At 37.8% G+C, this 57671-nt stretch carries 45 protein-coding genes and 1 tRNA gene (2 of these 46 running past the window's edge); 33 read left to right on the plus strand and 13 right to left on the minus strand.

The features are described 5' to 3' along the window. Window positions 1–1917 carry the 5' portion of a Lon protease family protein gene (locus KTJ10_RS05090; protein ID WP_005067989.1) on the minus strand. 702 nt of this gene lie to the left of the window's left edge, so only the first 1917 of its 2619 coding nucleotides appear in the window; its start codon is at window positions 1915–1917; its stop codon lies off the left edge, out of view. Between the two features lie 165 nt (window positions 1918–2082). Between KTJ10_RS05090 and KTJ10_RS05095 the strand changes: the two genes are divergently transcribed. The 4 genes from KTJ10_RS05095 (at window position 2083) to rpmE (ending at window position 6207) form a co-directional block, all read left to right on the plus strand. Further along, window positions 2083–4257 (plus strand): AmpG family muropeptide MFS transporter, encoded by a 2175-nt coding sequence (locus KTJ10_RS05095; RefSeq protein WP_262441484.1) that lies wholly within the window; start codon window positions 2083–2085, stop codon window positions 4255–4257. A gap of 22 nt (window positions 4258–4279) precedes the next feature. Further along, window positions 4280–4681: a lactoylglutathione lyase gene (gene gloA, locus KTJ10_RS05100; protein WP_262441485.1), complete on the plus strand. Its 402-nt coding sequence runs from the start codon at window positions 4280–4282 to the stop codon at window positions 4679–4681. Window positions 4682–4814: 133 nt separating this feature from the next. Then, window positions 4815–5786, plus strand: a complete 972-nt coding sequence (locus KTJ10_RS05105; RefSeq protein WP_005803805.1) for a bile acid:sodium symporter family protein — start codon at window positions 4815–4817, stop codon at window positions 5784–5786. Window positions 5787–5982: 196 nt separating this feature from the next. Further along, entirely contained in the window at window positions 5983–6207 is a 225-nt protein-coding gene (gene rpmE, locus KTJ10_RS05110; protein ID WP_001200845.1) for a 50S ribosomal protein L31, read from the plus strand. 63 nt (window positions 6208–6270) lie between these two features. On the opposite strand, the gene KTJ10_RS05115 is transcribed toward rpmE, so the two are convergent. From KTJ10_RS05115 to epmB, 3 genes are read right to left on the minus strand one after another with little or no spacing between them, the layout of a single operon-like run. After that, window positions 6271–8382 (minus strand): EAL domain-containing protein, encoded by a 2112-nt coding sequence (locus KTJ10_RS05115; RefSeq protein WP_262441488.1) that lies wholly within the window; start codon window positions 8380–8382, stop codon window positions 6271–6273. After that, window positions 8379–10124, minus strand: coding sequence for a GTPase (locus KTJ10_RS05120; protein ID WP_262441489.1), 1746 nt, complete (start codon window positions 10122–10124; stop codon window positions 8379–8381). Before KTJ10_RS05120 ends, KTJ10_RS05115 begins: the two co-directional genes overlap by 4 nt. A gap of 15 nt (window positions 10125–10139) precedes the next feature. Then, window positions 10140–11156: an EF-P beta-lysylation protein EpmB gene (gene epmB / locus KTJ10_RS05125; protein ID WP_086265393.1), complete on the minus strand. Its 1017-nt coding sequence runs from the start codon at window positions 11154–11156 to the stop codon at window positions 10140–10142. Window positions 11157–11229: 73 nt separating this feature from the next. Between epmB and efp the strand changes: the two genes are divergently transcribed. From efp to KTJ10_RS05160, 6 genes are all read left to right on the plus strand, one after another. Next, window positions 11230–11799, plus strand: a complete 570-nt coding sequence (efp, locus tag KTJ10_RS05130) for an elongation factor P (protein ID WP_002118666.1) — start codon at window positions 11230–11232, stop codon at window positions 11797–11799. Window positions 11800–11965: 166 nt separating this feature from the next. Continuing rightward, the gene (locus KTJ10_RS05135; protein WP_262441490.1) at window positions 11966–14062 is read left to right on the plus strand and encodes a carbon starvation CstA family protein; all 2097 of its coding nucleotides are present in this window, start codon (window positions 11966–11968) and stop codon (window positions 14060–14062) included. Further along, window positions 14062–14367, plus strand: a complete 306-nt coding sequence (locus KTJ10_RS05140) for a YbdD/YjiX family protein (protein ID WP_002118393.1) — start codon at window positions 14062–14064, stop codon at window positions 14365–14367. Before KTJ10_RS05135 ends, KTJ10_RS05140 begins: the two co-directional genes overlap by 1 nt. A gap of 167 nt (window positions 14368–14534) precedes the next feature. After that, window positions 14535–14611 (plus strand) — tRNA-Val (locus tag KTJ10_RS05145). A 260-nt stretch (window positions 14612–14871) separates the two neighbouring features. Next, entirely contained in the window at window positions 14872–16278 is a 1407-nt protein-coding gene (locus tag KTJ10_RS05150; protein WP_262441491.1) for a molybdenum cofactor biosysnthesis protein MoeA, read from the plus strand. A 700-nt stretch (window positions 16279–16978) separates the two neighbouring features. Further along, window positions 16979–17533 carry a TetR/AcrR family transcriptional regulator gene (locus tag KTJ10_RS05160; RefSeq protein WP_262441492.1) on the plus strand — a complete coding sequence of 185 codons (555 nt, stop codon included), beginning with the start codon at window positions 16979–16981 and terminating at the stop codon, window positions 17531–17533. Window positions 17534–17596: 63 nt separating this feature from the next. Here the strand turns inward: KTJ10_RS05160 and chrA are convergent, their stop codons facing one another. Both chrA and KTJ10_RS05170 read right to left on the minus strand, forming a co-directional pair. After that, window positions 17597–18949, minus strand: coding sequence for a chromate efflux transporter (gene chrA / locus KTJ10_RS05165; RefSeq protein WP_262441493.1), 1353 nt, complete (start codon window positions 18947–18949; stop codon window positions 17597–17599). 290 nt (window positions 18950–19239) lie between these two features. Continuing rightward, complete coding sequence (locus KTJ10_RS05170) at window positions 19240–20091, minus strand: LysR family transcriptional regulator (RefSeq protein WP_262441494.1); 852 nt, start codon at window positions 20089–20091, stop codon at window positions 19240–19242. Between the two features lie 332 nt (window positions 20092–20423). Between KTJ10_RS05170 and KTJ10_RS05175 the strand changes: the two genes are divergently transcribed. The 4 genes from KTJ10_RS05175 (at window position 20424) to KTJ10_RS05190 (ending at window position 24000) form a co-directional block, all read left to right on the plus strand. Further along, window positions 20424–20849 carry a DoxX family protein gene (locus KTJ10_RS05175; RefSeq protein WP_199975877.1) on the plus strand — a complete coding sequence of 142 codons (426 nt, stop codon included), beginning with the start codon at window positions 20424–20426 and terminating at the stop codon, window positions 20847–20849. A gap of 38 nt (window positions 20850–20887) precedes the next feature. Then, window positions 20888–21802 (plus strand): VOC family protein, encoded by a 915-nt coding sequence (locus KTJ10_RS05180; RefSeq protein ID WP_262441495.1) that lies wholly within the window; start codon window positions 20888–20890, stop codon window positions 21800–21802. A 105-nt stretch (window positions 21803–21907) separates the two neighbouring features. Continuing rightward, window positions 21908–23368, plus strand: a complete 1461-nt coding sequence (locus KTJ10_RS05185) for an alginate export family protein (protein ID WP_262441496.1) — start codon at window positions 21908–21910, stop codon at window positions 23366–23368. 17 nt (window positions 23369–23385) lie between these two features. Next, a complete protein-coding gene (locus KTJ10_RS05190; protein WP_262441497.1) occupies window positions 23386–24000 on the plus strand; it encodes a M17 family peptidase N-terminal domain-containing protein in 615 nt (204 codons plus the stop codon). Window positions 24001–24097: 97 nt separating this feature from the next. On the opposite strand, the gene KTJ10_RS05195 is transcribed toward KTJ10_RS05190, so the two are convergent. Next, the gene (locus KTJ10_RS05195; protein WP_262441498.1) at window positions 24098–25066 is read right to left on the minus strand and encodes a threo-3-hydroxy-L-aspartate ammonia-lyase; all 969 of its coding nucleotides are present in this window, start codon (window positions 25064–25066) and stop codon (window positions 24098–24100) included. Between the two features lie 255 nt (window positions 25067–25321). On the opposite strand from KTJ10_RS05195, the gene KTJ10_RS05200 reads away from it, so the two are divergent. Both KTJ10_RS05200 and KTJ10_RS17975 read left to right on the plus strand, forming a co-directional pair. After that, window positions 25322–25945, plus strand: a complete 624-nt coding sequence (locus KTJ10_RS05200) for a transcriptional regulator (RefSeq protein ID WP_262441499.1) — start codon at window positions 25322–25324, stop codon at window positions 25943–25945. A 111-nt stretch (window positions 25946–26056) separates the two neighbouring features. Beyond that, entirely contained in the window at window positions 26057–26299 is a 243-nt protein-coding gene (locus KTJ10_RS17975; protein ID WP_086265793.1) for a hypothetical protein, read from the plus strand. Between the two features lie 33 nt (window positions 26300–26332). On the opposite strand, the gene KTJ10_RS05205 is transcribed toward KTJ10_RS17975, so the two are convergent. Then, on the minus strand, window positions 26333–27019 hold the full coding sequence (locus KTJ10_RS05205; protein WP_262441500.1) for a pirin family protein: 687 nt from the start codon (window positions 27017–27019) through the stop codon (window positions 26333–26335). Window positions 27020–27212: 193 nt separating this feature from the next. Next, window positions 27213–28073: a siderophore-interacting protein gene (locus KTJ10_RS05210; protein ID WP_262441502.1), complete on the minus strand. Its 861-nt coding sequence runs from the start codon at window positions 28071–28073 to the stop codon at window positions 27213–27215. 393 nt (window positions 28074–28466) lie between these two features. On the opposite strand from KTJ10_RS05210, the gene KTJ10_RS05215 reads away from it, so the two are divergent. Further along, entirely contained in the window at window positions 28467–30314 is a 1848-nt protein-coding gene (locus tag KTJ10_RS05215; RefSeq protein WP_262441503.1) for an AMP-binding protein, read from the plus strand. Window positions 30315–30384: 70 nt separating this feature from the next. Here the strand turns inward: KTJ10_RS05215 and basB are convergent, their stop codons facing one another. Further along, window positions 30385–32415, minus strand: coding sequence for an acinetobactin non-ribosomal peptide synthetase subunit BasB (gene basB, locus KTJ10_RS05220; RefSeq protein ID WP_262441570.1), 2031 nt, complete (start codon window positions 32413–32415; stop codon window positions 30385–30387). Window positions 32416–33046: 631 nt separating this feature from the next. Here basB and bauD point away from each other — a divergent pair. The 5 genes from bauD to bauA all read left to right on the plus strand — a co-directional run bounded on the left by bauD (window position 33047) and on the right by bauA (window position 39066). Beyond that, window positions 33047–33988, plus strand: a complete 942-nt coding sequence (gene bauD, locus KTJ10_RS05225) for a ferric acinetobactin ABC transporter permease subunit BauD (protein WP_262441504.1) — start codon at window positions 33047–33049, stop codon at window positions 33986–33988. Beyond that, entirely contained in the window at window positions 33988–34935 is a 948-nt protein-coding gene (gene bauC / locus KTJ10_RS05230) for a ferric acinetobactin ABC transporter permease subunit BauC (RefSeq protein ID WP_262441505.1), read from the plus strand. Before bauD ends, bauC begins: the two co-directional genes overlap by 1 nt. After that, the gene (gene bauE / locus KTJ10_RS05235) at window positions 34932–35702 is read left to right on the plus strand and encodes a ferric acinetobactin ABC transporter ATP-binding protein BauE (RefSeq protein WP_000582117.1); all 771 of its coding nucleotides are present in this window, start codon (window positions 34932–34934) and stop codon (window positions 35700–35702) included. Before bauC ends, bauE begins: the two co-directional genes overlap by 4 nt. 6 nt (window positions 35703–35708) lie before the next feature. Beyond that, window positions 35709–36677: a siderophore-binding periplasmic lipoprotein BauB gene (bauB, locus tag KTJ10_RS05240; RefSeq protein ID WP_262441506.1), complete on the plus strand. Its 969-nt coding sequence runs from the start codon at window positions 35709–35711 to the stop codon at window positions 36675–36677. Between the two features lie 85 nt (window positions 36678–36762). Beyond that, a complete protein-coding gene (gene bauA, locus KTJ10_RS05245) occupies window positions 36763–39066 on the plus strand; it encodes a TonB-dependent ferric acinetobactin receptor BauA (RefSeq protein WP_262441507.1) in 2304 nt (767 codons plus the stop codon). Window positions 39067–39129: 63 nt separating this feature from the next. Here the strand turns inward: bauA and basC are convergent, their stop codons facing one another. Both basC and basD read right to left on the minus strand, forming a co-directional pair. Next, window positions 39130–40440 (minus strand): putative histamine N-monooxygenase, encoded by a 1311-nt coding sequence (gene basC, locus KTJ10_RS05250; RefSeq protein ID WP_262441508.1) that lies wholly within the window; start codon window positions 40438–40440, stop codon window positions 39130–39132. Window positions 40441–40487: 47 nt separating this feature from the next. Next, on the minus strand, window positions 40488–43430 hold the full coding sequence (gene basD / locus KTJ10_RS05255) for an acinetobactin non-ribosomal peptide synthetase subunit BasD (RefSeq protein WP_262441509.1): 2943 nt from the start codon (window positions 43428–43430) through the stop codon (window positions 40488–40490). Between the two features lie 161 nt (window positions 43431–43591). On the opposite strand from basD, the gene basE reads away from it, so the two are divergent. From basE to basJ, 8 genes are all read left to right on the plus strand, one after another. Further along, the gene (basE, locus tag KTJ10_RS05260; protein ID WP_262441510.1) at window positions 43592–45220 is read left to right on the plus strand and encodes a (2,3-dihydroxybenzoyl)adenylate synthase BasE; all 1629 of its coding nucleotides are present in this window, start codon (window positions 43592–43594) and stop codon (window positions 45218–45220) included. A gap of 17 nt (window positions 45221–45237) precedes the next feature. Beyond that, a complete protein-coding gene (gene basF, locus KTJ10_RS05265) occupies window positions 45238–46107 on the plus strand; it encodes an acinetobactin biosynthesis bifunctional isochorismatase/aryl carrier protein BasF (RefSeq protein ID WP_262441511.1) in 870 nt (289 codons plus the stop codon). A 116-nt stretch (window positions 46108–46223) separates the two neighbouring features. Next, entirely contained in the window at window positions 46224–47375 is a 1152-nt protein-coding gene (basG, locus tag KTJ10_RS05270) for an acinetobactin biosynthesis histidine decarboxylase BasG (RefSeq protein WP_262441512.1), read from the plus strand. A gap of 245 nt (window positions 47376–47620) precedes the next feature. Further along, complete coding sequence (barA, locus tag KTJ10_RS05275) at window positions 47621–49231, plus strand: acinetobactin export ABC transporter permease/ATP-binding subunit BarA (protein WP_262441513.1); 1611 nt, start codon at window positions 47621–47623, stop codon at window positions 49229–49231. Then, window positions 49228–50823 carry an acinetobactin export ABC transporter permease/ATP-binding subunit BarB gene (gene barB / locus KTJ10_RS05280; RefSeq protein WP_262441514.1) on the plus strand — a complete coding sequence of 532 codons (1596 nt, stop codon included), beginning with the start codon at window positions 49228–49230 and terminating at the stop codon, window positions 50821–50823. Before barA ends, barB begins: the two co-directional genes overlap by 4 nt. Window positions 50824–50894: 71 nt before the next feature. Continuing rightward, window positions 50895–51629: an acinetobactin biosynthesis thioesterase BasH gene (gene basH, locus KTJ10_RS05285; RefSeq protein WP_213689464.1), complete on the plus strand. Its 735-nt coding sequence runs from the start codon at window positions 50895–50897 to the stop codon at window positions 51627–51629. A 10-nt stretch (window positions 51630–51639) separates the two neighbouring features. Then, window positions 51640–52395, plus strand: coding sequence for a 4'-phosphopantetheinyl transferase (locus KTJ10_RS05290; protein WP_262441515.1), 756 nt, complete (start codon window positions 51640–51642; stop codon window positions 52393–52395). A 124-nt stretch (window positions 52396–52519) separates the two neighbouring features. After that, window positions 52520–53689, plus strand: a complete 1170-nt coding sequence (gene basJ, locus KTJ10_RS05295) for an acinetobactin biosynthesis isochorismate synthase BasJ (RefSeq protein ID WP_262441516.1) — start codon at window positions 52520–52522, stop codon at window positions 53687–53689. Window positions 53690–53807: 118 nt separating this feature from the next. On the opposite strand, the gene KTJ10_RS05300 is transcribed toward basJ, so the two are convergent. Next, a complete protein-coding gene (locus tag KTJ10_RS05300; RefSeq protein ID WP_017398631.1) occupies window positions 53808–55049 on the minus strand; it encodes a L,D-transpeptidase in 1242 nt (413 codons plus the stop codon). A 301-nt stretch (window positions 55050–55350) separates the two neighbouring features. Between KTJ10_RS05300 and hemE the strand changes: the two genes are divergently transcribed. The 3 genes from hemE to KTJ10_RS05315 all read left to right on the plus strand — a co-directional run. Beyond that, window positions 55351–56424: a uroporphyrinogen decarboxylase gene (hemE, locus tag KTJ10_RS05305; RefSeq protein WP_033847704.1), complete on the plus strand. Its 1074-nt coding sequence runs from the start codon at window positions 55351–55353 to the stop codon at window positions 56422–56424. Window positions 56425–56430: 6 nt separating this feature from the next. Next, a complete protein-coding gene (locus KTJ10_RS05310) occupies window positions 56431–57225 on the plus strand; it encodes a DUF817 family protein (protein ID WP_033847703.1) in 795 nt (264 codons plus the stop codon). 145 nt (window positions 57226–57370) lie between these two features. Next, window positions 57371–57671 carry the 5' portion of a DUF3015 family protein gene (locus tag KTJ10_RS05315; protein ID WP_002118800.1) on the plus strand. The gene runs 170 nt beyond the window's last position, so only the first 301 of its 471 coding nucleotides appear in the window; its start codon is at window positions 57371–57373; its stop codon lies beyond the right edge, outside the window.

Here is a 57671-nt window from a genome sequence, read left to right on the forward strand (position 1 = left end):
AAGAATATCGCCGCCACCTTGATAGACTGATGCAGTCAAACGTGAAGGTAAACCAAACTCAACATCTGCATAGTGAATAACAGAGAGGGCATTAATTTGACCTAAACGATGACCGGAAGTTTCGATTAACTGAGTTCCACGCGATAAATCTTGCCAGTAAAGCTCTCTTAAATAGCCTAAGCGATACTGTCTGTGTTGTAGTGCCAAGTTAATGTGCTGGTCGGTTACAAGCTTTTCATTGGCTTTAAATGCATGGTGATGTGCTTCGCGAATGAGGTCGCCCAAAGTTGAAGCATGTAACGACAGTGAGCTTTGGTCTTCTGCCTGACGACTTGAGTCGGTAAGTAAAGCTGCTAAAGCACTGCGATCAAACGGAAGTAATTTATCCGCTTGTACATAATCAGCAATTAGCTGCATGTAGGCTTGTTCATTTTCGTCATTACGTTGTAATGTATCGGTAAAATCTGCACGAATTTTAAAGACACTACCAAGCTCTGGTTCTACTTCTAAAATTTCATAATAAATTTCAGGTTCTGCCATAAGAACCACTTTAATATCAAGCGGAACAGCAGCAGGTTCAATCGAGATAGAGCCTGTTAACGTCAGCATATGTTCAAGAGAAGAAAGCTTGAGTTGGCCTGATTTTAAGGCGCGCTTTAAACCTTGCCATGCATAAGGCTGTTCGAGTAATTGCTCGGCCTCAAGCATTAAAAAGCCACCATTCGCTTGATGTAGGGCACCTGGACGAATGAGAGTGAAATCTGTGGTAATTGTGCCGTTGTGAGTAAGTTGTTCAACATGACCAAGCAAGTTGTAGTGCGTTGGGAAATCTTCAAAAATAACCGGTGCACCACTGTTTGGTTTGTTTGAGACAATTACATTAGCCTGATAACGTGCTGGCACACGATTGAACATTGCCGGAGCAAAGTCATCTTCTTCTTGCTCTAAAATGAGTTCAACATTATCAATTACATCTTGAGCATATTGTTTTAAATAATCTTCAAGGCCTTTGACTTGACCATATTTATTTAAAATCAAATCCATGCGTGGCTTAACCACTTGAGTCGCGATGTCTCGATTTAACACAGAGACTTTGTCACGTGCGTCATCTTCTAAATCACCTAAATGCAAACCAAGACGCTCGAGCTTTTTATCCATGTAGCGAACATTCGCTGCAATTTCAGCACGTTGCTTAGTATTTAAAGCATCAATTTCTGTTTGAGTCAGTTCTTGCACCTGATCATCTTTTACTTGCACAGGTACAAAGCCATGCTTTTCATTGCGGGAGATGAGTTTTAAGTCGAGCTCTTCGCCTTCTTTGGTTAATTCGACAAGCGCTTGTTGCTGCTCATCTCCAGTTTCCTCACGGATACGCTCAATTCGGTTATGATAGGTCTCGGCACTAAAACGGCGTTCAAGTTGTTTTAAAATAATTTGCCAAGTTTGATGAAGGGCATGTTGAAACTTAGTTCCTTGTCCAGCAGGGAAGCGTAAAGCAAGTGGTTGGCGTGCCTGCTTAAAATTATAGACATATACCCAGTCATCTGGAGTAGGCATTGTTTTCGCATGTTGTTGGAGTAAACGCTTAATCATGGTGCGTTTACCCAAGCCTGCTGTTCCTACTGCAAAAATGTTATAGCCAGAGTAGGGTAAAGAAATACCTGCTTCTACCGATGCTTTGGCACGGTCTTGCCCTAAAAAGTTATTAAGCGGTTTTATACGTTTTGTAGAAGCTGGAATTTTTTCAAAATCTGGAATATGTGTTAGTTGTTCGGGTTTTAAGGCTGTTTTATCCAAAGTCATTTTTATATCAGGTTGCTCAAAAGCTGAAGGAAATGCATTTATTGTGACGTTTGTGGTGTTTGTTTTAGCGAGTGATAAAGTTGAGATGGTCACTTGATCAAGTTTTTGTGTCACTGTTGATATCCAGCAAAAGAAAACGAAGGTTGAAGCTTAAAGGTATACAGGTTTAGCACAAAATATCAAGCAAACTTGCCGTTTTTATCGCCAAAACAAAATTGATTGCATAAAGAATCTTGAAAGCAATTGTAAGAAGGGTTTGAATAGGCACATTTATAATTTATGGAAAATAAAAAACGAATGAGTGCTGAATCAAAAGGGTGGAAAAGTTCCTTTATGGCCTTCTTGGATCGCCGAGCAATTATTATGTTGTTTTTAGGCTTTTCATCAGGAATTCCCATATTTCTAATTTTTTCAACTTTATCATTTTGGTTGACTGAGGCTGGAATTAACAGAAGTACTATCACGATGTTCTCTTGGGCAGCTTTGGCTTATTCGTTCAAGTTTATTTGGGCACCATTGATAGATAAATTACCACTTCCTTATTTAACAAGAAAAATGGGGTTAAGACGTAGTTGGCTATTAGTTGCACAAATTTTGGTTATCTGTGCAATTTGCTTAATGGCATTTACAAATCCCTTACCGAATACTTCTGATTTTGGCTCATTTTCAAATCTGACCATTATGGCAGCAGCTGCTATTTTCCTTGGCTTCTCGTCAGCTACGCAAGATATTATTGTTGATGCTTATCGTATTGAATTAACTGAAGATCCTAATGTGCAAACTGTTTTAGCTTCAACGTATAATGCTGGATATCGTACTGCTACAATCATTACACAATTAGGTGCGTTATTATTTGCAGCTTCACTGGGTACGGCTGTTGGTAATTATATATATGAAGCTTGGCGAACTACATATTTATTAATGGCAGGCCTCATGGGTATAGGAATAATTACAACATTATTTATTCATGAGCCTGAAGTTAAACGTATTCAACATCACTATCAAGCTAAAGACTATTTTCAGTTATTCTCGGTTTTTGTTATTTCAACCATCGTTTTTGGGATTAGCTTTTACCAAATTGGTTTAATTTTTGATTCGTTTTCTATCGAAGATGCTTTTTTAAACTTTCTACTTTTAGTCATTAAATTTTTAATTAGTATATTAATTGCGGTTATTGTAATTTTTGGGTTAATTAAGTTTGGTCTAATTAATAAGAAAATTGTTGTAGAAACATGGTTGTCACCTTTACTAGATTTTTTTAAGCGATATGGATTAAAAGTTGCTTTAGCAATTTTATTGCTAATAGGTTTTTATCGTATTTCAGATGTCGTTGCTGGTGTAATGGCTAATTTATTCTATTTAGACTTAAATTTTGATAAAGAGGAAATTGCTTGGTTTAATAAGTTTTTTGCAATCTTCTTTGTCATATTGGGTGGTTTTCTCGGAGGAATGTTAGCGCAACGCTATAATGTAATGAAAATGATGTTGTTAGGAGCAATTTTAGCAAGCACTACCAACTTGATTTTTGTTGGATTAGTTAAATCTGGCGCTACTATGCAAAATGTTCAAGTTCATATAGGGGATCACACTTATACTACAAGCCCTGATGAAGTGGGAAATTGGTCACTAAAATTCCCGAGTAATACATTGACGTCAGCTCAGAATGAAGTCTCAATTAATTCTCAGCCTGTAGGCTATGCTGAACCTTTAAAGATAAACCTTCCATTAAAATTATTTAACTCAGAATCACAACCAGATATTTATGTTCAAGCAATTGGTGGAGATAATCTTTTATATAAAGATGAACTGAAAAAAGATGTAATTCTTCATGGTAGTTTATTGAATCTACCTAAAAATGGTGAGCTAAAATCAGTTAGTATTTTATTGAATTCAAAAAATAAAATAGAAGGTAAGATTAAAGGTAGTGACTGGAATGTTATTATTCCTGGAAATGATCTTGCTAAACTTAATTCAATACAAGTAGAAGCAAATTATGAAGCCAATAAGCAAATACATACTTTAACTTTAAACCATTCTTATCAAAAGCAACTAGAAGAGAATCAACCTCGTTATCGTATGAGTTTATCCGATATTCCAGCGATTCCGATTGATAAAAATGTTGATATCGAATTGAAAGGAAAAGTAGTTGTTCCTTATAGCAAAGTTTGGTTAGTAATGGGCATCATATTTGATAACTTAGCCTCTGGATTAGCTGGGGCAGTTTTTATTGCATTTCTTTCTAGTTTAACTAGTGTGTCATTTACTGCCATGCAATATGCTATTTTTAGCTCGCTAATGCTGTTGTTACCAAAAACGATTGGTGGTTACTCAGGTACAATAGTGAATCATATCGGTTATTCAGGCTTTTTTACGGCTACATTTTTGATGGGATTACCAATTTTATTACTCGTGATTTGGGTAGGTAAGTTGTTGGCTAATCAATCATCAAAATGAAAGTTTCCTAGGAGATAAATATATGCGAATGCTTCATACAATGTTGCGAGTAGGCAATTTAGAACAATCTTTAAAGTTCTATACCGAAGTATTAGGGATGAAGTTACTTCGTAAGCGTGATTATGAAGAAGGGCGCTTTACACTGGCATTTGTTGGTTATGGTGATGAAGAAACCAATACCGTGCTTGAGCTTACACATAACTGGGATACTTCAAGTTATGATTTGGGTAATGCTTATGGTCACATTGCCATTGGTGTTGATGATGCCTATAAAGCGTGTGAAGAAATTAAAGCACGTGGTGGCAAAGTTGTGCGTGAAGCGGGACCAATGATAGGTGGTGTAACCGTTATCGCATTTGTTGAAGATCCAGATGGTTATAAAATCGAATTGATTCAACAAGATGCTAATGCGAAAAATAACTAAAAATTGACTATGATGCTTTAAGAATTAGTTCTTAAAAGCCTAGCTTTATTTTTTTAGCCCAGTATGATGAACGCTTGACCAAATGGTCAATTTATCAACTGGGTTTTTTATTTATCTAGAATAATCATAGGATATGGCTATGCTGAAGTTATTGGCTCTTGATCGATTTACAGTTTTGTTAGTTGGAATGGTACTACTAGCAACATTTTTTCCAGTCAGTGGTCAAGCAGCTCAATATTTCAATACACTGACCACAGTCGCAATTGCAATTTTATTCTTTTTACATGGTGCGAAACTATCACGTGAGGCTGTGATTGAAGGTATTTTGCATTGGAAAATGCATTTATTGGTCTTCGCATTTACTTTCTTTATTTTCCCTGTAATTGGTCTGTTGGCTAAGCCGATTTTGTTGCCTCTATTAGGCCAACAGCTGTACTGGGGTTTTTTATTTATGTGCTTTTTACCCTCTACAGTTCAATCCTCTATTGCATTTACATCAGTGGCAAAAGGGAACGTGGCGGGAGCCGTGTGTAGTGCATCTTTTTCAAACTTGATTGGTATGTTTATTACACCAGTATTGGTGAGCTTCTTTATTTTAGGCCAAAGCCAACATGGATTTGACCCGACGACTTCAATTATACAAATTACATTATTACTGTTAGTGCCATTTATTTTAGGTCAGTTATTACGTCCTTATATTTTCCCTTATATGGCAAAAGTTCCGAGTATTGTTAAAGCATTCGATCAAGGCTCAATTTTGATGGTGGTGTATGGCGCATTTAGTGGAGCAGTGGTTGCAGGACTTTGGCACCAAGTGAGTTGGAAAACTTTACTCATTCTAACAATTGCGTGTTCAGTACTTTTAACGGTCATTATGCTATTAGCACTTTACCTACCGCGTGCTTTAGGTTTTAACCGAGCAGATCAAGTCACGGTTTTCTTTTGTAGCTCTAAAAAAACGTTGGCAAGTGGTGTTCCGATGGCACAAATCTTATTTATTGGTCAGCCTTTAGGCATGATCGTATTGCCTATTATGATCTTTCACCAAATCCAATTAATGGTGTGTGGGGTGATTGCAAATTACTGGGCTAAATCGAAAGATTAATTCGCAAAAGAAAATTATTTGACGTATAATGTTGCCCACTTGTTGTGCTTAGCTCTAACCCTAGAGGTTTCGGTGGGCCAAAAGAATGGTCTGTTGTGGTGTTGATCTGCTCATTTTGAGCCTGTCCTCAACTTAGTTGAGAGTGATCAATTGCGATGACAGCTTAAGCCTTTCTTCCAATTAGGAGTAATCGACGATGCGCGCCGATATTCACCCAAAATATGAAAAATTAGTTGCAACTTGTTCTTGCGGTAACGTAATCGAAACTCGTTCTGCTTTAGGTAAAGAAACTATCTACCTTGACGTATGTTCAGCTTGCCACCCATTCTACACTGGTAAGCAAAAGAATGTAGACACTGGTGGTCGTATCGACAAATTCAAACAACGTTTTGCTGGTATGTCTCGCTCTATCAAGCGTTAATACTGCAACACGAAACAAAAAACGGGCTTTATGCCCGTTTTTTTGTTTTTCAGTACAAGACAATTATTGGTCTTGTACGTCTGTTAATCGATCAAGTTTTTTCTGGAAATAGCGCCCTTGCAAGAAACGCGTTTCTACATTCCAAGCGTTTGCAAATAGGTTCATATCATCTAGATCACTCAGTAAAATTCCTACAGGTTTTACGGTCAAATAGTTCAAAACCTTTTCTTGTAATCGTGCTAGTCCCTCATCTGATTTTAATAGCTCTGTTTCCTTCGACTGTAGTTTTAAATATTGAACATCAAGTTGCTGCAATATTGATTCACTATAAGTAGAAGAGCTGAAATCCCGAATCGAAATTTCTGCGCCGTGTTGACGCAAACGAGCTATGTGTTGCTGGACAGTTGCAAGATGAGGCTGAACAGCTTGTTCTGAAAATTGTAAAACCAATGGGCTTTCAAGCTTACTACCAATAATGGTAAGTAGTTTTGAAATCAATTCAGGAAGTGATTTATCTTTGAGCAAGATATCAATATTCAGGTTAATAATCAGTTTAGCTTTAGGGTACTGAGTAATAAAGTTATGTAGTTGCTTACAAGCCTCAACCAAAATCCAGCGATCTAATTGAATAGAAAGTTCACTGTCTTCTCTTAATTCAGCTAAGTCATTTATGTCATACCATTGATCATCGCTAATAAAACCGCTAGTCACCTCATAGTTATGAGTTTCTTGATCGTGTTTATCGTAGATCTGCTGATATTTTAAATGAATTTCACTTCGAGCTAGCCGCTGCTTTAATTGCTGTAATAAAGAGGACGGCAAAGGAGCATCAACTTGTTCAAGGCTTAAATCAAGCGATATAGAAGATTTGACAGGCTCAGGAGCAATAATATCGATGGTTGATCCTAACTCAATTTCTGACTTCGCTTTAGGTAGCTCTTGCTGACTTGTTTGATTGAGTAGCTTTGCAAAGCTATCTTCATTTAAAGATTCAGTTATTGGTGCATAACTTAGCTTAAATTGGATCGAGTAGTTAAGCTCATTAATCTTCAATAAATGCTCTTTTTGCAAACTTTGCAGACTAGCCAGTTGGGCGTTAAGAACTGTGCTGTTTTCAGCTTGTAAAATTCCAACATATGCACCAAGTTCAAGATTGAAAATCGGCATTTGCGCATGTTCTTTTAAGAAACTTATTAGCTGATTGAAATATTGTGCAGGTGTTTGCCAATCTTGTTGGAATACTCGTTCTGGGCATTGATTTAATCGAAATAAAATTAATGCGTTGGCTTGAGTAGGGTAGGACGATAGTTGTCGATTAATTTGTTGCCACGGTGTATTTACACCATAACTTTTTTCGGAAAAAAGTGTATTTGCAGGCGTTTTCAAATCCAGTTGATAGTCAATCGTCAACTGCACGGCATCTTCTTTCTGACTAGGAATAAACTCCAGTTTTAAAGCATTGTTACCTGCAATTGCTGTATGCTGACTCAGAATTTCAAAACGTGCCTGATCAAATTGGCCTAATGAAATTTTCTTAAATCTTTGTTTAAAAACATTTAAATCATTGGGTTGTAAAACATCTAATATCGGTAGACCAATAATCTCTTCTTCTTGTTTAAAACCAAAAAGGTTGAGATATTCTGTGTTTGCCTTGACATGCATGCCTTCTTGAAAAAGGGCAACTGCTTTATGACTGTTGTTGACCAATGTTTGTGTATGAGAGTGGATGGTTTCCAGTTCATTGGTCAGGCGTTGTTCAGTCTGTAATAAGTGGCTATACGACAAGGTCCGAATAAGAGTGATATAAAAATAATCTAATGGTTCTAATGGAACTACATCATAAATACCTTTTTGAATATAAGCCTGATATTGCTGAGGTTGATAATCTTCAGGTTGTAATAATAAAACAGGTAAATTTGGCTGCTCAGATGCTTGAATGAGGGAGAGAGTTTGTTCAATTTTTAGGTCATAAGCACGACCAAAAATAATAGCATCCCACGGCGTATTTAACTGTTTTTCAAAACTTTTTAAATCATCAAGTAATAACGCCTGAACTTGATAATCATTCCCCAATAATAAATTTAAAATCTGGTTATAACGTAGCTGGTTGTCATCAATAATGAGTAAACGTGTTTCAGTACGTTTTAACTTTTTAGATAATAAAGAGTTTCTCACTTTAGTGCTTCCCATAAATCTTGAGTGCTAGAGTTATTACCCTTTTTCATCATGAACTGATCAAGCAGACCTTGTTGCTGCTCATTCAAAAGTTCGAAATGAAATTGAATAAAACTTTGCGTAATGAGTTGTGCTTTGAGTAGATACACTTTGATTTCTTCTGTCCCCAATCGTAAATGAATTGTTTGTTGCTCTCTAAAAATTTGAGAGCCCGGTAAAATAAGCGTATTTTGTATTTCTTCTAGATTTTGTGTTTGTAGTAATAGTGCGGGATGATAATTGCGAGTATGGCGCTCAGCTTGAATATGCACTGAACAAGGGAACATGGCTTGCGACAAAATTTCTAAACCTAACTCTAGGGACTTTTCTGTCGATTGTTTAATCCAGCGAATCACGCCGCCGCGCCATTGTCCATGCAAAGTTTCTTTAACTAAAATGTATTCGCCGGTTCTTAAGTTTTTCGGTGCTTCGCCAGACCATTTAATACGATACCCATTGACACTAATATCGAGAACGGTGGTTTGATAAATGGTTTTACTTTCACGACTCAAGTGTTGATAAGAGCTTGTTTGTTGTTCTTTTTTCTCTAAGTTGGATAAAACTTTAGCTTCGCTTTGTAAATTATAGTTATGGTTAAGCTGTAGCGTTTCTTCGAAGTTTTTTGCTTTCGATAGATAGAAATGGGCAGTGCTTAAACCAAAACAAATTTGGAGCTCTGCATTGTACTCATAACGTTCATGACGACGTTGAGCCGTGGTTCCTAAAATCGTTTGAACATGAAACTTTAAAGCTGGGCTTAAATAAAACTTCTCATTCTTAGAAATATATTGAGCATTTTTATGCATCGTTGCAGTGACATGCTCAAGTAAAGCTTGTGTGCCTATGAAGATGCTAGGGTTAAAGTTTGAGCTACGCTTTGTATTATAAACAGGTGGATGGTCTTTATTTGGGTCGACTACATATTTCGTTAACGCGGTATCTTTCGGCAAAATATGAATCATTCTTGCCCAGTCGAAACTACATTGAAATAATGCCTGAATTTCTGACTGACGAATCTGGTTCGTATTTAAAATATCAAGCAAAATCAACTGAGCATAAGCTTGTGTAATATTTGCTAAAGGGTGTTGTATGCCCTGAATATGGTTAATATTGATGAGATTATATTTATGTTGAACTGCGGTTTCATACAGCTGATGCGCAATTAACCATTGCCCTTTAAGAGGCTCACTATAGAGCATATGCTGCTGATATAAGAGACTGGTTAATTGTTGTAGGGCATGAAAAGTGGCTAAAGTACGCGCCGTTTGCAAATTCTTTTTTTGCTTATAGGCAAAGAGTGAAAACTTTTGATGCTGTAGTTGCTCATGACTATTTTGCGCAATATTTAAATAAATACTGGCAAAATAACAGCGGAGCAACATCGCTAATTCAATAATGTGCTCATTACGATCTGTGCTAATAACACCCTGATTAAAAAAGTTTTTCTCAAGGCTGGCGAGTACATTATTAATGGTTGGGTGAAGCGTTTGTATAAGATCGAAACGTAAAGTCTCACTACACTTTAATTCATTGAGTTCTAAAATAGCCGTGAATAATGCTTTTGACGTATCGCCGAGTTGCATAATAGAAAGGGTAGTGACCCATTCATTAAGATCTTTAATATTGGCTTCACAAAAGCTTAACCGTTCACGAGTGAGTTCGGTTTGATTGTGAAAAATGTCCGATAGTGCATTATTCATCATCACTTATTATATAACTCAAAATGTTGTAGCCCCAAAAAGCGGTGTTTTATTCTTTTCGCCCGCAATTTCCCTGACGAGTTTAGGAACCAAATACCCCGGTAGGTTCGCTAACACATCGCGATAGATCTCATCTATCTCAGATGATTCTAAATCAAAATGTTGTGCACCTTTTACTTTATCTAAAACATGTAAGTAATAAGGCATAACGCGAGCTTCAAATAAACGATAACTTAAATCAACTAAGGTCTGTGCAGAATCATTGACGCCTTTAAGCAATACTGCCTGATTAAGTACAGTAATGTGGTGGTCAGATAACTGCAACAATTTTGAACAAGTAAAGTCATCGAGTTCAGAAGCATGATTTGAGTGTACCACCAGAACTATACGCAGCCTACTGTTTTTTAATAAAGAAATCAGCTCTTGGTCGATACGGTTAGGAATAACAATTGGGACTCGTGAATGAATTCTCAGAATCTGAATTTGTTTGAGAGATGATAGGCGTTCTAACCAAAGTGCTAATTTACGGTTAGAAAGTGTAAGCGGGTCACCACCACTCAAAATAACCTCGTTAATGTTTGGGTTTGCTTCGATATAATTTTTAATATTTAGCCAATCTTCATTCTTTGGCAAATTTTCTTGATAGGGGAAATGACGACGGAAGCAATAACGGCAATGTACTGCACATGCACCCGTTAAAGTAAGTAAAAAGCGCGATTTATATTTATGTAATACACCCGGTAATTGATTTGCTGCTTCTTCACCTAATGGGTCAGTGACAAACTCAGGATGTTCTTCGAGTTCTAAATGATGAGGTAATACTTGTAGCAAAAGCGGGTCAAGCGGGTTTTTAGCGTTCATTTTTCCGACGAACGCACGAGGAACACGCAATTTAAACTTTTCAGAAGCCAGAATCGCACCCGATAATAGCTGTTCTGAGGATAACTCGAGTAGGCTTAGCAACTCTGAAGGATCAGTAATAAGGTCACTCAGTTGTGATTGCCAGTTTTGCTCTTGGTATAAATAGTTTATCATTTGACACGATTAAGATAATGCAACAACGCATTATATCGCATAGTTGACTTGTTAAGTTTGGAGTGTGCCTTTCATGGCCTATTATTCTACAAATGATTTCAAAGCAGGCCTTAAGGTTATGCTTGATGGTAACCCATGTTCAATCATGGAAAACGAATATGTAAAACCAGGTAAAGGTCAAGCGTTCAACCGTGTAAAATTACGTAACCTTAAAACCGGTAAAGTATTAGAAAAAACTTTCAAATCAGGTGACTCTTTAGAAGCAGCTGACATCGTTGAAGTTGAAATGGAATACCTATACAACGATGGTGAAATGTGGAACTTCATGGATCCTGTATCTTTTGAGCAAATCGCGGCAGACAAAATCGCAATGGGCGATGCTGCTAAATGGTTAAAAGACGATTCAAATGAAAAATGTACAATTATGTTGTTCAACGGCGTACCTTTAACAGTAAGCCCACCGAACTTCGTTGTATTGAAAATTGTTGAAACTGATCCGGGCGTACGTGGTGATACATCTGGCGGTGGCGGTAAACCAGCTAAGCTTGAAACAGGTGCGGTTGTTCGTGTTCCGTTATTTGTTCAGCAAGAAGAAAGCGTTCGTGTAGATACTCGTACTGGCGATTATTTAGAGCGTGCATAATAGTTAAAAAATAAACTATTATCGAAGGGATGATGTAAATCATCCCTTTTTTTATGCGAAAGTATAAGAGGAAAAAAATTAAAGGAGGAGTACAGTCACAAGGATTTGGTAGAGAACAGTACATAACAATATAAAAATGCTGTAGTTATTTATTGAGAGGTTAAGAATGGACACAATGCAAGCGAAATCTACGCTTCCCTCCAAGCTGGTCTGGAGCCTAGTGGCAATAATCGGTGCAATTTCTTTTGGGATGCTGGCACTCAGTCGCGGTGAACATGTCAATGCGGTTTGGCTTGTACTTGCTGCAGCATGTGTATATAGCATCGCATATCGATTTTATAGTCTATTTATTGCAACTAAAGTATTTGAATTAAACCCAAGACGTTTAACCCCGGCACATCGCTTGGCCGATGGTCTGGATTATGTTCCCACCAATAAATATGTGCTTTTCGGTCACCACTTTGCTGCAATTGCAGGAGCGGGGCCATTAGTCGGACCGATTTTGGCCGCGCAAATGGGCTTTTTACCAGGAACGATCTGGTTATTGGTCGGTGTGGTTTTGGCGGGTGCGGTACAAGACTTTTTAGTTTTATTTATTTCAACACGTCGAGACGGTCGCTCACTTGGTGAAATGGCAAAACAAGAACTCGGTTCTTTTGCCGGTATTGTGGTCATGCTTGGTGCGCTTGGGGTAATGATTATTATCCTTGCGGTACTGGCATTAGTTGTGGTGAAAGCACTTGCCCATAGTCCATGGGGTGTTTTCAGTATTGCAGCGACGATTCCAATTGCATTGTTTATGGGCGTTTACATGCGTTTTATTCGCCCGGGACGTATTGCCGAAGTTTCTATTATCGGCTTCGTTTTAATGATGCTTGCCATTGTTTACGGTGGACAGGTTGCAGCAGATCCATACTGGGGTGAGTTTTTCACTTTAACAGGAACACAGCTCACATGGTGCTTAATCATTTATGGATTTATCGCATCAGTTTTACCAGTCTGGTTATTATTAGCACCACGTGATTATCTATCAACATTCCTTAAAATTGGTGTCATTCTTGGCTTGGCCGTTGGTATTGTGATTGCATTACCTGAATTGAAAATGCCAGCAGTGACTCATTTTATTGATGGTACTGGTCCAGTATTCTCTGGTAGCTTATTTCCATTCCTATTTATTACTATTGCCTGTGGTGCCATTTCTGGTTTCCATGCGCTTGTATCAAGTGGTACAACACCAAAACTCGTTGATAACGAAGCTGACATTCGTGTGATTGGCTACGGCGGCATGCTCATGGAATCTTTCGTCGGTATTATGGCGATGATCTGTGCAACTGTCTTAGATCCGGGTGTGTACTTTGCAATTAATGCACCAGCGGCTGTACTGGGTACAACTGTAGAATCTGCTGCAGAAGCTGTACGTAATTTAGGCTTTGTAGTTACGCCTGAAATGCTAACCGTGTTGGCTCAGGAAGTAGGTGAAAGCTCGATTCTTTCACGTACAGGTGGTGCGCCTACCTTTGCGATTGGTATGGCACATATCATTTCGGAAATTTTTAACAGCCGCCAAATGATGGCGTTCTGGTACCATTTTGCGATTTTATTCGAAGCATTATTCATTTTAACTGCTGTCGATGCGGGTACTCGTGCTTGTCGTTTCATGGTGCAAGACACTGTGGGTATTGTTATTCCTGCGGTTAAATCTTCAAGCTCATTCTTTGGTAATTTGCTAGGTACTGCTGTTGCGGTAGGTGGATGGGGCTTCTTCGTCTATCAAGGTGTGATTGATCCGTTAGGTGGTGTCAATTCACTCTGGCCTTTATTTGGTGTGGGTAACCAGATGTTGGCTTCAATGGCACTCATTTTGGGTACAGTTATTCTGTTTAAAATGAAAAAAGAAAAATATGTATGGGTAACGATTTTCCCAACAATTTTCTTGTTCATTACCTGTATGACTGCGGGTTGGCAAAAGATTTTCCACGAAAATCCAAAGATTGGTTTCTTAGCACAAGCGAATAGATTTTCAGATGCGATTGCGCGCGGTGAAATTCTTAAACCAGCAAAAACACTTGAAGAAATGCAGACGATTGTGATGTCGAATCAAATCAACGCTGCACTTTGTGGCTTCTTCATGATTGTTGCGATTGTGATGGTAATTGCTGCGATTGGTATTGTGCGCCGTGCGTTAGCAAGCCCGATACCAACTGCTCATGAAGCACCAGCTGTATATGCTGATCCGAAAGTGGTCACCCCACGAGGAGAGTAATGATGAATTTTAAATTTGCAAAAAATGGAACTGTCATTATTGCGAAAATCATCAAAATGACAGTGCTTTCGCAAAAAGAGCTATTACTTTCTCCAAAGAACTGGTCGCGCATTGCAACTTTGTGGCAGCGTTTGCAGCAAAGCTTTCGACTCATGGTTGGGGTTCCAGACTATCAAACTTATCTGGAGCACATGAAAGCTCATCATCCTGATTTAACTCCAATGGATGCAAAGACTTTCTACCGTCATTGTGTTGATTCGAGATATCCATCGGCAGGTGGTAATTTAAAGAAATGCCCTTGTTAAGTTGAGATTAATAGTTAGCTAAAGAAACGGTATGTGGTTAAACCATGTACCGTTTTTCTTTTTTTGGAAATGAAAAAGAGTTTGCTTAAAGTCTGCTCATTTGTATTTTTTTCGATGGCAAATCACTTGTTTTGCTTTTGAAAAATGAATATTATGCTTTCCATTCTAGGTGTATAGCTCAGTTGGTTAGAGCGCTACGTTGACATCGTAGAGGTCTCCAGTTCGAGTCTGGATATACCTACCAAGATTTAAATTCATATAAACTCGAATAGCTTTATATGACTGAAAAAGCCCTAAATTATAATGGTTTAGGGCTTTTTTATTGGTTTTATAAATTAATTTCAGTTTCTATATTCGCCTAAAAGAGCAATTTCATTTCATAAAAGGCTGAAGCAGTTTGGAGCTTTATTTAATACCGAATATTTTAGATAACGATAAATTCTTTATTAATAATTAAAACTAGCGAAGAGCCTTCTATTTGAGGTACTTCTAGGATCTATATTTATGCAAAAAAAACTTCCAATACCAGATAACTTACCAAATCATTTAACGGACATTTTTTATCATATCAATATAAATTTGCCTAAAGGTGATTTAAAAGAAACTGTAGAGCTGGATAAAGCAATAAATCAAGTTAACGCAAGTGATGTATATGCTTCACAGGATTATCCTCTGCATAATTTATCTGAATATGCGGGTTGGGCTCTTAACTCAGAAACAACTCAATCTGCAAGTAAAGATAGCCCTTTATTAATTACTCATTGGTATTATTGGGGACAACAGCTTTATAGATCTATTAATCCGTATAAATTAGATCTAAAAGCTCCAAGTTTGTTAGAAATTCCTGCCTATACAAAATTACCAGAGTCTTTAGACTCAGTGATTGCTGAACAAGATGAAAGATTAGATCTTTCTGATACCGATGCTAAAAAGATTACTGGTTCTATTCCTGCCATGCATGGTGTTATCCCAAAGGGCAGTATATTTAAACAAGGCGATGTGATTCTAAAAAAAGATGAGAAACTGACTCCTGAAAAATTAATTGTTTTAAGACGAGCGGGAATCAAAGAATTATCTATATATAAAAATCCCAGAATTCTCATTGTAAGTATGCATTCTTTTGATCAAGAAGAAATGAGTGAGGAAAGTCTTTATGTTAAAGATGTCTTGAAAACATGGGGCTACGAACAGGTAGAAATCAAATCACTCAAACCTGAACGTTTTGATGCGGCATTTAATAATCTTAAAAAAGATAATGACCCAGCTTTAGATGACTCATTAACGACGAGCAGGGACGATTATATAAAGTTCTTTGAAGAACAAACCTCAAACTTTGATGTCATTCTTTGCTGCACATATAAAAATAATCGTTCTTCTTTATTCCAGCTTGAAAAACTTCCAATCTTTGATCAAAGCAGCATGTCATCGGCCATGAATACACGTTGTATGCCAGCTAATGAAATTAAAATTCTTAAAGGACATGATAGGACTCCACCTAGTCGTGAGACTGTGCAGATATATGATGAAAGCGGTAATCATAAAGGTATGCGTGTAGTTGTTACAGAAGACAAAGCGACTATTATTAATTTACCGGGTGACATCCAAGATATTGCGATTCTAATGCATGCTTTTGTGAAATATATTTTGAATAAACACATCTCAGACTTTTTTGATCATGCTTACTTTAAAGGTAAAACTGACATAGAAATTGTTCCTGATGTGACAAATAGAAAGTTGTTATGGGGGTGTTATAAGGCTCAAGAAAATGGGGAATATGTATTAGAAATTATTGAGCAACAACAGTCATATCAGATAGAGCCATTTGTTAAAGCGAATTGTATTGTGATAGTACCTTTTCAAGAGCAGACAATTGCAAAAGGCACTGATTTATATTTTATGAAAATAGGTTAAGTCTAATTTCTATTTATAACTTAATTGGGTGGTGTAACCTTTAAACTTTTTAAAAGGTTACAGCCTATAAAGTTATAGCCGCCAAAACCCCCACCTTTATAAACCTCTCTTAAAAAATAACTATCTCATTATTTATCCTTACTTTTTAATGATCTAATTTAAAACAAATGTCATTTTGTGTGCTTGACTGCTAAAGAGCAGGGCACTATTCTTTGCCTGCTGGCCACATTGCCAGCCGGCTTTGACAGGCTGCAAAATAACTCCCGCATCAGAATCATTCCTTCTGAGGAATAGTCTTGTGTGGTAGCTACTCGTTCCTTTCCCGTAGCGGTAGGACGGGAGAGGGACACCCTCGGGTGTGCTAGTTTGAGTTATTACTAGTCTGTCAACCTTCTTCCGTTCTGCCACCATAATTCTATAAATGTCTGGCAGAACTCCCAATAAAAAGGAGTTGGCTTTGCACATTCATAATTTCTTGGCAGCGACTGCCAAAAGCTATAACGACACAACTTAAAAATTTAAAGCAGCTTGATGCCCTTTAGGGTTTTCAGGCTTTAAGTCATTACGGCTCAAAAAACTTGCATTAACTATAAAACTTGAGATGTGCCAAGCACAGTCTTTATGGCTTTGCTATGCCTTTTTTTCTCCCAAAAAAGTATCTCGTTTATATACAAAAAATTTATTTTAAAACGGTAAAACTATGCCAAATTTAGAAACATCTTCAAAAAAATTAAAAGCGCTACATACAGCAATAGACCTATTTAATATCTATGGATTTCACAATACAGGCGTAGACCTAATTGCCAAAAAATCTAAAGTTCCAAAAGCTACTTTTTATAACTACTTTCACTCGAAAGAACGCCTCGTTGAAACATGCTTAACCTTTCAAAAAAGCCGATTGAAAGAAGAAGTACTGGCAATTGTCTATTCACATCATTATCCAAATGCTATCGATAAACTCAAAGAAGTGGTCCGTTTACATGTCGATGTAAATAGCCTTTACCATCTTTTATTTAAAGCCTTCTTTGAAATAAAACAGCTTTATCCAAGAGCCTATGGCATGGCAGTTGAATATCGCAAATGGCTGCTTCGAGAACTCTTTGATCTGGTATTGAGTTTGGAAACCAACACACTAAAACCCAGTGCCAATATGGTTTTAAACTTGATAGATGGATTGATGCTACAAACTTTAAGCTCAAAAAGTCTGGTTGAAAGAGATATGGTGTTAGAGTTGTTTTGGGAAAGAAACTGCTAAAGCAGCAACATAAAAAAGAGTAAGCGAAATGCGTACTCTTTTCTTATGCACATCATAAATTCTTTATATCGCAATGTATAAAAATAGACCGCAAATAGCCGCAGCTAAAATGACATACATCACTTTTACTTCAAAGTGAAATAAGGCAATGAATGCCGCAATTGCAATGAATGCTGCCTCATAGTTAAAAGGATGGTTAAAGCCCTGTGGCCATAAAACATGGTAACTAAAGAACAGGGCCAAATTTAAAATCACACCAACTATGGCAGCAGTAATTGCAGTTAATGGCGCAGTAAACTTAAGCTCGTTATGTGTTGATTCGATCACAGGCGCACCTGCCAAAATAAAAACAAATGAGAATAGAAAGGTAAACCAAGTAACAATAGTCGCGCCGATTGCCCCCGCTAAAAACAAGTGTTCTGAACCTAATAAGGCATGGTTAAAGCCACCAAGAAAACCGACAAAAGCAACCACCATAATTAACGGGCCTGGTGTACTTTCACCAAGTGCTAAACCATCAATCATTTGCGTTGGACTTAACCATCCATAATAGTTCACAGCACCTTGATAGACATAGGGCAGTACTGCATATGCACCCCCAAAAGTAAGTAAAGCTGCTTTCGTGAAGAACCATGCCATTTGGGTATATGCATGATCCCAACCGAAATAAAGGCCGAGCCCAAGCACGGGAATAAACCACAGCAGCGCTGCGATCATCAGAATTTTAGTCAGATGCGACCATCTGAACTTTGCATGTTCGGGCGTTGGAGTGTCGTCATCAATTAAAGCAGCACCATAATCTTTTTGGCTTTTGTTGTGCCCAGCATTGTTAGAAAATAACTCAGGATACTTCTTACTTGTAAAATAACCCGTGAGTCCTGCTGCCAAAACAATAAGTGGAAAGGGTAGATTTAAAACAAAGATGGCAAGGAAAGCGATAGCAGCAATTAACCACAAAAATTTATTCTTGAGTGATCGACTGCCAATTCTATAAGTTGCATGAAAAACAATAGCGACTACAGCAGGTTTAATTCCATAAAACAGGCCCGCAATAACTGGAATATCACCGAATTTCACGTAGATCCACGAGAGTCCGATTAAGATAAACAGCGAGGGAAGTACAAATAAAACACCCGCAACTATACCTCCAGCAGTACGGTGCATAAGCCAGCCAATATAAGTGGCTAACTGCTGTGCTTCCGGTCCGGGCAAGAGCATGCAATAGTTAAGTGCATGTAAAAAACGTTTTTCTGAAATCCAGCGCTTTTGTTCAACCAGTTCTTGATGCATAACAGCGATTTGTCCTGCTGGGCCCCCAAAGCTGATAAATCCTAATTTGAGCCAAAATAGGAATGCACGCCAAAAGCTTACAGCTTCAACTGGCGAGTCCAGTGAATTTTCTTTTTGTTGTATCATGAACATTCTCTTTTTAGGTCGGCATATAAGCCATCAAAGATATAATTGGTCAATTCGAATATGTGGCTTCTGCTTGAAAGAATAAGCTGAACCTTGCTTGGTGAATACATCCTGCACGATAGCTTCGAATTTTTCAGAATGGCTCATGGGTAATAGATAGACGCCATCACGAGCAGTTGAGTATATAACAATAACTGTTTAACTGATGTTAATCATTACTATAGCTTTTTTATATACTTATAAGAAAAAAGCTATCTAGGGTGAGATAGCTTTGTATGACTCAAAACGCTCTAAGTTTGAAAATGTTGCGTCAATGAGTCTAAGAAAAGCTGAACCTTTTTTGGAATTTTTGAGCCATAAGGAGTAGTTGCAGAAAAATAAAGTTCTAGTGAAAAGATGTCTTGTGAGCAATTAATAATAACGCCATCATCTTCATATTTTTTTGCTAAGAAATCTGGAATAAATAAAATACCTTTGTTTTTCTTACATAGCTCTAAAAGGATTTCTATATTATTGCAGATTAACTGAGGAGCTGAGTTAATAATTTTATTTTGTAGGTCTGATCTTGAATATAAGTATATATTATGTTTTCTTAACTCTTCTATACTTTTAGGTTTTCCATATTTTTTTAAAAATGCAGGAGTCGCATAGAAGTTTCTTTTATAGCGGTTTAGAGTAAAAGTATTTGCGTCTGTAATTTCTTCTTCAACTTTTAAAATAATATCAAATTTATGTTCATTGATATCTACTGAGTTTTCTGAAAATAGTAGATCAATTTCTATGTGCGGATATTGAATTAAAAAATTAGAAATAATATCTGAAAAGCATGTTTGAATAAAAACATGAGGGGCGCTAATTTTTAATATGCCCTCAGGATATTTTTGATCATATATGAAGTCATTCGCAGCTAAGTCTAATTCTTTAACAATGACTTTACAACGCTGATAAAACTTTTCCCCTGAACGAGTCAGGTCCATCTTTCTGGTATTACGTATAAATAACGATGTACTAAATAGACTTTCTAAATAAAAAATTCTTTTAGACACTTGATCTCGAGTAATACCTAAATTTCTAGAGGCATTACTGAAATTTCCACTTTCAACGACGCTAATGAAAGTATGAATACAGTCTAGTTTATCCATTAATTTTTGAAAGGCTAAGGTGGAGTGTCGCTAAACTATATTATGATTTTTTACTTAATCAATCATTGTATCTTTTGGGGATACAGTTTGTATTTAAATAGGTGTCTAGTAGTTTACGTTTATTTTTGATTTTATATATATCATCTTTAGTTTTGATTTATCTGGTGATTAATAAAAATATATAAATGATTGCTTTAAGATTAAAAATATTTTATCTAATGTTCGAAAGATAATTTAAATATTGGTTTTTATATTAAATAGATAATTTTTATTAATACTGGGTTGGATGTTTTTTAAATATCAGAAATATGGAATATCAATGAGGTACACAAATGAGTTACTTGATTAATAATAATCCAGTCTGGGTAAAAAAGATTTTATCAATTTTTGGTTTACTTCCACTGTTACGAGTTGCCTTAGTTTCAGCTTACTTAGTCGGTGGAATTAATAAATTAATCGGATTTCACATGGCTATTGAGGAGCAGGCAAGTTTTGGTTTGCAACCTGCTTGGCTCTGGGCTGCTACAGCTATTTTTATTGAAATTGTTGGTTCGCTGCTTGTTATTTTTAATCGTTTTGTCTGGCTAGGGGCTGGAGCTTTAGGTTGTTTAACAGCAATAGCGATGCTTGTCGCTAACGATTTTTGGAATCATACAGGGCCAGCATTTTTTAGTACGTTTAATAGTTTCTTCGAACATCTTGGCCTCATCGCTGGTCTGGTTATGGTCACCATTCTTTCTAATCAACAATCAAACTAACAATAAGTTCAAGCATCTAATTCTAATAGGAGTCTTTTATGCGTAAATCATTATCAGTCTTGCTTCTAAGCACAATGCTAGTAGGCACAAATGTTGCCATTGTTCCTCAAGTTTTCGCCAAAACAACAACAAGTGTCAAAAGTGAAGCACCCGGTGTAGCCCCTCAATACGATACAACGCATGTATATGTTAACCCTGAAGATTTCGATAAATTTACTGATAGCTTGGTGGCAACTTTTGGTGGCACCAAATCTAAACAGGGTGTTTTTCAGGTGACCCCAACACCAAGCCAGACCATTTCCCAGCTTGTATTGACTCCAGTAGGAACACTGTCTGTATTTGGTTTTAAAACTCCAATTCCACATCCTTTTGGCTTGGAACGAACAGGCTATTTAGTTAAAGATATGGACGCGGCCGTACAGTCAGCAAAGGCAAACGGTGCAGATGTGATTGTTGATGCATTTCCAGACCCAATCGGGCGTGATGCGGTTATCCAGTGGCCGGGTGGTGTGAATATGCAGCTGTATTGGCACACCACTAAACCTAGCTATAACAAGTTAGAAACGGTTCCAGAAAATCGTATTTATATTTCAAAACAAAGTGCAGATTCTTTCGTTAAAAAGTTCGTCAATTTCTCGCATGGTAAAGTGGTTTCAGATAATCCAAAGGCGGCTGGTGTAGAGATTGGACGTCCAAATGAAACGTATAGACGTATTCGCGTTGAATCTGATTTCGGCAAAATGACAGTGTTGGTCACCGATGGTCATCTTCCATATCCATATGGGCATGATATGACGGGTTATGAAGTTAAAAATCTAGCTGAAACTTTAGATAAAGCGACAAAAGCGGGTGCGACAGTCTTGGTGAATGCCTATAAGTCAGATGGCCGTGAAGCAGCGATGGTACAGTTCCCAGGTGGTTATATTGCCGAAATTCATGCGGCCCTAAAATAATTTATGCACTTAATGATTGATATAACAACGCTCATATTGCTTAAAGCAGTGTGAGTGTAAAAGACCCAGTCTCTGCAATGACCGATTATTACCGTGGATAACAATATGGCCCAGCATATTTCTAATGATAGAAAATCTCGAATTAAATGCTCAGAAGCTTATCTTAAAATCATTAAAATGAGTGCATTGCTAACGGGTAGCCTATTTCTCTATGAGTTTGCTCATGCGGAACAAGAAGTTTCAAATACAAATGCCTGCCCAGCTCGTCCAAAAATCTCAACGAATCGTTGGCAAGAAAATTGGGATGTTTTAAAAAATCCGTGTGTACCAAAGAAAATAGGCGATGACTTTAAATATATTCCTTTTGGCAATAATAATTATTTGTCATTGGGGGCAAATATTCGTGAGCGTTTTGAAGTCAATAATAATGCGAGATTTGGCAGTGGAAATAATCAAGCTGATCGCTATTTAATTCAAAGATTACAAGTTCATGCCGATGCTCGTATTGGCGATCATTTACAATTATTTACTCAGCTCAGTGATGCACGTGCATTTGATAAAAAGAATATTAGTAGTACCGATCAGAATAGACTCGATGTAGAGCAAGCCTTCATTGCGTGGGTGAGTCCATTCAATAATGGAACTTTTAAGTTTAGAGTAGGCCGTCAAGAGATGGCTTTTGACTTACAGCGCTTTATTTCGAATCGAGAAGGACCGAATGTTAGGCAAGCCTTTGATGGTATTTGGTCGGGTTATGAATATGGCGATTGGAGGATTTTAGGCTACCTCACCAGACCTGTTCAGATTGAAAAAGATTCAACTTTTAACGACCACTCGAAACGTAATTTAAGTTTTAGCGGTTTTCGGGCAGACAAACAAAATGTGTGGGGCGGTGAGTTATCTGGTTATTACTCGCGATATGAGCGTGATAATGCATCTTTTCCAAGTGTTACAGGCAATGAGATTCGAGACTTATATGATGTTCGTCATATGGGCAAAAAGAATAATATTGATTGGGATGTTGAAGGGATGCTTCAACATGGACGGATTGGAGAGCAATCTATTCAGGCATGGGGACTCAGTAGCATTACGGGGTACACCTTTGCTGAGCGGCCTTGGTCTCCTCGTTTAGGTGTCCAGTTTGATATCGCTACAGGCGATAAAGATGCCAACGATAATGAGCTCAATACATTTAACCAGCTCTTTGCCAACGGCTCATACTTTACTTTGGCGGGCTATAGTGGCTACAGCAATATTATTCATATAAAACCATCTCTGACACTTAAACCTTCCGATAAACTCACCCTGTTAAGTGCTCTAGGTTTTCAATGGCGTGAAACTACCAATGATGCGGTTTATTTCCAAGGTAATAACAGCATGGCAAACACCGCAGGACAAGGCTCAAGCTGGACAGGAGCATATATTCAACTAAGAGCAGATCAAAAGATAAATTCTAATCTTTCTGTGGCTGCCGAAGCGGTTCACTTTGAAGTTGGTGATACGATTAAGCGAGCAGGAGGCAAAGACTCAAATTATCTAGGTCTTGAACTTAAGTATGGCTGGTAAATCGAGAAGAGAAAAATATGAGCACAGATTTGAAGCAAACTAAAATTGGACATTATCAAAATCTAGACATTGAGCTCGTGACTTGGGATTGCACCACGGCCAAGGTTGAACTTTCCTGTGCTTGTATATTTGAACATGAAATGAATAACCGTTCTTTTTCGGGTGGCTTGGCACATTTAGATGAAGCTCTAAATGGGAGACTAAATGAAATACGGGAAAATAACTGGTTCAGCGCGCAATTGAATGATGCTCTTTTAATAAATCAAACGCCATCCACCATACAAGCATCTAAAGTTTTGCTAATAGGAATGGGTAGACCGGAAGATTTTACTATAGAAAAAATAGGGACTGCGATAAAAACTGCTGTGAAAACAGCTCATCAACTCGAGCTAAAAAGTGTGGCATTTGCACCTAGTATTTTAGATACAGGTCTTAATGCTCCCGCTAATTTAAATGAACTCATGTTAAGAAGTTTAAAAGAAGAATTAGACCGACATCATCAGCTTCATTTGCAAAATTTAGTCAAAAAATCTGAAATTGAAAGATGGATATTTGATTCGGGGTTTCAAAATTACGAAATCAAAGCTGAGCAATATATAGCGTCTTTTGCCAAAATTTTTCTTCAAGATTAATACACATTTAAAAAATGAAATTGTTTAAGCAGAAGATTCAGATTTAATGTCTATCTATGAGACTTTAAACCAATCATAGATAGACTTAAGACTTTTATTAAGCTGATAAAAACTTTGCGTATTTAGAAATATCGACATTCCCACCACTAATAATGATGCCTATACGTTTGCCTTTTAACTCATGTTTTAAGTTACGGGCAGCCGCAAATCCTAGACATCCTGTTGGTTCGACAACCATTTTCATTCTCTCAGCAAAGAACTTCATAGAGCGAATAAGTTCTTCATCTTTTACAGTCAAAATATCATCTACATTCTTTTGAATAATAGGAAAAGTTAATTTGCCTAGGTATTGAGTTTGAGCACCATCGGCAATTGTTTGCGGTGTATCAATATGAACAATTTCTCCTTTTCTAAATGACATTTGTCCATCATTTCCAAGAGCAGGTTCAACGCCATATATTTTACAGTTAGGAGAGAGTTGACGAGCAGAAAGGGCAGAGCCCGCCAATAAACCGCCACCACCTAAACATACAAACAAGTAGTCGAGGTCACCTACTTCTTCAAATAACTCTTTTGCAGCCGTTCCTTGACCTGCAATTACATGTGGATGGTCATAAGATGGAATTAATGTCAGACCATTTTTTTCGGCAATCTCTTTACCAATTTGCTCCCGATCTTCTGTATAACGGTCAAATTCAACAATATTCCCGCCGTATTCACGTGTCGCTGCCATTTTTGCAGCAGGAGCATCTTTGGGCATGATGATAATTGCTGGAATGCCAAGAATTTTTGAAGACAGCGCAATCGCTTGTGCATGATTTCCTGAAGAGAAAGCAACCACACCAGCTTTTTTTTGAGCCTCATTAAATTGTAAAAGTGCATTCATTGCACCACGAAATTTGAAAGCACCAACACGCTGAAAATTTTCACATTTAAAGAATACTTCTGCTTCAAATTCATCATTAACAGTACGTGAAGTTAAAACAGGAGTTTTATTTACTAAGCCTTTTATACGTTCAGCAGCGGCTGCGACATCTTCATAAGTTGGAAGGGTTAAATCTTTCATAATTAAACCTAATTCTATTCAATGTTTTCGGATGCAAGATTTCGTATTGCTTAATGAATACACAAAATATTTATCTTGTTTAGATAAAATATATACACTTAGATAAAATGTCTAATTTTATTTTCTAATTTGATAACAGTGGAATATAAGATTATGATTTAAATTAAGTTTAAAATTAGATAAAAAGTCTAAATTACTATTGGCATACTTTACATTAGGTTTGAAATAGTAAGTAAGTCATGAGGAGGAAATAAATTGGGCAATCGTGATAAACATTTACTCACCCAACTAGATACTATTGCGAAGGGGCTAAGTGAAACACTATCTCCGTTTTGCGAAGTTGTGGTCCATGATTTAACAAATCCTGAGCATGCGATACTCTCAATACACAATAATTTATCTGGTCGAAAAATTGGAGATCCAGCAACTGAGTTAGGGCTTGCTAGAATCATGTCTCCAGAATTTCCAAACCTTATTTCAAACTATGCAAACCAGTTTGCGGATGGACGTCCTGCAAAAAGTACTTCTATTGGTATTAAAGATGAAGAGGGTCAGTATGTGGCCGCTTTATGCATGAATATTGATTTAACCCTATTTAGAGGAATGCAAAGCGCTTTAGAGCATTTCACGAAAATTGAAACTGATAACAATATTGAGAATTTAGAGCCGAATGGTACTGAAGCAATTCGAAGATATATCGATCAATTTGCATCAAAACATGCAACTACACCGCGCATGTTAAAACTTAATGAGAGAAAGCAATTAATCCATGAGTTAAAGAATAATGGCTTATTAGACATTAAAAAGGCTGTGGAGACGGTTGCACAACATTTGGGTATATCTAGAGCGAGTGCCTATTTGTATGTAAAGGAAACTTAAAAGTTTAATCTTATCTATCAAAAAACAACTTGTTTATTAAGTATGACTGATTTAAATAAGTAAAGAGGAACGCAACAAGCATCTCTACCGCTTGATCTAGGAGGTCATTATTTGAAGTTATTTATTGTTATATTTATTGCAATTTTTTCCAGTATTGGACTGATCTGTTTAATTGCTCTGCTTAGAAATCTAAAAAATTATTCACCATCTAGCGAGCATGATCATTCAACTTCTTCAACACATCATTTTCATGATAATAGTCCGACTTATCATAGCTCTAGTTACTCAAATGACTGTTCATCGTCGTCTTCAGATTCAGGAGGATGTGATGGCGGCGGTGGCGGGGGAGATTAAAAAAGCCCTTTTATGCAAAGGGCTTTTGATGATTTAAGGTAAATCGAACCAGATAAATTGACTGTCTTCAGTTGCGTGAATTGTCGCTTTATCTTCAAAAACTAAAGCGTCGCCTGCTTTAACTTCTTGATCGCCGATACGAACTACGCCTGAAATCACGTGCACATAGTTCACTTTTTTAACCTTATCAACACTTAACTCATGTCCTTTTTCCAACACGGCAGATTTTACTTCTGCATTTTGGCGAATATGCATTGGTGCATTTGCTTCAGGGCCTGCAATTAAATGCCATTTGTTTGGATCTTTACGCGGATCAAGATTAATTTGCTGGTAATTTGGCGCTGCATCTCTTTCATCAGGAATAATCCAGATTTGTAGTAAATGTACAGGCGTATCAGTGTTGTTGATCTCACTGTGGGCAACACCTGTGCCAGCACTCATGAGTTGCCATTCACCCGCTTTAATCTGGCCTTCATTTCCCATAGTGTCGCGATGTGAAATTGCACCATCTAGCACACAAGTTAAGATTTCCATGTTGTCATGGGAATGCGTACCAAAACCATTATGTGCATCAATCTGGTCGTCATTAATTACGCGTAGCGCGCTTACACCCATATATTTAGGGTCATACCAACTACCAAATGAAAAGCTGTGATAAGACTCTAACCAACCCGCTTTTACATGTCCTCGATCTTCACCACGATGTAGATAAGCATTCATGATCAAATCTCCCAAATTTTTATTTATCTCTTGAGAAATATATTAATGTTCTATTTAGGGCGAAAAAATAGGTTAACTGCAACATGTCGTTGCATAATTGATATGATCGTATAGTTTTTTTTATTTATAGATGTATTTTGAATTATAAAAAAACCTGCCATGAAGGCAGGTTTTATTCAAATGATTGCTTATCTTAATTCGCTAGATCAAGGTCATCATATTCATTCAATGTCTTACCTTGCTGAATATGTTTTTGATAATGTTGAGCACGGAGTATGTCTAATTCTGAACTTGATACTCCATCTCTCCAGTAGCCAGCAATACGCACGTCATTTTTATTAAACTGTTTGTCTTCTAGAAAAAACTGGCGTAAAGCTCTGGCTTCTTTGCGTTCGCAAGCCGCCCAAATCGTAATATTTTCATAAGTTTTTAGCGCAAATGCTGCTTTTAAAAGAAGACCTTTTTGTGGCGTGTGTTGTTCTTTATGGAACAAATGAATTTTGACATGGTCATGACGGGGTAATTGGCTAGCAATATCTTTTTCAAAACTTTCAATAAAAATATCCGCACTTACGCCATTTTCCCATTCATTCAGTATCGAATATAACGCGGGTACAGCCGTATCGTCGGCAAACATGACCACATGTTTTTTATGTATGAAATTGGGAATGAAATGAGGGCGGGGGCCAATAAGCCCGATTTTTGTACCCACTTGAGCCGAATTAAGCCATTCCATTGCTGGGCTTAAATCTTCATGTTTAACAAAATCAATTTCGATTTGAGCGTTTACAGCATTGAACGAACGGACCGTATAGACACGTGAGATGGGTTGTCCTTCTGGCGGATTGCTCACAATTAACCGAATTGCCAAATTGGGAGCTTGCCAAAGCTCTGGCTGTAATGTGTTGATTTTTCCTTGAATTCTTACAATGGACGGATACGGCGTATGGATCGAGACGATAGTCATCTCAAGCTGTTCCATATCTTGTAAATGGTCTTTTTCTTTTAGTAACTCGCCATATTCTTGTTTCGATTTTTCTGCAATTTTTGTCATACATATAACCCAAGCTTCATGATTAATATAGAGCGTAATAATTGATATAGATGTAGTCTCTCTATTCATTACGATAACCAAGTTGGTTCTAAATGTAAATAATAATCATTATTAATTGTGGTTTTTAGATCATAAATATATACCTCTAAGCGATTAGAAATAAGGTTAAAGATTATCTTATTATTTTGATATTTATGATTTTTTATAAATAACTCTTAAAAGGGAGAAATTCATATTTCTGACAATATTAATTGTAAATGATTATCATTTGTATTATTGTGCTAGGATATCTATTATTCGAACAAACAGCGATAAAGACGACATTTTTATAACTTTGTTTTGAATATTAGGTGGGGTGGTATTGCATAAAGAATAGGGTGAGGACCAAGATAAATGCTAAAAGATTTGAGTCAAAATTTAGGGCAAATGAATGATAAAAATAACAACGTAGAAAATTTCTTAAAGCGAATTTATGAAAATATTTTTGATCAAAATTCCAATCGAACAGCACTTATTTTTGAAGACCGTAGCATTAGTTATACTGAGGTAGGGACTCAGGTCGCCAAAGTTATGTATGCGTTAAAAAAGCAAGATTTGGCGACAGGGTCAGTGGTTGCCATTTGCCTAAGAAAAAGTCCTGAGCATATTTATACCGCTTTGGCATGTGCGCTTACTGGCATCATTTGGCTACCTGTAGATATGGATTCTCCGCCATCGAGACTGAACTATTTATTGACGAATAGTCGGGCAGATGTTGTGGTGAGTGACTCATCCATTGCAGGTGTGCAAACACTAAATATCAACGAAATTTTATCGGCTACAACTGAGTATGAACCGAGCTTTAATGCCGAAATTAACCGACTTCCGGCATATTATTTATATACTTCGGGAAGTACAGGAACTCCGAAATGTGTGGTCCTAAATAATCAAGCCACAGAAAACACGCTACAACAGACGATTTCGGAATGGAAAATTACTGCTGACGATGTAATTATGGCGGTAACACCATTTCATCATGATATGTCGGTATTTGACGTATTTGCTTCAATGGCAGTGGGTGCAACTTTGGTGGTGCCATCCTTTGAGCAAAGTAAAAATGCTGTTGTCTGGGCCAATTTAGTAGATCGTTATAAGGTTACGCTTTGGAGCAGTGTGCCTGCTATTGTCGATATGCTGTTCAGTGTAGCTCAAAAAGAACAACTACAGTCTTTGCGTTTAATTGCCCAAGGCGGCGACTATATCAAACCTTCACTCATCTCGAAGTTAAGAGAACAATTGCCTAACACTCGTTTATTTTCATTAGGTGGACCTACCGAAACCACAATTTGGAGTATATGGCATGAAATAAATGAGCAGGATCAGGAAATTATTCCTTATGGAAAAGCTTTAGAAAATAACCGTTATTTTATTTTGGATGAAAATCTGAAGCCTTGCCAAATGGGCGAGGTCGGTACGATGTATATGTCCGGCCTGAATTTATCAAATGGTTATTTACTTGATGGGGAAATTAATTATAAAGATTTCGTTGATATTCAAGTGAGCGAAAATGAAACTCAAACTGCTTTTCGCATGAGTGATCAAGGATATTTTAGGGAAGATGGAAATATTATTTTTGCTGGACGTGAGGAAGGTTATTTAAAAATAAAAGGCGTGAGAATCTCTGCGGCCGAGGTTGAAAATGCTTTAACGAAGAATCCGTATATTCATAACTGTGTGATAGTAAGTTGTGTACACCCAACGACTGAAACTCAAGAGTTAGTCGCCGTTTATACCCTAGAAAATAAATACAAAGCTACTCGCTTAAATAGCCCCGAATTAAAGAACTTTTTAAAAGTGCATTTGCCAAGTTCACATATTCCTTCGAAATATTTGGGCATCGAAACCATACCTTTGACCCGAAATGGAAAAATTGATCGTAAAGCTGTGCAAGAAATCGCTCAGAGGAAAATTTACGTATCTTCTACGTTGTCTACAAATTCCACTAAAACACTGTCATCAGTCGCTGAGGTAGGAGACTCGGTTTTATCGGTTTTCCGTGAATGCATAGCTGACAGCCAAGCTGAAAAAATGGATATTTTTTATAGAAGTGAAATATTAGCGATAGGAATTCGTCCGAAACAACTCATGAGTATTGCTCAGAAACTCTCTCAAAAGCTCAATACAGAAATTGATTTTTATACACTCATTAGCTGTAAAACAATTCAGGATGTGGTGAATAAAGTAGAGCAGCAAATAAAATAGAAAAATTGAAATGTGCTTAAAAGCGGAGTTGAGTTGTTTGCTTTTAAGCACATAGTGGGTTTTAGGGCAACTAGATTTGAGCTAAGGTTGCCTTAATTTTTTCACAGATACTTTGCACTGTTGCAGTCGGGAAGCGGTGGGCTTGATACGTAATAATCATGCTTAACTGATGTTGTCCATCAATCACATTTTCCATGATTTCAAAGTGTAACCCGAACATCGATTCATCACGTTCCGGCAAGATCTGACGATAAGGAAGGTCTTGTCCCTGAGGTGTTTTGAGCGCGCCGTTTAAAGCATTATTTGAATGGATATGAACAAACACATCAAATAATAGTCCTTCATTCGCACTCATCCCTAACGCATTTTGAATATGGTTGATTGGAATATCTGCATAGGCCATCGAGGTATTAATCATTGTGCTGATATTGTGGAGCAATGATTGGAATGAATCTGATGGGCTAAATTGTGTGTGATGCGCAACCATGGTCGTAAAGTAACCCACCGTATCAAAAAACTCGGGATCAGTTCGTCCAGAAGCAGAAGTACCAATCACAATATCTTTTAAATTACCTTGTTGCTGTAACGCATTGGCGATTGCAGTATAGAGAACCGCGAAAATAGAAGAGCTGTGTTGTCTCGAAAATGCGAGGAGCTTGTCATGCATTTCTGATGCAAATTTAAGTTCGAGCCATTGGACTGAAGGTTTTTCCTTTTCAGCATTTAATTCATTTTGCGAAACAGGGAGGTGTAAACCTTTGGTTGCTCCTGTTAGCAGGTCAGTCCAATAATTTAGATGGTCTTGGTTGATCCCTTGCTTTTGCTGGAGTAAAGAAAAATCAAGAATAGATTGGGCAGGTGCTTTCCAGTTTGGTGCTTGAGCATTTGAGCGAGCAAGATAAGCATGCGCAAGGTCAGCCATAATTGTATTTAAAGACCATTCATCAATCACCATGTGATGAACTAAAAACGATAGAGTTTGGCGACCTTTAGCATTCCGAATCAAACGAATTCTTAAGGGAAGTTCACGGGTTAAATCAAATTTATATGAAGCTTCACTTGCAAGCGTTGCATCTTTACTTTCGGCACTGTTCCAAAACCATTTGAATTGTTTAAGTTCAGAGGTAGGAACCACCTGTTGATAGGTTTGACCATTGGCGCTATTAAAAATTGTGCGTAAACCTGCATGGCGCTCAACAATATCTGTAAACGCTTGAAAGAAAATATCTTCATTAATTTCTTCAAGGAATTCTACGGCAAATGGCAAGTTGTAAATTGGGCTAAAATCGAACGCAGAATAAGCTTGCCACAGGAAATCTTGAGCTAAAGTAAGTGGGGCTTTATCGACACTTTGTAAGGTGGATTTTTCAGTTTTTGCAGATTTAACGAAAGCATATTGGGCTAAGTCAGCAGCAGATGGAGATTTAAAGAAATCATTAAATTGAATCTCAATTCCATGTTTATTAAGTAGATTTCCAATAATTCGTGTTGCTAATAGTGAATGGCCGCCAAAATCAAAAAAGTCATCATGTTGGCTCATTTCTGGTTCAGCGAGAGTATTTCGGAACTCTTCTAAAATAATTTCTGAAACATAGGTTTGGTTAGGTTGTTCTGGCGTTTTTGCGAAACTTGTATCTAGATGATGTGAGATATCAATTTCCGTCAGTACCAATGGCATATTATTGGTTGAATATTGTTGATATCTATTTTGTATGGCCTGAATGAAATCTGACTTTTGATAGCTTTCATCAAGAATAGGATGAAGCGCTAAAATAAGAAAATAGTCTTGTTCAGTTTCTACGAGACTTGTAAAAAAAGGGGGATGAAATTCTGCATTCCATGATTGCGCTTTTAAGGTAGCTACCTGCTCAAATACTTGTTCTGTATTGCTCTTTTTAAATTCTAGGCAAGCTGAATGGTCATCAAAAGGATATTTGTATAAATCGCCTTCGTCACTAAATGTATAACGGACATTTAAGCCAGGCGTAGTTTTAATAATGTCTTGAATTGCTTTAATCAGCAGTTGAATGTCTAAACCTTGGTTAACTTTCCACAGATTAAAACGTCGATTAACTTGTTCAGGCTGTTGTAGTTGCAACATCCAGATATGTTCTTCGAAATCAGTAACCGAAAGGAGAGAGGGCGATTTGGAAAATTGTTCCAACATAAATGAATCCTGGTTTATCAAATGGCTATTTTCATCAATTTTTATTTCGCAAATTTTTTACATTAGATTAAATTTCATATAATTCATAATGTTATAGATTTGCTTGTTTGCAAAAATTGACCTTTTTCTAATGAGTTGATGTCCACATGAACTGTACTGATGTAACAGTAGGGTTACATTTTACCTTTAAACATACTATAATTGATTCTCATTTACATCAAGATTATTATTTGCAAGAAAATGATGCCAATTGAGAATGACGAATTTTTAAAATAGAAAATAAATAATAAGTTATTGATTAATATTTATTTAATTCAAAATTGGTTCGGCAAAAATAATTTAAAGATGAAAAAAACGATCCTAAGAATAGGACTGTGATTTTGCCTATTCAAAAGGAACTGATTCTGTTGTCTCGATAAAATTGAGGAATTTTCATGAGAATATTCAATCATGAAAGGTTAATAAGCCCATTAAATGTTGAACAAATTTTCCCTCGCATTGGGTTGATGGGACTAAATTTGCAATTTGCATCGGCTTTATTACGCTCAAGTGGGGCACGCCACTGATGCGATTTGGCTTATTCTGTATTTTTATCATTTTATGTATTTGCTCATTATTGCTCGGGGCTGAGCAAATACAGTGGTCTACCTTATTTTCTTTTTCTCATGAGAGTTGGCTCACTCTTACAGCCAGCCGTATCCCTCGTTTAATCACTATTGTGCTCACCGGAATCGGGTTGGCGGTATGTGGTGTCATCTTGCAGCATATTGTGCGTAACAAGTTTGTTGAACCGGAAACGTCGGGCGGTTTAGATGCTGCCAAACTAGGAATTTTAGTGTCGTTAACTTTAGTTCCGGTAACCAGCACGCTGAGTAAGATGATATTTGCGATCATTTTTTGTTTTATTGCCAGCTTAATTTATATCGAAATTATCCGCCGGATCCGTTTTAGAAATACGGTTTTAGTACCGGTTATTGGTTTGATGTACGGCAGTGTACTGAGTGCCTTAGCTGAGTTTTATGCCTATCGCTTTAATATTTTACAAAGTATGCAAGGGTGGCTTTTGGGAGATTTTTCAAAAATTGTCCAAGGTCACTATGAAGTTATTTACATTATTTTTCCGATTGTTGTCCTGACTTATCTTTTTGCACACCGCTTTACCGTGATTGGTATGGGTGAAGAGATGGCTTCTAGCTTAGGACTTAGTTATGCAGCTATAGCCGCGATTGGTTTAATACTGGTTGCTATTACAGTTTCGACCACAGTAATTACGGTTGGTGCTATTCCTTTTGTCGGGCTCGTGGTCCCCAATTTGGTCGCACTGAAATACGGAGAAAACTTAGCTAAAACCTTGCCGATTGTGGCTTTAGGAGGGGCGTCTCTATTACTGATTTGCGACATTCTTGGCCGCTCAATTATTTACCCATTTGAAGTGCCAATCGGACTTACCGCAGGTGGTGTGGGGGGAATTATTTTCCTCATCCTCATTTTGAGGGAGTTCAGATAATGCGTATTACAAAGCTATGGATGATTTACCTGATTATCGTCTGTCTGGCAGTAGTTTTTTTATTTTTAAACTCAGGGTTAGATTTTGATTACGTCATTCCTAATCGACTTCTGCGTCTTGCCACGATTGTGATAGCCGGTATTTGTGTTGCTTTTTCCTCGATTGTTTTTCAAACACTGGTCGGTAATCGTATTTTGACCCCTTCCATTATGGGCTATGAAGCGATTTATCTCTTATGGCAAGTTTTGTTGTTGTTTTTTTGGGGTACGCATGGATTAAGCCAGTTAGGGGTAAACGGTAATTTCTTTATCTCTATCGTTTTAATGCTGTTTTATTCGTGGGTAATCCATAAGTGGTTATTACCATATGGTAGAAATGATGTGTTTCTCCTGTTGCTTTTAGGATTAGTCCTTACGATGGTCGTCGGGACGGTTACTCAATTTATTCAACTCAAAATTAATCCTGGCGAATTTTCTGTTTTCCAAAGCCTTAGCTATGCTTCGTTTAATCGCTCTCAACCAGAAACTTTATTTTATGCCAGCTTGGCCGTAGTCATTGTTCTATTTCTCGGTAGAAAAGCACTCCCTGTTTTGGATGTTCTGGTTTTAGGACGTGAACAAGCCATTTCATTAGGCATTCATCATCACCGTTATGTCAGTTTCTATTTAGCCCTAATCGCTATTTTGGTTGCGGTATCTACCAGCCTGATTGGCCCGACAGTATTTATGGGCGTATTTATTGCCAACATTACTTATGCAGTAGCAAGAAGTTATAAGCATAAATTAACGCTGCCCATGGGTTGTGCCATCACGATTGCCATATTTATTGCTGCTCAAATTTTAGTTGAGCACGTTTTTAATTACAAAACGACCGTCAGCATTTTGGTCAATCTGGTTTGTGGCATTTATTTCCTAGCGCTGACGGTTCGTACCCGAGGTGTTGCATGATTCATGTCAAGAATATCAATAAGTCATATGGAAATAAGCCAATACTGACTGACGTAAATGTTGAATTTCCTACAGGTCAGGTGACGTCACTCATTGGTCCAAATGGAGCCGGAAAATCGACTTTGCTCATGATGATGGCACGTTTAATTGAGCCGGATAAAGGCGAGATTTTTCTTAATCATCAAAATATTGCGGATATTAAAACCGCTGTTTACGCCAAGCATGTCGCGACTTTACGTCAAGCACCTGGCTTTAATTTGCGCTTAACCGTAGAAGAGCTAGTTTCATTTGGACGCTTTCCCTATAGCCGTGGTGTTTTAACCGAGCAAGATCGCCAGGTGGTTGATGAGGCTATTGAGTTTCTTTCTTTAGAGCCGCTGCGCAAATCTTACATAGACGAAATTAGTGGTGGTCAAAGGCAAATGGCCTTTTTGGCGATGACGATCGCCCAGCAAACAGACGTACTTTTATTAGATGAACCCTTAAATAACCTTGATATGAAACATGCCGTTCAAATTATGCGCGCACTCAGGCGCTTATGTGATGAACAAGGGCGCACTGTGATTTTAGTCATTCATGACATCAATTTTGCCACGAATTACTCGGACCATATTGTCGCGCTCAAGAACGGCAAGCTTCATTTCAGTGGGTTAACCGAACAAGTGATTACAGAGGCGCAATTAAATGATCTGTACGAGCTTGATTTTGAAATTACATACAGTGAGCGTGGCTGTATGTGTAATTACTTCAACTCATCTGGAGCTTGAATACATATGAACTGGAAGAAAAAGTATGGGGGAGTAGCCCTCATCATAGCGGCAGCTGTCACTCTACAAGCATGTGATCAAAAAGTTGCAGATACCACTGAAGCTTCTCAGAAGTTAGCAGAACCGATTACGGTGAAACATGCGCTTGGAACTACGGTGATAGATCATCTACCGCAACGCGTTGCCGTTCTTGATATGAATGAAGCTGACTTTCTAGATCAACTGAATGTCCCGATTATGGGAATGCCAAAAGATTATGTTCCACACTTTTTGGAAAAATATAAAAAAGATGCACAAATTCAGGATTTGGGTGCAATTGTACAACCCAATATGGAACGGATATATGTATTAAAACCAGACTTGATTTTGATGACGCCATTACACGTTAATCAGTATCAGGAACTGTCAAAAATTGCCCCGACCATTCACTACGATATTAACTTCAACAATAGTGAGAGTAATCATATTGGTCTGGTTAAAGACCATATGATGACCTTGGGAAAAATATTTAATAAAGAAGATTTAGCCCGCCAGAAAGTTTCTGAACTTGATCAACAGGTGAAGCAAGTACAAGCCGTAACGGCCAATCGCCCAGAAAGAGCGTTAGTCGTTCTTCATAACAATGGGGCATTTAGTAATTTTGGTATTCAGTCACGCTATGGCTTTATTTTTAATGCTTTTGGAGTAAAGCCTGCAAGTGGTGTGGTGGATACAAGTTTACATGGGCAACCAATTTCAAGTGAATTCATCAAAAAAGCGGACCCCGATATTCTCTATATCGTGGACCGAACTGCTGTGATGGAACATCGCTCAAAAATTAATGCTGCCAGTGTTGAAAATCCATTATTACGTCAAACCAAAGCGTGGAAAAACGGTCGTGTCATTTTTGTCGATGCAGATGCGTGGTACACCACGGCTGCAAGCCCAACCTCACTCAAAATAGTGATGGAAGATGTGAAAAAAGGCTATCAATAAATTTTTAGGCACATCACTTAGTTAAATTTTACAGCATAAGTTTTCACTATTTTGCTTTGTATTTTAAGCAGATAGTTAATAAAAAATGAATCACAACATTAAAGGTCTTTCAATGAACAACGTTAGCGATAACCGTAATTTTAAAAGTGGGAATGATCAAAGAATTAATTACCGTTCTTTTGTATTAAATGGTATTGCCTCTGCACAAATCGCCCTTCGATTAGGCTATGCATTAGGCACTGTATTTGTTCTATGTGCATCAAATACCTATGCTGCTGTTATTGATAATTCAACAAAAACTCTAGAACAACAACAGGCTGCTCAAACAAATGTAGCAGCTTTACCAGCAATTACCGTAAAAGCTGAACACGATGATACTTATGCAGGTGGACAAGTTGCAACATCGAGCAATGTTGGATTTCTCGGTAGTAAAAAATTTCTAGATACGCCATTTAATACGATTAGTTATACCGATAAATATATCGAAGATAAACAGGCAAAAGATATTACAGAAGTGATTGCCGCAACTGATCCATCGATATATACCAACGGTGCAAGTGGTGGTTGGAGTGAAAACTACTATATTCGTGGATATGCTTCGAGCACAAATGATATGTCAATGAACGGACTTTTTGGTATCACACCGTTTTATCGAACTTCTCCGGAAATGTTTAGCCGCGTTGAGGTATTGAAAGGCCCATCCGCTTTGTTAAATGGGATGCCGCCAGCAGGATCGGTGGGTGGAACGGTAAATCTAGTGACCAAATATGCGGCTGATGAACCGTTTGCACGATTGACCACAACTTATATGTCGGATGCCCAGTTTGGTGGACATGTCGATGTTGGAAGAAGATTTGGTGAAAATAAAGAATTCGGCGTTCGTATCAATGGAATGTATCGAGATGGAGATGCAGCAGTTAATGATCAGTCGAAAGAAAGTCGTTTATTTTCGCTTGGTTTAGATTGGCAAGGTGAAAGAGCACGTGTTTTTGTTGATGCTTACGATGCCTTAGATCATGTTGATGGTGTAACACGTGGTGTTAACGTCTCTACTGCAGTTGGAATTCCGAAACCGCCAAAAGCGGATACCTTACTTAGTCCGGATTGGGGCTCTGTTGAAACCAAAGATAAAGGTGCCATGATTCGTGGCGAATATGATTTTTCTGATCAGTTGATGGCATATGCGGCTTATGGACAAAGTACAACTGAATATAAATACAATGGGGCAAGTGCAGGGACGATTACAAGTAGCACTGGAACACTGAGCTCAACACTTGGTCAACTTGCTTTTGACGTCGATAAAAAATCAGCAGATGTAGGTTTTAAAGGCAAGTTTGAGACGGGGCCTGTGAAACATCAATGGGTCGCCAATGCAACCTACTATAATCATGCACAAGATGATTATGGTTATAGAATTATCCCAGGTTTTAGTAAGCCTGTTATTACGAATATTTATGATCCAAATCCAAATTGGGGGCCTAAACCGGAGTTTACACCGCCGTTTCTATTTCATTCGACACTCTCTACCTCTAGCTTTGGTTTAGCCGATACATTGTCGTTTGCTCAAGATAAAGTACAGTTGACTTTAGGACTTCGTCATCAGAATGTAAAAGCAACAAGTTCTGTTAATACATTACCTGAAAATGCTAAATCAGCAACCACGCCTGGTGTCGCCTTACTGATTAAAGCGAATGATAAAATTTCTGTTTATGCAAACTATATTGAAGGTTTGACAAAGGGTGATCAGGCGCCTGCAACTGCATCAAATGCGGGGACAATATTTCCTCCTCAAAAAACTAAACAACAGGAACTTGGTTTGAAGGTTGATTTGGGGACATTTGCGCATACATTGAGTGCATTTGAAATTACCAAACCAAGTAGTTATTTAGATGCTTCACAGCTTGTGGATAACTTACCTACCTTTGTTTCGGATGGAGAACAACGAAATCGTGGTATTGAATGGTCATTCTTTGGTTCACCGATTGAACATGTGCGTTTAATGGGTGGCTTTACCTATCTTGATCCTGAACTTACTAAGACTAACGGTGGAGGAAACGATGGTCATACAGCAGTTGCTGTGCCAAAAAATCAGGCTAAGTTTGGAGCAGAGTGGGATACACAAGTAGCACAAGGGACTTTAACCTTATCAGGAAATATCAATGCAGTTTCCAAGCAATATATTAATGCAGAAAATACCTTGTCCGTACCAGGGCGTACGCTCTTAGATGTTGGCGCACGCTATAGCACTAAAGTCGAGAACCACCCAGTGACTTTCCGCGCTAATATCTATAACTTAACCAACAAAGCGTATTGGGCACAGCCACAATTGACGAATTTGGCTTTAGGCGCACCAAGAACGTATATGCTATCTGTATCATATGACTTTTAATTTGTTGTAATCTTCAAACGAATAAAAAACCCGCAATCGCGGGTTTTTTATGATATTCATATTTTATTTTGGCAAACCATAGTGCTGGAAAGAAGACTGTTTAGGAATTCGATAAGCATTACGCCCCAGTAATTGATTAATAATGACTGAGTTTCGGGTTGCTCCGATCCCTAAGTCTGGAGAACCTACACCTTGCTGAAAAATCTCGGCATTCTGAATGAAAATACGACCTTTTCCTTGATCACAACGTAAAGCCGTAAAGTCTTCTTGAACAATACAATCATTTTTATCATCAACAGATAAAATAGAACCTTTCATATTTTGGAACCATTCAGGCCAATCATGAACATAGCCTGTAGCTGCGACAAGGGCATCAGTTTCTAATTCGCAACGTTGATCGAGTTGGGTGTGCAAACAGGTTAAACGCAGAGAACCCGATTCGAGTTCTTCAACCGATTCAACCTCACAGCTTGTGTATAGGCTTAAACCAGATTTCTCACCCGCCACTGAACGCTCATAAAGCACATCATATATATCACCAATGGTTGAGAAACTAATTCCTTTATAGATCAGGCCCTGACTAGCAGCAATATCGCGGCGTTTATCTCTAGGCAGGCTTTGGAAATATTGCATATATGCAGGGGTAAAACATTCTTGCCCAAGTTTAGAATATTCCATCGGGTGAAAGCCGGCAGAACGTGTGATCCAACGAATAGATGCACCTGCTTTTACTTGTTCTGGTGTAAGTGAATTAAATAAAGCAAGTACACATTCTGCTGCACTTTGGCCCGAACCAATAACCGTGACTTGTTTACATTGCTTGAGTTGTTCCTGAATTTTTGCAAATTCCGCTGAATGTTTTACCAAAGGGTGTTTGCATGTTTCCAGCCACGTAGGAATTCGAGGTTTAGTCCCAATACCAATCGCCAGATTTTGGCTTATATATTTTTGTTTTTCCCCCGAGGCTGATTCACTTTCTATAATAAATTTATCGAGCTTGGCGTCATATTCCACATGACTTACGTTTTCTCCAAATCGACAATCCGGCAATTGTTTTGAAGCCCAACGGCAATAATGGTCGTATTCACGGCGTGGAATTAAAAAACTGTCGTAATAATAAAACTGATGTAAGCGATCATGTTGATGTAAATAATTAATATAGCTTAAGGGATGACAAGGGTTGGCCATAGTAACCAAGTCGGCAAAGAAAGGAACTTGTAATGTTGTACCTTGTAATAGCAACCCTTCATGCCATCGAAATTCTGGTTTACGTTCTAAAAATACGCTTTTGATTTCGGGAAGATGAGACAAAAGAGCAGCTAAACCTAAGTTGAATGGTCCAATACCAATTCCGGTAATATCTATTTTTTTCATGTTTATACTTTATCTGTTTCCAAAATGATGAAAGTTAAAAAGACGAATTAATGTGGTGTTAGTAATTTCTCTACATCAGCAATATTGCGACATTGAATAAGTTGAACAGGTGAGAGCTGAATCGCGTATGTTTCATTAATACGTTTTGAAACGACCTTTAAATGATGTGGACGCAGCCCGAGATGAGTAAAATGAGTTGAGTTGTCCACTTCCTTATTTGGCGTGTGACCTATTACTTCTAAATAAATGTCGAGTAGTTGATTTTGCTGTTTAGCATTATTTTCAAGTGGTATAGATGAATGATCGGACCCATTATTCTTGAAATATGGTCGTTTATTTTGAAGCTCACTGAAAAAATTGCTGAGATCAAAATCGAATATTTCTGAGCCAATAATTTGCTTGATTGCTAATTGTAATGCATTCAAGAAATCTTCAATCATGTAAGGTGGAAATGCTTCTTGGGCATAATCAATATCGAAAATCAAAGCGCCGTCATTTCTTGTGCTAAAGCGAATATCAATTGCAACTTGAGGGGTTTGGGTCAGTCCATCTTGTTGCTGAATAGGATGAGATTCAGATAATACAGGCCATGACAAACCATTTGTAATTACAATTGGTAATACTGGAGCAGTGCCAACTTTTTCAAATAATAGTCGAGCGAGATCAACGCCTGAAAATGAAAGATGCTGTAAACCCTCTAAAACTTCAGTTTGCAAACGGTTTGCTTGTTCAGCAAATTGATCTGAAGTTTTCCACTCAACAGCAATAAACGTAGAGCTATTGAAAAATGGTCCGGCATAGAGGGGAAGAGTAGGAACAGCAACGCATAGAGATTTGTCCGTGTTCCAATGAGATAGCACTTCCAAAATAATCGCCATGATGACTGAGTTTTTAAACAGTGAATGTTTTGCACCTATTTTAGACAACTGTTTAAATTGAGCTTTCTCTATAACTAGACTGTTACGTTGGTAACGTGAAGTCGGTAAATGCTGTAAGGGTGTTTTCCACGGAAGCGCTGGAATAGCCGATAATTTAGAAAATTTTCTTTCCCAGTAAGCCATATCTGCCTGATGAACAGACAAGCTTTTTTTAGCTTCATTTTCTTCTATTTGCGTTTGGATATCATGTTGTTGTCCATCAAATAGCTCTAACATAAGTGAAGCTATAGATCGGCCATCTAAAATTAATGCATCAAAGCGGACAAAAATCGTTAATAGATTATTTTTTAATAAAAATACAGTGATATTCCAAGGTGACTGATTTAAATCAAATAGCTCATGCGTATAACTATTTTTATAGGACTGGATGTGGTGAGAAGCACGTTCAGGTTCCCATGTAGTTAGGTCTATTTCTTTTAAATTGACACTCACTTGATCGCTTACATATTGTACTAACCTATTTTTATCAATATAGGTTCGTAAGCTGTCATGCCGCCGTACCATTTCTGTCAATCGTTGTTTTAATAAAACAATATCCATTTTGCCGTGATACTGCCTAAACTCTTGCATGGCAACACCACCTAAAGGAAGGGCTTGAGTTCGGCCTAATAGGTAGGCTTGCTGTAATGCATTTAATGGTTTTTGAGACGTACGATCTGATGGAGTATTTTGGGCTGGGCTTATAATTTGTGTATTAAGTTGTTCAGGGTACACTGCAAGATTTTTAAGTAAATGAATGAAAGATTCAAATAAATTCGTAATCCATTCTTTGGGTAGAGCATCTAAACGGATGTCCCAGTTAACTAAAATACCGTCATCTACATGAGCAACTTGTGCATCAAGTGCAACTTGCGGCCCTTGTGAAATGACCCAATTCATTGAGCCAAAAACACGGCGGACACGTTCGGAAAGTAAATTATCATTTTCTAAGTCGAGTGCCGCTGTAAATACCACGGGAGCAATCTGTGCACTACCATGATAACGGGACAAGTCACGTAGAACATTAACACCCGAATAATGTGAATGCTCTAATAACTCAAACATTTGATTTGCTATTTGTTTGCAGAATGCGGCTAAGGTAGTCGTCTCATTCATATCGACATCAAGGATGACTAAATTAGCAAAATCACCAATAGTGCCTTCGACATTTTTTAAAACCGGTTCGCGCCAAAAAGTAGGAATATTTAATCGAAAGCTATGATCTTTGGTTGCATGACCAAGCGTATAGGCAAATAGACCTAATATCAGATTGGTCACAGTAATGCGTTGTTCTCTAGCAAGTTGTTGTAGTGCTGTTCGTTCTTTTGGCGATAACCACGTACTTAAACGATCACTTTTCGCAGTTTTGAACTCTTGATTAATGAAAGGTAGAGAAGGAGCAGGGCTAATATGAGTCAGGCGTTCTTTCCACCATAAGCGGTCTCGTTGGCTTAATTTTTTTAGGTCAGGGGCTGTCCGCATTTTCTGATACCAGTCAAAAAAATTAGGCGGACGGGAGAATGATATTTCTGGGTCTTCATAAAACAAAGAAAGATCTTCCATTAAATTCAAGAAGCTGGACGGATCTATAGCAATCATGTCCGTATCTACATGAAAACGAAAAATATTCTTTTTAAGAATACTTACAGAAAATCTTGCAGTCTGGCCCTGACTTAAATCAAGTTTTTGGTGGGTCCATTGCTCCCGTTTTTGCATGAGCATTTGCTCAATTTGATGATCACTAAGCTTTGAAAAATCATCGACTTCTAATATCTGTTGAGCCTTCTCAGCCATGATGTTTGCGATGCCATCGGCACTCAAACTTAACCTCAAAATAGAGTGTTCTTTATAAAGTCGTTGAAGTGCTAAATGTAATTTTTGTGGATCAATAAATTGACCGTCAAATTCTGCATAGAGGTGGGCAGCAACCCCACCTAAAGTTGCGTTGCCAGAGCGCCCAAACCAGCAGGCCGCTTGCATCGAAGTTAATTCACACATTGAACGATAACTCGGTTGACAAATTAATCTTGTTTCAGCATCATACAAACAAATGAAAATGATTACCAGTTGCATTTGTTAATCATTTCCAATTTTGCTATGAATATATAGCTTGTCCGTCTTAAGAGTTTTCTTTTGTCGGTATTCAAATTAAATATTTATACCGAGATGTAAGAAAATTTACGAAGAATCAATAGCTTGATAACCATTAAATTAAATTGAATATTTAGAATGTCATGAAAAAACAGTTGATTGAGTTTGTTCGCTGGTCTCCAGAGAGAGCGCAACACTATCGAAATAAAGGTTATTGGATTGACCAACCTTTGACGCGCATTTTAACGGTAGGGGTTCAATCGCATCCGCATTCGCCGGCAATTATTTGTGGTGAGCGTCAGTTGAGTTATATCGAGCTGGACCGGCTATCAACAAATTTAGCTACTCGACTAGCTGAAAAAGGCTTGGGCAAGGGTGATACTGCTTTAGTACAACTTCCCAATGTTGCGGAGTTTTATATTGTCTTTTTTGCCTTGCTTAAGGCAGGCGTGGTTGTGCTCAATGCGCTATATAGCCATCGCCAATATGAACTAAATGCCTTTATTAAACAGATTCAACCTAAGCTTTTAATTGGTTCGCGTCAGCATGAAGTCTTTAGCAATAATCAATTTATTGACTCACTTCATGATGTAAATTTAAGTCCTGAAATTATTTTGATGCTCAATCATCAAGCTACCGATTTCGGACTATTAGACTGGATTGAAACACCAGCAAAGACCTTTGTCGATTTTTCATCGACACCTGCTGATGAAGTTGCTTTCTTTCAATTGTCAGGTGGAAGTACGGGAACACCAAAACTTATTCCGCGAACGCATAATGACTATGACTATAGTGTGCGGGCCAGTGCCGAGATTTGCGGTTTAAACTCGCATACCCGGTTATTGTGCGCTCTACCAGCTCCGCATAACTTTATGTTGAGTTCACCCGGTGCATTAGGCGTTTTACATGCAGGTGGATGTGTTGTCATGGCACCAAATCCTGAACCGCTCAATTGTTTTTCTATTATTCAAAGACATCAAGTCAATATGGCATCTTTAGTGCCGAGTGCTGTCATTATGTGGCTAGAAAAAGCCGCGCAATATAAAGATCAAATTCAGTCTTTAAAGTTGCTTCAAGTAGGTGGAGCAAGTTTCCCTGAGTCTTTAGCTCGTCAAGTTCCTGAAGTCCTCAATTGTAAATTACAACAAGTATTTGGAATGGCCGAAGGCTTGGTCAATTACACCAGACTCGATGACTCCGATGAGCAAATCTTTACGACACAAGGGCATCCTATCAGTTCTGATGATGAAATCAAAATTGTGGATGAGCAGTATAAAGAAGTTCCGGAAGGTGAAATAGGGATGCTTGCGACTCGGGGACCTTATACCTTTTGTGGTTATTACCAAAGCCCTGAACATAATTCTCAGGTCTTTGATGAAGACAACTATTACTATTCGGGCGATCTCGTGCAGCGTACTTCGGATGGTAATTTACGTGTAGTAGGAAGAATTAAAGACCAGATTAACCGTGGTGGTGAAAAGATTGCTTCGGAAGAAATAGAAAAACTTATTCTTCTACATCCGGAAGTTATGCACGCAGCTTTGGTCGCGATTGTTGATGACCAATTCGGTGAAAAGAGTTGTGCCTTTATTGTTTCTCGCAATCCTGGACTTAAAGCTGTTGTGCTCAGACGCCATCTCATGGAGTTGGGCATTGCGCAATACAAACTTCCAGATCAGATCAAATTAATCGAAAGTTTGCCACTGACCGCAGTCGGTAAGGTGGACAAAAAACAACTTCGCAGCATTTTAAATACATTTACAACATCTTAATAAATATTGAGCAGCATATGGCTATTGCAAAAATTTCCACTTATCTCATGCCCAAACGAGAGAGTTATCCAAAGAACAAAACAGACTGGCAGTTAGATCCTTCTCGAGCAGTTTTGTTAATTCATGATATGCAACGCTACTTTTTAAATTTTTACGATGCTGAAAGTAAATTAATTAAGACGGTTGTTAATCATTTAGTTCAACTAAGAACTTGGGCACATCAGAACAATGTTCCGGTTGTCTATACCGCACAGCCTTATGAACAACCAGCGGCAGATCGTGCATTACTGAATGCCATGTGGGGGCCGGGTTTGCCAGCCTCAACAATCGATCAGCAAAAAATTATTGATCAACTTTCTCCTGCTGAACATGACATTGTCTTAAAGAAATGGCGTTATAGCGCGTTTAAACGTTCGGATTTACTTGAAAGAATGCAAAACTGGAATCGTGATCAGCTCATTATTGGCGGTGTCTATGCCCATATCGGTTGTATGGTTACGGCAATTGAAGCTTTTATGAGTGATATACAACCCTTTCTTGTTGGAGATGCAGTTGCCGATTTTTCAGAAGAAGAACATCGCTTAGCTTTGAAATATGTATCTTCACGTTGCGGTCAAGTTGTGGATACCGAATCTGTAGTGGGGCAGGTGGCAACAGGCATTACACGACCTTGGTTAGAGCAAAGGGTCCAGCAGCTTATTGAAGAAGATGAATTAGATCCAGAAGAAAACCTGATTCTTTATGGACTGGACTCATTACGAATCATGCAGTTTTCTTCGGAACTCAAAGCGCAGGGAATCAATATTAGTTTTGAGGAATTAGGACGTACACCCACTTTATCAAATTGGTGGTCATTGGTGGATGCACGGCAACGGATTGCAGGGTAGAGGGTTGCCTCATAAGGCATACGACAAATCCTGGTCGCTAAATTTATACATAAAATTTATATCTTTGATAGCGACTCCTTAGACGACTTGTAATCGTCATATTAACGGAGCAAAAAATGATTTTATCGCCTGCTGATCAAGAGAAAATAGAGACATTCTGGAATTACTGTTTAAAACATCAATACTTCAATATTGGATATCCTGAATCTGCAGATTTTGATTATTCCGCTTTATTCCGTTTTTTCAAATTCTCTATTAATAATTGTGGTGATTGGAAAGACTATAGCAATTACGCATTGAATTCTTTTGAGTTTGAAAAAGATGTGATGGCGTATTTTGCTGAAATTTTTCAAATTCCCTTTGAAGAAAGCTGGGGATACGTAACCAATGGTGGCACAGAAGGTAATATGTTTGGCTGCTATCTGGCACGTGAGCTATTTCCAGATTCAACATTATATTATTCAAAAGATACGCATTATTCGGTAGGAAAAATCGCCAAATTATTGCAGATGAAATCTTGCGTGGTTGAATCATTGGATAATGGTGAAATCGACTATGATGATTTAATCGATAAAATAAAAACCAATAAAGAAAGTCACCCCATTATTTTTGCAAATATTGGCACGACTATGACGGGCGCAATTGATGATATTGAAATGATTCAAGAGCGCTTAGCGCAAATCGGAATCATGCGCCGAGATTATTATATTCATGCCGATGCTGCCTTGAGTGGCATGATTTTACCTTTTGTTGATCATCCTCAAGCGTTTTCCTTTGCTCATGGCATCGACTCGATTTGTGTGTCTGGTCATAAAATGATTGGCTCACCGATTCCGTGTGGCATTGTTGTGGCCAAACGCCAAAATGTAGAGCGTATATCGGTAGATGTTGACTATATCTCTACACGTGATCAAACCATTAGTGGTTCTCGTAATGGTCATACCGTCTTGCTGATGTGGGCAGCAATACGTAGCCAAACCAATTTACAAAGACGACAGAGAATTCAACATTGCCTCAAAATGGCCCAGTACGCGGTTGATCGCTTTCAGGCAGTGAGCATTCCTGCTTGGCGGAATCCGAATTCAATCACTGTGGTATTTCCGTGTCCTTCTGAGCACGTCTGGAAAAAGCATTATCTGGCAACCTCTGGAAATATGGCTCATTTAATTACTACGGCACATCACCGAGATACACGTCAGATTGATAGCTTAATTGACGACGTTATTTTTGATTTACAAGGTGCCTCTAAACGTACAGTTGGTTTTTAGTCATATCAACCAAGATGATTTAGACAAATCCATATTAATTTTTACAGTCTAGAAAATGATCTAAAAATATTTTGATAGGGCGGTTAGGAAGTTTTTGATGCAATTAAAGTTTTTAAAAAAATACTTTTTATATGATTTTCTTATTCATGCTTTTTTAAAGCCGAAAATAGCAATTCTTGCTGGTCAATTGAAGCGAGATTTTATTTTAAGTACCGCTTTTTCTATGAATATAAAGAGAGATAAGCATGTCTGATTTAAAGTTATCTCATCTGATGACAGACTCTTCTTTGGCACCTGCACTCAAGCCAGCATTTCCTAAATTATTTGCAGGAACACTTGCTGCCGTATTTTCTGGTTTAGCCATTTTAACTGCCCTGTGGGGCATGATTCAGTTGATTGGTTATTTATCTTCTTATTGGGTGATCTTTTCAGCGGTTTTTTGGATAGTTGGGGCGGCATTGGCAGCACTGGCTTCATGGTTAGTGCATGATGCAGAGGCTGGATTTTCGGCACGATTACGTCGTCAAATTGCTCATCATTTAATTCGGTTACCGACTACAACCCTATCAAAACAGGGTGACCAAAATTTAAAACGACTGGTTTCAGACGATATCGCAACTTTACATCATATGGTGGCGCATTTACCGTCGGAAATTGCGATTTTTGCTGTAATCCCTTTAGTTTCTATTGTTTTATTAGTTGTGTTGGTTGGCCCGATGGCCCTGTGGGTATTATTACCTGGGGCAATTGCTTCACTCTATTATTTAATTATTGTTCCCCATGTATCAAAACGGGATGGCGCTGCACGTATGCAGGTCATGTTAGATATTATTGGTTCTGCTGATGATTATGCGCGCGGCATTCGTGATAACCGTATATATGGGCAACAATCAGGCGCTTTAACTGCCTATACTCAATCAGCACAAAATTTCACTCAAAATATGGTGTCTTGGGTGAGTAAAGTCGCAACACTCGCTGCTGTTGCCACCGCACTGCTACAAGCTGTTGCAACCTTTGCCATCGCCTATTTTGTAGCTTATCAATACGACAGTATGACCTTGGCTGCAACACTTTTCTTTAGTTTGGCCATCGTGACACCTTCACTACGTTTAGGGCATGGTCTTGATTATGTCGCTGCTGGGCGAGCTGCAGCTAGTCGTTTATCTGCATTCTTAAAAGAACCGGTACTCTCATCGGGTAATCTACAACAGATTGAGCAAGATGTAACACTTGAAATAGTTAATGCAAGCTTTGCAATCGAAAATCAAAAAGTATTGGATCGATTAAGTTATGCATTTCCAAAAAATTCAATTACTGCAATTACAGGGCCAAGTGGAGTTGGCAAAACAACCTTACTGCGAGCACTTGCTGGGTTCGCTGTATTGCAAGAAGGTGTCGTTCAATTAGCAAAAACAGATATTTTGCAATTACATGAAAAACTAAGACATGAAAAGGTTTTGTTTATTCCACAAGGTGGAGATGTATTACCGACCACAGTAAGAGAAAACTTGTCCTTATCTGCCGTTAATGCAAATGATGAACAACTTGAGCAGGCATTACTCAAGGCCCAACTAAAAGTAGATTTAAATGCAGATGCAACTTTACTTTCAGGCGGTGAAAAACAGCGCATAGGAATAGCGCGTGCGTTTTTATCCTCAGCTCCTATTATTTTATTAGATGAGCCAACGAGCGCACTAGACCATACCAATGCGACAAAAATAATATTGGAATTAAGCCACTTAGCTAAAAACCAGAATAAAACCATAGTCATGGTCACTCATGATCTTGCCTTAGCTGCTCATGCCGACAACAGGTTAGTGCTTAAAGGCCCAACTGACTCAGGGAAATCTTTATGAATACTCCTGCTAAATTAAATAAAGATCAGATTTTTTCGATGCTTCCTCGTGCGGCCAAACAAAAATTAATTATTGTTGGTATCGGATGGATCATTGTTGCAGCAATTGAAGCAATCGCATATACCGTATTGGCATTTGCAATTGTCAATCAATGGTCACCAAGCTGGGTTCTCATCAGTGCAATTGCAGCAATATTAGTGACAGTGGTAGTCACTCGTGCTGGCTTCCTCACGGGCGTGCGCTTAGCTGGAGACCTATTTGCTGAGTTAGGCAAATCTTTAGCTCGTGCCAAGCTCTCTTGGTTTACCAATGAACAGCGTGCTCAGATTAAAACGATTGCTGGACAGGGAATTCCTGGGTTTATGAGTATTCCTGCTCATCAATTGCAAACCTTTTTACATGCGCCTTTTATGCCTTTGTTTCTAACAATAGGAATAGGCATGCTTGCCGGAGCAGGTCTAGCATTTGTCGCTTTAGGCTTACTTTTACTCTCTTTATTTGCTCAATTCCTAGCACAACGTGCACTCATGCATATTGATAAAAAGCGTAATACTGCCGATTTAGCCGCTTCACAAGCAACGTTGGAATTGGTTGATCATGTTGAGTTGTTACGCACAGCAGCGGGACCAGAACGTGCGGTTCAAAGGCTGGAGCATCGTTGGGAAGAACAAGAAAAGACATTAGTACGGATCAATCGTGCTGCTGCATTTGCAAGTTTTATTGCAACCTTGGCAAGTGTTTTACCCATTGCAGGGATGGCAACATATCTGGTGTTCGCTGGAGTCAATCATGCGGCTTTGATATTGGCATTACTCGTCTTAATTGGACGTGCAGCAGCGCCGTTAGGTGAACTTGCTACCGCAGGGTTGCATATCAATGATTTGTTTGCCGCACTTCGCAATTTTAATCAGATCACCCATCCACCTGAGTTGCCTGAGCCATTACACCCTCAAATTCCTACTGGCCATCATATTTCTGTACAAGACGTTAGCTATGCGCCAGTACTTGAAAATATGACTCTCGAAATCGCATGGGGGAGCAGAGTATGGGTTACTGGACCAAGCGGTAGTGGTAAGAGTACTTTACTTGAATTACTTACACGGTTTGATGATCCACAAAGAGGAAAAATTACCCTGGGTGGCATAACTCTTGATCAAATGAAATATGAAGATTTGGTTTCGAATATCGCTTATGTCACGCAAGAACCTATTTTGTTCACAGGAACACTGGCTGAAAATATCCGTTTAGGAAAACCTGATGCAACTGATGATGAAATAGAAAAGGCTGCAAGAGATGCCGCATTAGGGGCAATTATTGACCGTAGTTCAGAAGGAATTAATCAATCGGTAGGTAAACAAGGCACCGCATTGTCTGGTGGTGAACGTCAGCGGGTCGCAATTGCCCGAGCATTACTCAAAAATGCGCCGATTTTAATACTTGATGAAGCAACCTCTGCCTTGGATGAAGAGACTGAGCAAGAAATCGTTACAACGATACGTACTCTTTCTTCTACGGTTATTTTTGTGACACATCGTGATTCCACCATTTGGCAACCGACTCAAACTATCAATTTAGCTTCAATTTCTGTTTAAAAAATAACGTAGAAACCTGATTTAAGCATTTTTTATGAAAGAAAAATGCTTAATATTTGGAGAATTCTTAAGTGAATAAACATCAATATAATATGTTCTGTTTACCGCCTGCGGGGAGTAGCGCGAGTATTTATCATCCATGGAAAAAGCAGATCTCTGACAATATTCGTATTATTCCTATTGAATATTCGGGTCATGGTATAAAAATAAATGAACCATTAATTGATGATCCTGATCTATTGGCTATGCAAATTGCCAATGAAATACATGCTTATTCAGATACACCGTTCATTTTATTTGGACATAGTGTAGGAGGTGGCTTGATTTGGAAAGTACTCAATTATTTGAATGAAAAAACAATGATTGATCAGTTGAGATTAATCGTTATAAGTAGCCGACCTGAGCATCACTATATTCAACATATGCGGTACAAGCATGAGCTAACTGATGAAAAAATTATTGATGAATTAAAACGCTACAATAATTTTCCTGATGAAATTTTAAATAATCAGGATGCGCTCACATTCTTTCTCAAAATCATTCGTAACGACTTCTATCTTAGCGATCAATTACTTAGCGAGAAGATTCATAAGACTGAGGTTCCGATCGTTGCATTTTATGGCAAACAAGACCCTGATATTCCTAACAAAAGAATGATGGATGCATGGGAACAACACACAGAAAAGTGGTTAGGTAGTATTGAGTTTGAAGGGGACCATTTCTACTTTCTCAATCCCGAGACCCGAATAAAGATGCTTGAAAACATTGCTGCCATCGTTGAAACATTGACCGTGAATATTGAATAAAGTGCAGGCTATGAATAGGGAGAAGCAGGTAAATAGAGAGGCTAATTCATGTCTGGATGAAATAAATATTCAATATGAAAAGCTAACAGCTTTCGGGCTAGATATACATAAAGTCCAGCTCAGTGAAATCAAAGAAATACCTCAGCTTGATCATATCTACCAGGAGCTAAATATATTTCTTCCACCGAATATAAAAAGCTCACGCTTCATTCGACAATTAGAATTCTTGACGGGACGCTTAGCAGCAAAACATGCATTACAAAGCCTCAATTTACAACATTCTATTGTCTATCAAGGTAGACATGGGGAACCCCTATGGCCCGAAGGAGTGCTGGGTGGGATTAGCCATGTTGGATCAAAAAAATCATGTCATGCCATCGCATATGCTAGAAATAACACGGTTAAAGAAAAAATATTTGGGATCGATATAGAGTCTCAAAAGCATCATATTTTTTTTCAAAAGAAAGATGAATTTTATGATGTTTTTCTAAATAAAAACGAACAGGAAGAAATTGAAAAGCTGCAAAAAAAACAGGCATATTTATATTTGGTAATATTCTCTGCTAAAGAAAGTATCATTAAAGCAATTTATTTAAAATATAAGCAAATTATTGATTTTAAAAATATAAATTTTAAACAACTAGATGGCGAGTATCTTTATTTTTACCTTAGTCAAGAAAGTTCAATCGAGATAAATCTAGAGATTAAAGTTCAATTTTTTTATACAAATAACGAGATAATTACAATTTCTTGCATTGAAAACTAATTTTATTATTGATAATAATAATCATTTGCATTAATGTGTGTTTCAGTATTTTTATATTCCTATATTTAAAAAGAAGTACTACAGAATTTGCTTGAAAAAAATCAATGTGAGAGGTGATATACAGATGATGCAGACTCAAATATCAGTAGAGCAAAATTTAGATCATATCGGTCAAAAGAAATTTTCATGTTTCTCAACGAAAAATTATTATCTTGAAGTCAACGAATTCGTTAAAACGATAAATACACCCGCAGCAAATACCGCACTATTTAATGACGAGATTGCAAAATGTTTTGAAGAAATTAAAAAGCAAGGCCATCAGAATCCAGTTTTAATTGGTGCTATACCTTTTGATATTACAAAGAAAAGTAGCTTAAATTTTTATGCTGATCATAGAAAAATAACACAAGCATCTTCTACGATTAACTCATTAAAAAATCTTAATAATATTGAGATAATTAATAAATCATTACTCATTCAACGCCAAAAATTTGAAGGTACAGTACAGCTGGCTTTAGATGCTTTTGAGAAAAAGAAGGTAGAAAAAGTTGTTCTTTCTCAGGCTGTTGAATATGAGTTTAACCATCATCAAAAGCCAGAAAATTTATTGGCTGCTTTATTAAAGCAAAATCCAAATGCTTATAATTTTGTGATTCCAGTCGAACATAATAATTATATTCTCGGCGCAAGCCCAGAACTGCTTTTATCAAAACAAGGGCGTATTGTAACCAGTAATCCTTTGGCTGGTTCTAGACCCAAATCACAGATTTCTGAAAAAAATTTCGTCAGCCAACAAGAATTAAATCAATCTGAGAAAGACCAACATGAACATCGAATTGTGGTTGAAAATATTATTAGAAATTTAGCCACTCATTGTGTAGAGCTTAAGGTTTCTGAATTTCCAGATATTTTAGAAACATCAACAATGTTGCATTTATCATCAGAATTCCAAGGGGTGCTCAAACAACAGGCACCGAATGCATTAAACCTTGCATTAGAATTACATCCAACACCAGCGGTTTGTGGCTCACCAACCAATGTTGCTAAGCAGTTTATTTTAGATCATGAAGGTTATGACCGACATTATTACACGGGGTTAGTAGGCTGGATGGATGCCGAGGGTAATGGAGAATGGGTAGTAACGATTCGCTGTGGTCTACTCAGTGAAAATAAAATGCGCTTATATGCTGGTGCGGGGATTGTGGAAGGATCAGATGCTGAAGCTGAATGGTTAGAAACAGAAGCTAAGATGCAAACCATGCTGAATATTCTAAATACAAAAATTGCTCTGTGATTCACAAATCTCTGATGTTTTTATTTTTATAGTTAAAATAATAATGATATAAGATAGATGTACTCAGAATTTAATTAAATAAAAAGCCTGCATAAAGCAGGCTTTTTATTTAAGAGGATTATTCTAAGAATTTAACAGTTACGCCAGAACGTACTTTATTACCTAAATCGTTAGCATCCCAGTTTGTTAAACGGATACAACCGTGAGAAGCTGTTTTAGAAATTAAAGACGGGTTTGGTGTTCCGTGAATACCAAAAGATTTTTTACTTAAACCAATCCAGATATTACCTACAGGTGCATTTGGACCAGGTGGTAAAGAAAGAGGTTTCAAGTTTTTACCTTGAATAAAGTTTGATGGTGAGTAGCTATACCAAGGATTACGAGCCACACCAACTACCTTGTAAGTACCGGTCGGAGAAGGCGTATCAGTACTGCCAATTGTTGCAGGAAATGACGCAATCATTTGGTTACGGCTATTGAAGAGATACAATTGTTTTGCACCTTTATGCGCAATAATCAAATGAATGTCTTCTGGTAAATCATTGCGTACGTTTGGAACAATGATTTTTTCACCCGCTTTTTTGAATGTTGCTGTTGGATTGATTGTTTTTAAGAAAGCTTCATCGATATGAAACTTTTCGCCCAACATTTCGCTAACACGAGTGTAATACAAACCTTTCATTTTAGCCTGTAAAGCATAATCAGAAGGAATTGATTGTGCATATGGGCCTTTTAAATCAGCATCAGTAATGGTGTATTCAATAAATGAAGGTTTTGTTTGCTTAGCAACTAATGCATCCCAAGTTTCTTTAGTTAGTTCACCAGTAGGTGATAAACCATTCATTTGCTGGAATGAAGAGATTGCTTTTAACGTGTTTTTGCCACTCATACCGTCAATTGCACCCGGTGATGCATGTGCATTATTTAGCATGACGTGAGCACGAGCATAAACTGGAAACTGGCCCTTACCAATATTTTCATACCATTCAGCCGAATTTAAGCTATCTAATGTCCAAGAAACTGCTGGAGCTGAAGTCTTAGCAGTTGTTGTGGTCGTTTTAGCTACGGCTACTGGTGCTGAAGCGGCAATACCTGAATCAGCATTTTGGTCTTCAGTTTTTTGCAAATTTTGTAATGTTGTTGACGCTCGATTTAAGTCACTTTGTTCTTGAGCGGTAATTTGTGTCGAAGCTTGAGCTTTTACAGTTGAAGCTGCATCTACTGCTAAAGGATCAATCGGATCTTCTACAGGAGCTGATACCTTTTTAGGGTTCAGGGGTTGCTCAGTTGTTGAAGCAGCAAAAGCAACATTAGCAATAATACAACTTAAACTCATAGCGAGTAATGAGCGAACAAACATGTAATTCAACCTTAAGAATTTTCATATAAGCAATAGGGGCATGATCTAATCTAAAATTGCATAAAATTACCAATAACTCATCTCTATGAGCCCAAGATTGGCAATTTAGTGGTTAAAAGAATATCAATAGACCCGATGTAACATGTTGCAAGTATTGCAGAAAACCTTGCTGGTTGCAGTAGACTTTTGTGTAAATATGCATTTTTTAGTAGATTGACGAGTTTTTTGTGTGAAATTGAAATTATAAAAATCTCTATGTTTTTGATATGATGCTGCCACATAAAGAATATAGAGATTGGTAATGACGACTTTGAAAAATGATCGTTTCCTACGAGCTTTGTTACGCGAACCTGTAGATACCACACCGGTATGGATGATGCGTCAAGCGGGACGTTATTTGCCTGAATATCGTGAAACACGTTCAAAAGCAGGCGATTTTCTATCTCTATGTAAAAATACAGAATTTGCTTGTGAAGTGACTTTGCAGCCTTTACGCCGTTACGACTTAGACGCAGCAATTTTATTTTCAGATATTTTAACAATTCCTGATGCATTAGGCTTAGGGCTTTATTTTGAAACGGGTGAAGGCCCTAAGTTTCAAAAAACTGTTCGTACTGAACAAGATGTCGCGAATTTACCCAAGCTAAATGCAAAGTCAGACCTTGATTATGTGATGAATGCAGTAAGCACAATTCGCTCTGCTTTAGGTGGCCAAGTTCCACTGATTGGTTTTTCTGGTAGTCCTTGGACATTAGCAACGTATATGGTTGAAGGTGGTTCAAGTAAAGAGTTCCGTTTTACCAAGCAGATGATGTACGCGCAACCAGAAGTTTTGCATGCTTTACTTGATCATTTAGCAGATTCAGTTATTGACTATTTAAATGCTCAAATTGATGTAGGTGCTCAGGCTATCCAGATCTTTGATAGTTGGGGTGGGGCATTAGCACATCGTGAATATGTCGAATTCTCTTTAAACTACATGAATAAAATCATTGCTGGTTTGCAACGTGAGAAAGATGGTCGCCGTATTCCTATTATTGTTTTCACTAAAGGTGGCGGTCAATGGTTAGAGCCAATGATTACGACTGGTGCAGATGCATTAGGTTTAGATTGGACTACTCCACTTAATACAGCTCGTAATATTGTGTCGGGACGTGTAGCGCTACAAGGTAATCTTGACCCTGCTGTTTTATATGGCTCGGCTGCTTCAATTGAAAAAGCTGTAAAAGCAATGTTAGACGATGCTTATGCAAACGGTGAAAAAACAGGTTACGTTGCTAACTTAGGCCACGGTATTACCCAGTGGGTAGACCCTGCGCAACCAAAAATCTTTGTAGATACAGTACATGAGTATAGTGCTAAATATCTAGGATAGTTTTTTGTGCGCCATCTCGCTTTACCAATTCATTTTATCGGCAAGGCTGTTTCGGCAGCCTTGTTTGGTATTCTACTTTTAATTGCTTTTGCTTTAACAGCACCGATGGGAAGCCACGAATATATGGGTTTTTATCGTTATGATTATTTACTCATCTATGCAGTGCTGATTCAGATCTGTCTTTTATATTTAAAACTTGAATCATGGGCAGAAGCCAAAGTTATTGCTTTATTTCATGTCATGGCGATGGTCATGGAAATATTTTTAACGCACCCTGCGATCGCATCATGGCAATATCCTCAGCCTGCTATATTTAAAATTTTAACTGTGCCTTTATTTGCAGGCTTTATGTATTCGGCTGTAGGTAGTTTTTTTGCGCGATCACTCCGATTATTTCAGGTTTCTTTCGAAAAACTTCCAAGTTTTGGAACGATGCTTTTACTCGCATTTTTCTCATATATAAACTTTATGAGTAAATTTTTTGTACCTGATATTCGCTATATTTTATTTGCAATCAGTATTTTTATTTTTTGGAAGACCAAACTTTATTTTCAGCTAAATGAATATAAATTTAAAATCCCGATGTTACCTGTATTGTTGACCCTCGCTTTTCTAATCTGGATTGCTGAAAATATTAGTACTTTTTATAAAATCTGGCTCTATCCAAGTCAGGTAGATGCTTGGCATATGGTGGGTTGGGGTAAACTGGGATCATGGTATTTATTATTACTTTTAAGTTTGGTTCTCGTGCTTAAAATATTAGGTCATCGAGATAATCAAGGTAACTGGAATCTAAGGTAAATTTTTTCGTTAGCACTTTTCATCATATTATTTATTTTTTAATTGCTAAATCACAGCCTTCTCGCTATCTTTAATATCGTGTAATAAGAATTACACATAACAATACATAAGAAACAATCAATAATGATTTTGGAGATATACATCTATGTTAAAAAAATTAGCTTTAGCTGCTTTGTTAGCAGCTGGTTCAAGTGTTGCTATGGCTGATAACGATGTAGGTTGTGGTGTGGGTACGCAAGTATGGGCTGGCCAAAAAGGAGTGGTGCCTAAAATTCTTGCTGCAACAACAAATGGTATTTTTACTAACCAATTACTAGGGATTACTTTTGGTACTTTAGGCTGCCGTCAAGGCGGAACAGTAACTGCGCAAGTGGTTACATTTACAAATGAAAATGCTGAAGCTTTAGCACGTGATATGGCAGTAGGCCAAGGTGAAAGCCTGAACG

The organism is Acinetobacter sp. WU_MDCI_Abxc222, assembly GCF_025514755.1.
In the GTDB taxonomy this organism is placed as follows: domain Bacteria; phylum Pseudomonadota; class Gammaproteobacteria; order Pseudomonadales; family Moraxellaceae; genus Acinetobacter; species Acinetobacter geminorum.

Bases quoted from the DNA above. Each gene is read 5' to 3' on its own strand.
- KTJ10_RS05175 (WP_199975877.1), top strand. From the start codon at position 20,424: ATGAGTTACTTGATTAATAATAATCCAGTCTGGGTAAAAAAGATTTTA.
- KTJ10_RS05135 (WP_262441490.1), top strand. From the start codon at position 11,966: ATGGACACAATGCAAGCGAAATCTACGCTTCCCTCCAAGCTGGTCTGG.
- chrA (WP_262441493.1), bottom strand. From the start codon at position 18,949: ATGATACAACAAAAAGAAAATTCACTGGACTCGCCAGTTGAAGCTGTA.
- basE (WP_262441510.1), top strand. From the start codon at position 43,592: ATGAAAAAACAGTTGATTGAGTTTGTTCGCTGGTCTCCAGAGAGAGCG.
- KTJ10_RS05185 (WP_262441496.1), top strand. From the start codon at position 21,908: ATGGCCCAGCATATTTCTAATGATAGAAAATCTCGAATTAAATGCTCA.
- epmB (WP_086265393.1), bottom strand. From the start codon at position 11,156: ATGATAAACTATTTATACCAAGAGCAAAACTGGCAATCACAACTGAGT.
- KTJ10_RS05290 (WP_262441515.1), top strand. From the start codon at position 51,640: ATGAATAGGGAGAAGCAGGTAAATAGAGAGGCTAATTCATGTCTGGAT.
- KTJ10_RS05180 (WP_262441495.1), top strand. From the start codon at position 20,888: ATGCGTAAATCATTATCAGTCTTGCTTCTAAGCACAATGCTAGTAGGC.
- bauE (WP_000582117.1), top strand. From the start codon at position 34,932: ATGATTCATGTCAAGAATATCAATAAGTCATATGGAAATAAGCCAATA.
- basG (WP_262441512.1), top strand. From the start codon at position 46,224: ATGATTTTATCGCCTGCTGATCAAGAGAAAATAGAGACATTCTGGAAT.
- KTJ10_RS05170 (WP_262441494.1), bottom strand. From the start codon at position 20,091: ATGGATAAACTAGACTGTATTCATACTTTCATTAGCGTCGTTGAAAGT.
- KTJ10_RS05215 (WP_262441503.1), top strand. From the start codon at position 28,467: ATGCTAAAAGATTTGAGTCAAAATTTAGGGCAAATGAATGATAAAAAT.
- KTJ10_RS05195 (WP_262441498.1), bottom strand. From the start codon at position 25,066: ATGAAAGATTTAACCCTTCCAACTTATGAAGATGTCGCAGCCGCTGCT.
- efp (WP_002118666.1), top strand. From the start codon at position 11,230: ATGGCCTATTATTCTACAAATGATTTCAAAGCAGGCCTTAAGGTTATG.
- bauD (WP_262441504.1), top strand. From the start codon at position 33,047: ATGCGATTTGGCTTATTCTGTATTTTTATCATTTTATGTATTTGCTCA.
- barA (WP_262441513.1), top strand. From the start codon at position 47,621: ATGTCTGATTTAAAGTTATCTCATCTGATGACAGACTCTTCTTTGGCA.
- basC (WP_262441508.1), bottom strand. From the start codon at position 40,440: ATGAAAAAAATAGATATTACCGGAATTGGTATTGGACCATTCAACTTA.
- barB (WP_262441514.1), top strand. From the start codon at position 49,228: ATGAATACTCCTGCTAAATTAAATAAAGATCAGATTTTTTCGATGCTT.
- bauA (WP_262441507.1), top strand. From the start codon at position 36,763: ATGAATCACAACATTAAAGGTCTTTCAATGAACAACGTTAGCGATAAC.
- KTJ10_RS05140 (WP_002118393.1), top strand. From the start codon at position 14,062: ATGATGAATTTTAAATTTGCAAAAAATGGAACTGTCATTATTGCGAAA.
- KTJ10_RS05120 (WP_262441489.1), bottom strand. From the start codon at position 10,124: ATGATGAATAATGCACTATCGGACATTTTTCACAATCAAACCGAACTC.
- KTJ10_RS05190 (WP_262441497.1), top strand. From the start codon at position 23,386: ATGAGCACAGATTTGAAGCAAACTAAAATTGGACATTATCAAAATCTA.
- KTJ10_RS05300 (WP_017398631.1), bottom strand. From the start codon at position 55,049: ATGTTTGTTCGCTCATTACTCGCTATGAGTTTAAGTTGTATTATTGCT.
- bauB (WP_262441506.1), top strand. From the start codon at position 35,709: ATGAACTGGAAGAAAAAGTATGGGGGAGTAGCCCTCATCATAGCGGCA.
- KTJ10_RS05150 (WP_262441491.1), top strand. From the start codon at position 14,872: ATGCAAAAAAAACTTCCAATACCAGATAACTTACCAAATCATTTAACG.
- hemE (WP_033847704.1), top strand. From the start codon at position 55,351: ATGACGACTTTGAAAAATGATCGTTTCCTACGAGCTTTGTTACGCGAA.
- KTJ10_RS05160 (WP_262441492.1), top strand. From the start codon at position 16,979: ATGCCAAATTTAGAAACATCTTCAAAAAAATTAAAAGCGCTACATACA.
- KTJ10_RS05205 (WP_262441500.1), bottom strand. From the start codon at position 27,019: ATGAATGCTTATCTACATCGTGGTGAAGATCGAGGACATGTAAAAGCG.
- basD (WP_262441509.1), bottom strand. From the start codon at position 43,430: ATGCAACTGGTAATCATTTTCATTTGTTTGTATGATGCTGAAACAAGA.
- basJ (WP_262441516.1), top strand. From the start codon at position 52,520: ATGATGCAGACTCAAATATCAGTAGAGCAAAATTTAGATCATATCGGT.
- basB (WP_262441570.1), bottom strand. From the start codon at position 32,415: ATGTTGCAACTACAACAGCCTGAACAAGTTAATCGACGTTTTAATCTG.
- gloA (WP_262441485.1), top strand. From the start codon at position 4,280: ATGCGAATGCTTCATACAATGTTGCGAGTAGGCAATTTAGAACAATCT.
- KTJ10_RS05210 (WP_262441502.1), bottom strand. From the start codon at position 28,073: ATGACAAAAATTGCAGAAAAATCGAAACAAGAATATGGCGAGTTACTA.
- rpmE (WP_001200845.1), top strand. From the start codon at position 5,983: ATGCGCGCCGATATTCACCCAAAATATGAAAAATTAGTTGCAACTTGT.
- basF (WP_262441511.1), top strand. From the start codon at position 45,238: ATGGCTATTGCAAAAATTTCCACTTATCTCATGCCCAAACGAGAGAGT.
- KTJ10_RS05095 (WP_262441484.1), top strand. From the start codon at position 2,083: ATGGAAAATAAAAAACGAATGAGTGCTGAATCAAAAGGGTGGAAAAGT.
- KTJ10_RS05105 (WP_005803805.1), top strand. From the start codon at position 4,815: ATGGCTATGCTGAAGTTATTGGCTCTTGATCGATTTACAGTTTTGTTA.
- bauC (WP_262441505.1), top strand. From the start codon at position 33,988: ATGCGTATTACAAAGCTATGGATGATTTACCTGATTATCGTCTGTCTG.